Origin of the sequence: Microcoleus sp. D2_18a_D3 (assembly GCF_036702455.1) — a bacterium.
Classification (GTDB): Bacteria; Cyanobacteriota; Cyanobacteriia; order Cyanobacteriales; family Microcoleaceae; genus Microcoleus.
The window spans coordinates 17741-75411 of sequence record NZ_JAUBTK010000027.1 but is presented as its reverse complement, the minus strand read 5'-3'; the positions used below and the strand labels follow the sequence as shown (position 1 = coordinate 75411).

Here is a 57671-nt window from a genome sequence, read left to right as displayed (position 1 = left end):
CCCACGAGTCAGTCTTATATTCATTTAGTCGCTTTCTCCATAAATGGAAGTAAAAATCGTGAAATCGCCCTGTTATTTCCTAATTTTTATCCTTATGGGATTATCCTTAACAAGCTGCGAACAGGCGAAGTCATTTCAAGAAATAGATCGCACATTTAAAAAGAGTAATGCGATCGAACAACACAATTTTAACTTGCAAGCGGGCGATCGCACGGTCGAAGGAACTAACAACATCCAAGCAAGTCCGAAGAGTGGGAAGTTCGATGGAACTACCAACTCACCGGAAGAAAGTGCGATCGTGTTAGGAATCTTCGGGTTTTGTTTGATGTGTTATTTATTAGTTTGGAAGTTTCGCGGGAGGGAAGAAGCTAACAGGATGCTGAGAAGAATCAGAAGAAGAGTGAAGTGAGGATAGATACTTGCTAAACCTCATTTTTTCTTAGTGCGGTTGCGTTTTCTCGATTCAGCCGCCGTATTTTTTGCTTTTTTTTGCTTTTCTTTACTTGCCTTAGAGTCATTGACAGCACTACCACTTATCGGTTTGCTGGAAAATCCCGATGTATCGGAGTTTTTAGCTGCAATTATAGGAGCAATGCTAGCATTATATATCTCCTGAAATTGTGTTAGACCTTCCCCCGTACTCATATCAAACCCTGCTTGATGACCGAGAGTCACAAAGGATTTGGCAAATCCAAATTTAGAGGAATCTTCCATAATCTCCTTAAATTCCGGCTCGATATCCCGCAGGTATTTGATAATTGAAGTGGCATTTCGCAGTTTAAATTCTCGCTTCAAAAATTGCCAGAACGCCAATAATTCCGGGATAGCATTTTCACCTTCTTCCGGCGAAAGCAAACTCACTTTCCTGGGAAACAACTCTTCGACTACAGTTGCCACATCTTCCACTTTCATGCGAGGCAGCGTAAAACCTTCATAGCCAAAACCGTAATAAATGAACTGCGAGATCCAAAATCCAACGTCTGGATAAGTTTTACAGTATTCTTCTCCTTCGGGAGAATTGACAAATAGCTCGATTAGCGTTTCCTGATAATCTTCTAGGATCGGTTCTGCATCGTCATAATCTAGGCCGTCTAGTTGGCGGATGTTAAAAGGTTGATCTGACATAGTTGAAAATTTTTTAATTTAATTGACCTTAGCTCTAAGGTTAGTACAATTTTTGCAGTTCTATTAATTCTTTAGGATTTCATTATATTTAAAAAATCTCTGATCGCAGGTATATTTGACTAGCACCGATCGCCCGTGACTATTTAAACCAAGCTAGCATTGTATAGGGCGATCGCCCGTCTCCACCGAACAGCGAAAAATGTGATATAATCTCAAGTAAAAGTATAATTGTTTGAGCTTGGCAGTCCGCCACTTCAAATTACGAAGTCAACACAACAGTTTACAGCAATTATTGAACGAGAAGGCGACGGATATGTATCCCTTTGCCCGGAACTCGATATTGCCAGTCAAGGTGACAATATAGAAGAAGCGCGACGAAATCCGATCGAAGCGTTGGAACTATTTTTTGAGACAGCCGATCCTTCTGAAGTCAAAAATCGGCTGCATAGCGATCGCACGTTTGCACACAAGAACGATCGCCCTTAAGTACAACCTACGAAATATTCTGATAATAGCGTTGAATCCGATCTGCAAAAACCGGAACTTCTTCCCTCAACCTGACAAGTAATTCATCAACAGTCAGGGGTGGATTTTTCAAATCCTCAACTTGTTTGCTGACGACATTAGCCATCAAATCCGGTGCAACCTCATAAAGACGATTCAGAAAAACATCGGGGTGCATAGCCGTAATTCTCCAAGGATTTAAAGACTCTGGTGGAAAGTCTCTCAGGTTGGATGTAACAATAACTTCAGCTTTAGCAACAACCGCAGCGGCAGCGACGTGGCGATCGCCTGGATCGTTAGTCATCTGTTGAATCAAATTCTCTGGAACTTCAACCATTGCATTAGGAAAAGCTTCCTTAAGTGCAGCCTCAAAACGCGCTGCCCTTTCACTTTTCATCCTTCCAGTATTAACAAGATTCCGAGTTGCACCCTCTAAAATTTCTTGTGACCAATATACATCATACAACCCAATCTCCGCAGCACGAAATAGCGTATCGCGCAAGTACATAGGAAATATCACACAAGAATCCAAAACAACAGGATAAGGAATCAACCTGCTAGCTGTATACTCTGGTCTCATGCAATTCCTCTTCTTGGCTAAACTCAGCTAATTCCTTGAGAATTTCACGGCGCTTAAGACTACGCTGCTGTTTATAGGCGATCGCACCTGCCAAACTAATCCGCCGCTGGTTTCCTACTTTTCCATAGGCAATTTCCCCATCATCGAGCAATTTCCCCACAAATTCTGGGGACACATTCAGCAAACTTGCAGCTTCTTCAACAGTCATATCTTGCTCAATTGGCACTAAAGATACTGCTTTACCAGCCGCCATTAAATGTGCAGCTTGACACAACAATTGATAGAGTGATTCAGGAAGTGCGATCGCTTCCCCGTCAACTTCCACAAGTTTTACTTTAGATGTTTCAGAATCACCAGTTTCTCTCTTGAGACATAGCATTTTATCCAACAATTTGATAGCGATTGTTTCTTCTTCTGTCGGTAAAACCGGATCTAGAAGTATTTTTTGCCTGTTCATGGAAAGGTTTCCTGAATTCGTTTAATGCTATTATAGTATATTGAATTTATTAATGACTGTTGATGTCTGACTTAGAAAAAGGTCTAGCCGCTTTTAATAACGAAGATTATACCCAAGCCTTTAGCTTGTTAAAACCCCTAGCAGAACAGGGAAATGCTGCATCTCAGTGCATAATTGCCAGCATGTACCATTTAGGATTAGGTCGAGAAATGATGATATTAGAAGCAATTAAATGGTACATCAAATCCGCTGAGCAAGGCTATGGTGTTGCCTCAAACAACTTAGCAGGAATTTATCTGTGCGGTGGTGATGGTGTAGCAGCCGATCGCACTCAAGCAGAACACTGGTTTCAAAAAGCCAGAGAACAAGGCTTTTCACACACACCAATCTCCAGCGATTACTTGAACCAAGCTATCATCGCATAAAACGATCGCCCCCAAAACAAACTCACCACCAAATCAAAACAAAAAACCCGGTTTATCCAAAAAACCGGGTTTAATCATCCGCGTTAATCCGCGTTAATCCGCCTTCATCAGCGGTTGCAAAATCCTACAACTGCTTCACCTCAGAAACCAATTTGGCAACCACCTCCTTAGCGCTACCAAACAACATCATCGTCTTATCCTTGTAGAACAACTCATTATCTACACCAGAAAAACCAGCACTCATCCCGCGCTTAATCACGATCGTATGCTTAGCCTTATCAACCTCCAAAATCGGCATCCCGTAAATCGGGCTCGCCGTATCGTGACGCGCCGCCGGATTCACCACATCATTCGCACCAATCACCAACGCCACATCCGTTTCTTCAAACTGCGGATTGATATCGTCCATATCGTACAACTGCGGATAAGGCACGTTTGCTTCCGCTAAGAGCACATTCATGTGCCCCGGCATCCGCCCAGCCACCGGGTGAATCGCGTATTTCACGTCAACACCCATTTTTTCCAAACCGTCGGCTAACTCGCGCACCGCGTGCTGTGCTTGCGCTACAGCCATCCCGTAACCCGGAATAATCACCACCGATCGCGCATAACCCAACATCATCGCACTTTCTTCGAGATTGATGCTGCGAACAGTTTTGTCGATCGCATCACCAGCAGCCCCAGCAGCACCCGCAGCATTACCGCCACCGCTACCAAACGCGCTAAACAGCACACTACCCAAGGATCGATTCATCGCCTTGCACATGATTTGCGTCAAAATAATCCCCGACGCGCCCACCAATGCACCAGCGATAATCAGCATATTGTTCATCAAAATGAACCCAGCCACACTCGCTGCAATCCCCGAATAAGAGTTAAGCAGCGACACCACCACGGGCATATCGCCACCGCCAATGGGTAGCACAAACATGATTCCCAGAATATTGGAAATCGCCACCAAAGCCAGGAATACCGGCACATCCTCCGGGTTAAACAGCATATAACCGCTGCCGGCTAAAAGTGCGATCGCCAGCATGGCATTAAACGGCTGTTGCAGCGGAAACGTCATGGGCGCACCAGGTAGCAATTCTTGCAGTTTCGCAAATGCCACAAGGCTACCAGTGAAAGTAATTCCGCCAATCAGCACACCCAAAAGGATCGTGATTGTCGCGTCTGGAGTTGGCGATTCCGGGATGCTGAGATAGCGCCAGAATTCGCCCACAGCAACGAGTGCAGAAGCCGCGCCCCCGAAACCGTTAAGCAAACCCACCATCTGCGGCATATCCGTCATCGCCACGGTATTCGCCATAATCGTTCCCAAAATGGAACCGACGATAATTCCGACAGCAATCAATTCGTAGCTGACTACTTGCTTTTCCAGCAACGTACCGACGATCGCAATTAACATCCCGATCGCAGCTAACACATTTCCTTGGCGGGCAGTTGCAGGAGATCCCAACTGTTTCAAACCGATAATAAACAAAGATGCGGCAACTAAATAACCTAGTTGAATGCCACTGGGTAGAAAATCGCTCACGCTTTAACCTCTTTTTTCTTGAACATTTGCAGCATTCGATCGGTTACTAAGAAACCGCCGACAACGTTAATTGTGGCCAGGGCGATCGCGATCGTCCCCAAAATCGAAGTAACAGTCACATTGCCTTGGCCTGAAATCAAAATTGCACCTAAAACCGCAATTCCCGAAATCGCATTCGAGCCCGACATCAAAGGTGTGTGCAGCGTCGGCGGGACTTTATTGATTACTTCAAATCCCACAAACGACGCTAGAGTAAACACCACTAAACCTGCAATCAATCCTTCTGCCATAACACTTGGTAATTGGTAATTGGAAATAACTCGTTCCCGGTTGCGTCCGCCAGTCCGCCAGGGAATGAATTCCCTGGCTCATAGCCTAAGTCCTCTTCAGAGGACTAATGAGTTCTTCAGTCCTATGCAAGACGACTTAAGCTTTGAAGCAGGGGTTTCAACCCTTGCCGAACTAATGAGTTCTTCAGTCCTATGCAAGACGACTTAAGCTTTGAAGCAGGGGTTTCAACCCTTGCCGAACTAATGAGTTCTTCAGTCCTCTTAAGAGGACTTTAGCTTTGAGGCAGGGGTTTCAACCCTTGCCGGACTTTGCCTCATAACGACAGAATCTAACTGACTGCTGAAGCCTGAGCGGCCAAAGCATCCCGAACTCGCTGGTTACTAATTTCACCGTCGCGGGCGACGCAAGCACCAGCAATGATATCGTCTTCAAAATTCAAATTGAGTTCCTTATCTTTCACCATCAACTGAAGTAAAGCCGAGATATTCTTCGAGTAAGTTTCGCTAGCGTGTACAGGCATCGAGGAGGGTACATTAATCGGGCCGATGACATTAACGCCGTTCCATTCAACATCTTTCCCCGCTTCCGTGCATTCGCAATTGCCGCCTTGTTCGCCCGCGAGGTCAACAATTACCGATCCGGGCTTCATTTGAGAAACCATTTCTCTAGTAACTAAAATAGGTGCTTTTCTGCCGGGAACTTGAGCGGTTGTAATCACTGCATCGGAAGCGCTGACGTGTTGGGTGAGCACTTGGCGGGTGTATTCTTTAGCCGCTTCTGATAGTTCTTTAGCATAGCCGCCTGCTGCTACGGTTTCTTCCTTGAGTTCGACATCAAGGAATTTAGCGCCCAAACTTTGCACTTGTTCTTTTGTTTCCGGGCGGATGTCGAAGGCTTCGACTACCGCACCCAAACGACGCGCCGTGGCGATCGCCTGTAAGCCAGCAACGCCCACACCCATTACCAATACTTTCGCGGGGCGAATCGTACCCGCCGCCGTTGTCAGCATCGGAAAATACTTTGGCAAAGCTGCGGCTGCTATCAGTACCGCTTTGTAACCGGCGACGTTACCCTGAGATGACAGCGCATCCATGCTTTGAGCGCGGCTGGTGCGCGGGATCATTTCCATGCTGAATGCCGTTACTTTGCGATCGGCTAAACGCTGCACTAAAGCTGGATCTCCCAGAGGATTCAAAAATCCGATGAAAACGCCTCCTTCCCGGAGTTGATGAACTTCTGATTCTTGCAGGGCCCCGATTTTCACGACGACATCGGCTTCGCCCCACACCCTAGCGGTATCGGCGACAACCTGAGCTCCCGCTTCTTCGTAAGCTAGATCCGAGAAAAAGGATTGTGCGCCGGCACCGGCCTCAACCCAAACTTCGACACCCTGTTTGACTAATCGGGCTACAGCGTCGGGTACTAAAGCCACCCGGCGTTCCCCTGCTGCTATTTCTTTTGCGATCGCTAATTTCATACACTCTCCTTATTTAAGCCTTCCTAGGACGGTTGAAACCGCGCCTACACAGACAAAACCTGCCTCCGCAGGTTTCTTGAAGTGCGATTTTTAATCGCCCGATGCCTTGCTTTACATTGAAACAGCCGTTCCCCTAAACTTCTCTCGTTGATACTAAAGCCGATCGCCCAAATTCGACCCGTATCTTTAACTTATCTTATACATTCAAATTCGCTAAATTGTTAAGTTTGCCACCGATTATGATATAATTTTATGTCGCCTAATTCTGTAGTTTGAATGTCAGTTATCAGTATTACGCAAAAATTACGCAAAAAAAAGTGACCTCAGCCGGCGGGCGATCGCCCTCATCAAATTGCTGAGACATTCGATATATTGTAGGCACGAGCGCAAATCTCGGGCGAGCAATATTTAAGGTTCACCAAGAGTTTAATTAGAGGAGTTGTTATGCGACGATTATTTTCAGCACTAGCGGTTACAGGTTGCTTGGTGGCTGGATTACCCGCCATCAGTTTAGCCCAGTCCCTGCCAGGATTCACGATTTTCGGCGGCCCCGAGCGCGCCAACCAATTAAGCTATCGCTTGGATTACGGTACAGCCGGGATGAGCGGCGATAGATATCGGCTGCGAATTCCTTCCAAAAAAGTAAGTTTGGCGATCGCCCAAATCAACATATCCTATCCAGACTACTACAAAGGCGAATTTGACCAAAAAGACATTAAAGTGCGCGTCAAAAACAAAACAATAGAATTGCAAGAAGTAATCTGGGACAAAGAAAATCGATTCATAGAAATTTATCCCAAAGAACCAATTGCCGCCGGCAACAATGTTGAGGTTGTACTCTCCAACGTCCAAAACCCATCTCCCGGCGGAATGTACCATTTCAACGTCCGCATCCGCACCCCCGGTGACGTTCCCTTGCTGCGTTACCTCGGTACTTGGCTGTTGAGCATTAATTGAGGGAAGAGTTGGGGGAAGGAATTTCTCGTTAGTCAAGCGATCGCGACAGAAAAATTTAACTGTTGCGATCGTTTTGCTGCGGGCAAAAATTTAACACTACTCAAATCCTGGTTTTCGGGAGCTGTAAAATAGAACCTTCGGCTCATATCGCAATTCTCAATGATTCGTAATAATAAGTCTAGGGGCAGTCCCCCGATGGTTGCCCTTCGCTAATTAGGGGTAAGCCCAGGGGTGCTACCCCTAAAAAATGTTTACCAATCAAATAGGATTGCTCTAGCCGTACTCTCGCATGAATCTACTAGCAAAAATCAAAACAATACGAATTCCTCCCGCGCTGCGATCGAGAAATTATCGCCTGTTTTTTGCAGGACAAGGGCTCTCACTAATTGGCAGTTGGATGACGCAAGTCGCTACTGTTTGGCTTGTATACAATTTGAGCGATTCGCCTTGGATGCTCGGCGTGGTGGGATTTACAAGTCAAATTCCCACACTAATTTTACTGCCTTTTGCAGGAGTTTTAATCGATCGCTGGAACCGCCACCGAGTGATAATTGCCACTCAAATATTAGCAATGGTTCAATCCTTAGCCCTAGCATTTTTAGCGCTAACAGGAGTGGTGAACATTTGGCAGATCCTGGTACTGAGTTTCTTTCAAGGCGCAATTAATGCCTTTGACGCGCCAGCACGGCAAGCTTTTGTACCGGAACTTGTAGAAAAGAAAGAAGATTTAGCAAATGCGATCGCCCTCAACGCTTCCATGTTCAACGGCGCCAGATTAATCGGCCCAGCAATTGCCGGTTTGCTAATAGCTACAGTCGGCCCAAGTTATTGCTTTCTCATTGACGGGCTCAGCTACATCGCCGTAATTGCCGGCTTATTAGCGATGCAAATCAAAGCCCGTAAAATTGCCGCAACTAATACCAAACCCTTACAAAGATTAAAAGAAGGATTCGTTTATGCCTTCGGGTTTCCCCCGATTCGAGCAATTTTACTGCTATTAGCCTTAGTCAGTTTTGCCGGAATGTCGCACACAGTATTAGTCCCAATTTTTGCCACCAAAATTCTGCACGGCGACGCACAAACCCTCGGCTTTTTGATGGCATCTTCGGGAGTCGGAGCCTTCGCGGGCGCCATTTATTTGATTTCGCGCAAAAGTGTAGTTGGCCTCGGCAAATGGATTGCGATTTCACCGGCAATTATGGGATGTGGACTGATAGGTTTTGGTTTGTCCCGCGTCTTGTGGCTGTCTTTAATCATGATGTTGTTTGTGGGGTTTGGTTTCATTATCCAATTTGCAGGAGGAAACACATTTTTGCAAACAATTGTGGAAGACGACAAACGCGGAAGAGTGATGAGCATATACACGATGGCATTTTTTGGAGTGACACCGTTTGGGAATTTAGTTGCCGGCGGATTGGCAAATTATATCGGCGCTCCCAATACAGTCATCATTGGAGGTATAATTTGTGTTTTAGGCTCGATAATTTTTACCAAACAGTTGCCAGCTTTAAAAAACATAGTCCGACCACTTTATCAAAAAATGGGTTTACTTCCGCAGTAACAATTTAGCGTAAAAGCACAAATGCCAACATTAAACAACCTTCCCAAAGCTAATATCTGACGGTATCTCTAGCAATCCTCAACAATTTGTAAACATCTCTCTTTCCCTCTTCTCTTCTCTTTCTCTGCGCCCTCTGCGCCCTCTGCGGTTAAAACATCCAAATTAATTACCCAACCAGAGGTTAAACCAAGCAAATATTTGTTCACCATTCTTGTTGGGCTTCTGCTTCTGCTTGGATTAAATTTTGCCGCAGTTGCACCCAATTAATTTGATGAGAGGGCAAATCTTCGATCAGCTTTCCCCGCTGTAAATGCAGAATTCGCGTGCTAAATTGCTCGGCTAATTCTAATTGATGGTTCACCATTACAATTGTGGTTTGGCCGTTTGTTAGCTGTGTCAATACTTGCAAAAGGTGGGCGGCTTTTCCTGCGTCTAGGGCGGATGTTGGCTCGTCTAAAAGCAAGATTTTTGGTTGCAGAATGATGCCGCGGGCGATCGCCACAAGCTGTTTTTGGCCTGTGGAAAGCTGCAATTCGGTGCGATTGAGCCATTCTTGGGGTATGTGCAGTTGTTCGATCGCCCCGCTAATTCTCTCAGCAATGTTTGATGCAGTCACGCCCCGCAACTTCAAAGGATAAGCCAATGCTTCTCGCACCGACATTCCCAAAAGCTTCGATTCTTGCAGAATCAGGGTGATTTGTTTGCGGAGTTCGATCGCAGGTATTTGGCGATATTCTGTATTTTCCAGATAAATCGAGCCGCTGGTGGGACTGCTGAGCCGATTTAGCAACCGCAACAGCGTTGTTTTCCCCGCACCTGAAGGGCCAACAATTGCCACGCGAGATCCCTTGTGTACCTGAAACGATATATTTTCCAACAAATAACTTGAGGCGCTCGGTGTTTTCAAGCTTACACCGTCAATTCGCAGTTGAGGATTTGTTTCTGTATTATTTTCCGAATAATTAGGCATTGAATTCATTAAAAATCCCAAAAAGTTGCACATATTTCGATCCCCCTAAATCCCCCTTAAGAAGGGGGACTTTGATCGGAATCTTGTCCCCCCCTTATTAAGGGGGGTTAGGGGGGATCGGAATTCTATGCAACGACCTATAAAATTGGTATGAGTCGAGGACGATCGCAACTAAATTCATCCGTGTATCCGTGTCGTTATCCTTTTCCTTCTCAAACCTTTACAGCTTTTTCTAAAGGAAAACCCAGCTTTTCCCGCTGTTCCAAATAAAGCTGAGCAACTCGCCGCGCCAAATTGCGAATTTTGGTGATGTAGCGAGTTCTTTCCGTTACCGAAATCACACCTCTAGCATCGAGTAAATTGAAAGTGTGAGAACATTTTAGCACATAATCAAGACTAGGCAAAACCAATCCTTTTTTTGTCAATTGTTCGGCTTCTTGCTCGTACAATCCAAATAGAGTAAACAGCAATTCTGGATTGGAAGCTTCAAAGTTATAAGTACACTGTTCTATTTCTCCTTGCAGGTGAACGTCGCCGTAAGTGATGCCATCTTTCCACTGAATTTTCGTCATCGCATCGACTTCTTGGAGATACATTGCTAGGCGTTCTAGTCCGTAGGTAATTTCAATAGATACCGGACGACAGTCAATGCTACCGCACTGTTGAAAATAGGTAAATTGGGTGATTTCCATACCATCGAGCCAGACTTCCCAGCCGACGCCCCAAGCTCCGAGGGTAGGCGATTCCCAGTTATCTTCTACGAAGCGAATGTCGTGGTCTTCTGGGCTAATTCCTAATGCTCTGAGGGAGTCTAAATAGATGTCTTGGATGTTGGGAGGAGAGGGTTTAATTAAAACTTGATATTGATAGTAATGTTGGAAGCGGTTGGGATTTTCGCCGTAGCGTCCGTCGGTGGGGCGGCGACAGGGTTCGATGTAGGCGACTGACCAAGGTTCGGGGCCGATTGCTCTGAGAAAGGTGTGGGGATTCATGGTTCCTGCACCTTTTTCTGTGTCGTAGGATTGGGCGATCAGGCATCCTCGATCGCTCCAGAATTTGTTTAAGGTGGCAATGACTGATTGAAAGTTCACTGGTTTAAATATGGTTAGCGAGTGTCTAACCTTATTTAAGCATACTCAAGGCAGGGTTTATTGAAATAAATCATAGCGAAATTAGATAAGAAGCGAACTTCATACCCGTTTAACAATTATTATATAAATTTTTTGAAATTTTGGTTGATCATGATAATTCCATTGATCGAACTCGCGACGAATAGTTTTTAAAGCTGCCACTCGCGCTGCATAGGAACGACTCTGCCAATAAGCTACGTCAGACCTAGAAGATTTTAGTTTTTTTTTAGTGAGAACGATCGCACGTTTTTCTAGCATAGAGTCTCAAGTAGTCATTTTCGATCGCACTCCCTCCATCAACAAGCTTAGTATATCAAAAATGCGCTCGCCCAACTGTTGCAGTTTTTCGGCGAGGCGATCGGGAATTCCAGGATAATTTGCATTAACGTTTATACTCGCACTCGTTATAATTATCTGCCAGCAAATTACCTACTCCGCTTTTTCATGTTTGCGTTTTTATTCGATTTAAGCGATTGCCTTTGTCGCATCAGCTATAGCTTCAAGTTCCGAGTAGGGAATCAAAAGAGTTTCCATAATAAACTGTTCGATAGGCTTACTAATTTTTTCCGAGTTACCTTGAATACAATCAATTAAAATTCGATTAGCATAAATGTAGCTAAAAAGTACACCTAAGTCGTACTCTGTTAGCTCCCATTGATAGTCAATATTGCGATAGTTTATGGAAAACTTCCTTAGTTTCTCTGTCCAAGCTTCACTCTCATACCTACGCCATTGCTGATATTGTTCCCAACAATTGTAAACACCTTGAGGAAGTTGCTCGTAGAGCTGAGATAGCTCTAAGCTTAAGTTTTCCCAGCCATTGTTATCGCAAAACTCTATCGCTCTCTCTAGAGATTCTGCAAGTTCGTAGAAGTTTGTATCATCAAGACTATTAAAGAACTCAAATTCATCCTCATTTTTGTTCAACATCCAGTCATTCTTTTCTGCTGCATACCTAACGTCATCTAAACGTAAAGCACGCCCTAAGAGCGAAGCATGAGCACGAGCATGGCAGAGGTCTCGATCGAAGGCTGGTTCCCCTTCTAGAGAACCAAAGAAATTACCCAGCGACAATCCCTGTCCAGAGTTGTGATAAACAGAGAGCTCAATCCTGTCATCCAATTTTGATAAGAGATGGCAAAAATCATCGATTAACCAGAGGGGATCGCAAAATAATTCTAATTCATCAATGGTGTTGATAAGTGTTAGTAGGCTGACATAAAAGCAACGAAGAGTTGTTCTTGAATAGCAACTACAAGTATTTGAAGCCTTTCGATATACCCACCTCAGAATAAGCTGTAATCTTTCATGACAGGAGATCGATTTATCAATCCTAAACTTGAGTAAGAGAGTAAAATAATCGATATTCAATATCTTTTCAGAAAACAGTAGGATAACTTGCTCCCATTTTTTTTCATAAAGAGACCCGATCAATCCTTCTCCTCGCTTGTCTTTGCAGCTAAAGTTTAGAGCGACTAAATATTCTTGAAAAGTTAGATGCGAAAAAGACCATATTTTTTGCGATCGCTCAATCAACAATCCATGCTGCGCTTCCATCGCCCTCAACACCGCCCGACTATCCCGCTGCCCAATCCCCAAAAACTCCGCAATATACTCCTCAATTTCTGCCTGCTCAAATAGCACATATTGCTCTTTTTCAAACTTCTTCACTGCCAGAAAGCTCAATAATTCTAGCTTTCGCTCCACTGACAAATCGCGATAAATCTCATCCCGCTCAATCTCCCGCGACTTGTCCCACTGCTCCAGCAGCAACTCCAACCCCTCTTCATAAAGCTTGGAACGCTTCGAGTAAAACTTTCCCTTGTGGTGAAACACCGCACAAGTCAAACTCAGCAAAATCGGCGTAATTGCTAACTCCCGAATCGACTTATTCTCCTCCAAAAAGAGCAGCCCCAGAAACTCCTCGGCTTTTGCCAGTCCCCCCAACTCATCCCCCATCACCGCCTTATACCAATGTTGAGCAAAAGCCCGCGCCTGCGTTTCATTAAAATCCGCCACCTCCACATAATCAAACCGCTCAAACCGCGATTCCTGACTCTGCGTTCGACAGGTCACAATTACCTGCACCTGCGGATAAGTGCGAGCAAACCGCTTGATTTCCTTGGCGATGTTCTTCCCATCTTCTCCCGTCACTTCATCCAACCCATCCAGCAGCACCAGCGCCCCACCTCGATTTAACGCCAATTGAGTTTCGGCATCCGATAACCGCCACCACCGCTCTAGATAACGCTCTAGCGAGTAGGCAACCTCACGCCCATCCTCGACAAAATCTCGCAGTTTAATCAAAACCGGAATCCGGTGCGCTTGTAAATTACCTGCGTTGCACTCCATCACCACTCGCTGCAAATACGTGGTCTTTCCCGAACCCGGTTTGCCCACTACCATCAGGTTCGCATTCTTCGCCAGCACCTCTAAACCTGATACCCGTTTTAGCTTTTTGCCCAAACCAATGCGATCGAAACTGCGGTAGCTGCGATTTTGGCTGAAGTCCTGCCACAAGTCATGCAATTCCGATTTACGACTACTACTGACTTCCTCCAGAATATTGACATCCACAAACAAGTCACCCAACGGCAGGCAACGATCGATCCCCCAAAGCGGCATGGTGCCGTGCAAGCGCTGGATGTCATCGTGGAGGTGCGATCGTACCTGCTGAACTAACGCATCAATGTCATCTTTCTCGCTCTCAGCAGGCGGATCTGAGAGTGAACTCGGTGGTTTACCTTTGTGCTGAACGAGTTCATCATCGGGTTCCCATTTAAGTTTGAGCTTTTTGCAGATGCAAAGAAACTGCTTGCGCTGAACAGGTTCACCTTTGAAAAATTTGTTGATGGTAGTACGCGACATCTGTAATTGAGCAGCCAAATCGGATTTGCTACCAAATTTTGCTAATGCGCTGTTCGCGTTTTTCAGTTGAGTTGGCAATAGCCTGAGAGCTCGCCCGGTACGTTCTGTCATTTAGTGGTTCCAGCTTTCCCCAATTCTAGCGACGCGATCGTAACTTGGACAAACTTGTACATAACCTGAGCGGTAGGCGATCGTATCTAACACCAGCCTCCTATCTTGCATTTGGCAGATTGTTGAGAGTTTCAACAAAGATGACCAACATGAAGAGTTCAAATAAGAAAAAATGGCTCAAAGTAATTGAGTTTACTGTAGTGGGTGTTGCCACCTGGTTCAATCCCCAAGCAGGATTTCTGCTCTTTCTGCTTCGGCTGTGCTTTCAAATCTTGGCTGCGTTGCAGAAAGATGAGGAGAGTGAAATAGATAAAAGCTAAATGCTAAACGAGTAGATTGAGAAAAAATTGTCGTTGCCGATCGCCGAAATCGACAAGCGAAAATCTGAAAAATGAGTGGATGCGATCGCTACTCAAACTATCGAGCGATCGCATTTACCAATCTTGGCATGGTATAGTACCCATCTTCGATTCGCATCGACAACTCATGAAAACAGACACCATTTTCTACAGCCTGTTTCAGGAATTCCCCAGCTTCTTCTTTGAACTGATCGATCGCCCTCCAGACGAAGCCACCGCCTACGAATTCACCTCCCGCGAAATCAAACAACTCGCATTCCGCATCGACGGGTTATTTCTCCCCAAAACCGAAGAACCTGAAAAACCATTTTACTTGGCTGAAGTTCAGTTTCAACCCGATGCCGACTTGTACTACCGCATCTTCGGCGAACTCTTTCTCTATCTGCGACAATACAAACCGGTCAATCCTTGGCGGGTGGTTGTCATCTATCCCAGTCGCCGCATCGAACACGAACAGATGCTGCAATTTCAGGAACTCTTAACAAGTCAGCGCGTCCAACGGATTTACCTCGATGAATTGCCAGAAGCTGCTGATCGATCGCTGGGAGTCAAAGTTGTTAAACTGGTAATCGAGCCAGCAGAGACAGCAGCAGAACAAGCACGGCAGTCGATCGCAATGGCCCGACAACAGTTGTCCGATCCAACCGTTTTACGCGATTTAATTAACCTCATCGAAACAATTATCGTCTACAAACTCCCCCAGAAAAGCCGCGAGGAAATTGCCGCCATGTTGAATTTAAGCGAACTCAGACAAACTCGATTTTACCAGGAAGTCAAGCAAGAAGGTTTAGAAGAAGGACTCGAACAAGGACTCGAACAAGGACTCGAACAAGGTGAGCGGCAGGCGAAGTTAGAAGCCATTCGCCGGATGATAGCGTTTGGAATGAATTTAGAGACGATCTCGCAATTATTAGATTTGTCTCTCGAATTTGTTCGCCAAACAATTAACAAAATCCAACGGGAATCGATGTCACTCCCCGAACAAAAGTTCGACTCCTTTATCGAACTATTAACTCAGCAGCGATCGCTCTTCGGGGCCGAACAATTAACCGACCTAGCCCAGCTAATTGAACCCTTATCCGATGAGATCGATGTCCTTTCAGCAGCGATTTCATCCTGGGCTGAAAATTACCCTTCAATTCAGGAAGCTCAAGCCCAACTGCTCGAACCACTACCGATCGCTAAGGCATCAGAAAAAGCAGCAGTCAGGGGAGAAAGTAGCGAATCTCAAATTGGCGATCGCCTCAACAAACAAGATCTCAAAAATGCCCTTTTATTGTAGCGCGATCGGCCATATTTCTACTGGTAAATAAACAGAGGCAGATATTGCTCTCTTGCGTCAGGTGTTGAATGGAAGCGATCGCCAAATTGCCACTAAAAAACAAAATAGTCTGAGCCCCGACTTATTGAATAAGTCGGGGCTCAGACAGTGAAAAAGTTGAGATTACTTTCTAGTTTAGTTTGCAGGAGCGAGGGAAACTAACAGAGTGATGTTGTCAACGCCGATGACATAAACCGTGTCTCCCGGTGTGAGGGTGATTTGGCCATCGCACCGTGCGGGCCACCAGCTACCTTGGAAGCGGACGCGACCTGTTTGATTCGGGTAAATCGATTCATCAACGACTGCTTCTTCGTTGAAATAGTGGAAATTGGTGTTGATGTAGTTATCCATTAAGAGATTTTTTTCTGTGCTGTAGGTGTGAAGAGAAAAAATAGAACCGAAAGCTTTTACTACGTTAAACATTTTGTTGACTCCTTTTGTGTTAAAATATATCGAAGTTTAATCGCCTATTTGAGGCTCTTTGAAAAGTAGCATTTCCTGGTTGAAATTGATTCCCAGGTTGTTCATGCTCTGATTTAGTCTGCGGGAGCGAGGGAAACTAACAGAGTGATGTTATCAACGCCGATGACATAAACGGTGTCTCCCGGTGTGAGAGTGATTTGGCGATCGCACCGTGCGGGCCACCAGCTACCTTGAAAGCGGACGCGACCTGTTTGATTCGGGTAAATCGATTCATCGACGACAGCTTCTTCGTTGAAGTAGTTAAAATTGGTGTTGACGTAATTTTTGATAAGCATATTGTTAGCTGTGCTGTATCCTTGGGTAGAGAAAATCGAGCCGAAAGCTTTTACTACGTTGAACATGATATTTACTCCTGTTGTGTTAAAATATATGGGGATGTGTAATTGTCGGTTTATGCTATTTGAGAGGCTGCATTTCCTCGGTTAAGATTGATTGATTGCCTTGATATTTCATTGTTCTTGCCTTCCGTGGTTTTATCAGGATAAAAGGCAAAGAATTTTTGAAATGTTGAGGGGATTTGCGAAGCGGTTGCGGGGAGTCTAAATCCAGTAATTCCGAGGTATTGAATTAAGGATTTAGTGGTTGAGCAGTTGGTGGGATTTACCTTAAGGGTAGATGTTGTTAGCTACATTAGAGATTGGCTGATTCCGCATTACTGCTGCTGTGAAAATGTTTTATTTTTGGGTTTTATGTTTTGATTGGGTTGTGACTCACTTGCTTTACACTTACTAATTTGCCAGGAGTCCAATATCTTTGGGGCGATCGCCAGTCCACTTTCCGAGTCTGGTACTGGCACATGACACTGGCTAACCTGCAAACAACGATTTTGCAATGGTTTCTGCCTACATATCAGGCTGGTAGCTGTGCCAATTTAGCCAACTGGACTACCGCGAACGGTGAATTATGAACTTACGCAGTCTCGATCGCCCCATCCGGAATATCCATACATATCTAGTCGGCGACTTACGCACCAAACCCCTAAAAACCCAGTTTCTGACACCCTGTGCGCCATTAGGGACTCGTAAGCGGATCTATGATATAAGCAAGTAAACTTGGCAACTCACCCACCCTCCCTATGCGATGTTGATTTGTACCTACCTATTTAGGCCTAGACAATAGGCGATCGAGACTTACGCAGATATCAGGAGGCGGTAGGAGTTTTTGATCGATGCAGGTCGATCGCACCCTGTTATCCAATTATTGAACAGGTCGAACTTAAAATCAATTCATAAATTCAGAATCTTAAATTCATAAAAGTCATACTTATAGAGAACCTGCTGGATACTGCATAATTGTTACAGGAATTCTGAATAAAGTTTTAGCTAATTGAGACAAACCAAACTTGAATTTAAGCGACTGCGGCACTTCTTGTACGGAAACTTCTACGAAGCCAAAGCGAGTATAAAATGATGCGAGTCGCTTTCCCAAGCATTCTAAATATAGCGGTTCTGTAGCTTGTTGAATTAAATATTTTGTGAGGTAGCTTCCCAAACCTCGATCGCGCCAATCTTTCGCCACCACCAAACTGCCCAATTCTTGCGCGCCGGTAAATTTCCGCAACTGTCCGCAAGCTGCCAATTTTCCCTCGCATTCGATGACCCAGAATTGCTCCCAGCGCAACTGAGTTGGGTCGAGTTTGGCGCTCCAAACTAACTTTCTAATTGATTTGATATCTTGAGCACAGGCTGGGCGGATGGCGCATTCAGACGGCAACGAAAAAAAACTTTCATTCATTATGATTCCATAAAATGATCTTTAGTAAATTTATTCTTATTTTCCCAGTCGAGTTCCCAATGCTGTATTTAAGTATAACTCCTGTCACTGGAAATTATAGCAGCTAGCCGCTTCAAAATGCGAAAGACTTCGTAAAGTTCGTTTCCTGGACTCCCAATATCGAAAAGTTTAGACACGGCATACTCCGGTATGTCTCCTTTGGTCACTTTGATAAATCGAAAGCTGCTACCATTTGTCAGAAGCCCAAATGTTAGTGGTTCTGGACTGGGGTCATTCAGCATATAAAATAGTAACTGAGGAAGTCCAGCTTCAACGGAATATTGTGCTCGCTTCGCTTCGATAGCAACCACCCAAAAAGATTCAATTAAAAGCAGAACATCAATACTTCCTCTGACAAGTATACCTTCATCCACGGTGACAAGTTCCACCGATTTTTCTGCTTCTATATGAAATGGATTCAGGTATAAATCTGCTAAAAAGAGCAATGGAGCAAGTACCACCATTTTTACGGTATCTTCTATCATGGAGTGGTCGGCACTGTTAGTATAGCCAGCCTTTACTTTGTCTAGATATCGCTTTTCTTCATCAGTAATTTCTGGTAAATCGTCAATCCACTCCCGGAAGAATTGCTCGTCTTCACAAAGTTGGAAGTTAAATTTTGTTTTGACATCGTGCAGGGTCAGTGTTTTTGCTTGAATGCTTTGTGTCATAGTTTTATCTAGTTATTTATTAGTTGGTATGTATTCTAGCATATCAACTGTCGATCGCCTCCCACAAAACCTCCGCGCCAAACCTTACCGGATCGGTACAAGGCAACCCCGTTTCTGCTTGAACTTCAGCTATTGCTAACAGCGCATCTGCCTCATTTAGGTGATGAGTGTTGAGGGCGATCGCGCTCACTTTTCCCCCTGCAAAAGCACCCGCAGCAGCAGCTAACATTTCGTACAATTCAATTACTTTTGATAGCCTGGGAATCGATAGGTGCGGGTGATTGCGAATGTTAGTTTGTCCGGATCTGTGCGCTAAAATTAAGTGAGTTGGCTGCGAACCCCGCAACAGAGGCAGAGTCGCAGTCGAACCTGGATGCAATAGCGAACCTTGCCCTTCTACGTGCAGAATATCGCATTCAGAACCCAATTTAATCACCATTTGTTCGACAGCTCCAGCCGCGAAATCAACTCGCACTGCATCCAAAGGAAGGCCTTCATTTCCAATCATTAAACCCGTTTGTCCCGTTGCTAAAAATTTGGAACGCAAACCCCGCTGCAAGCAAGTGCGATTGAGTTCCAGACTGGTTGACATTTTGCCAACACTCATATCTGTGCCGACGGTTAACACGCGGCGACAACTTAATTTAGCAGCCGCAGCAGAGGCGATGGCACCCACAGATTTCGGTTCCTGACGCACGTCCCAAATCCATTGATTTTCGGTTAACGGAACTGTTATCAAAGGTGCAAGTTTTGCGTGCAAACCGTTGACAACTGACAAACCTGCTGCTACCGCTTGATTAATTTCTGGCACCCATTCCGCAGGCAAAACACCGCCGGAAGTAGCGATACCAATTAGCAGAATATCCGGCGCAAATTGCACTGCTTCTGCAACGGAAGCAACTATCGGTACTTGTTGAGGAATGCCCGTTAATTCAGGTAAAGATTGTCCGGCACATTGGCGGTCTATTACTGCTACAATTTGTGCTTCGCTGTAGCGCAAAAAGGCTAAGCCTGTTTTGCCGGAAGAACCCAGAATTCCCTCGTGCAGCAGGATAGCCACTTTGCCATTGTTGATCGGATAGTTTTTAGTCATTGATTCACTTTTGATATGGGCGATTTTAGATTTTAGCTTCAATCTAAAATCTAAAATCTAAAATCGATTGGGTGTTAGCTGTGATTTGGGATTATTGGTTCAGGGTAAGATCATTCGGATCTTCTCCCAATTCTCGCAATCTGGCCTCTAGTCGCGAGGCTCGCTGGCGTTCCTGTTCCGCTTGCTGTTGAGCGGCTTCGGCTTGTTGTTGAGCGGCTTCGGCTTGCTGTTGAGCGGCTTCGGCTTGTTGTTGAGCGGCTTCCTCCGGCAACAAAACTAAATTGCCAGATTCGTCGAAAAAACGCACCCAAGTTGCTGTTTCTCGATCGACAATTCCTTCCCAAGTACCCAACCAAAAACCTAGGGTTTCGCACCACAGCCAACCCCGCTCGTTGGGCACTAACGGCTGATAACGCAGGGTGGCATCTAAACGCCATCCTTGCAAAGAATTCGGATCGAAAGGATCGAAAACAAAGTAATCAGGAGTTCTAAAAACCTGCTCGTAAATATCCTTTTTTTTGCCTGTATCCTGATTTGCTGTTGATGGTGACAGCAGTTCCACAATGACATCCGGGTAACGTCCGTTTTCTTCCCAAACTACCCAGCCTTGTCGGGAAGTATTGCTGTCAACACCCAATACAGCGAAAAAATCCGGGCCTCGGAAATCCTGATTCCGAATCTGTTTAGCGCTGTAATAAATAAACATATTGCCACCGACAAAAAAATCGTTTCGGTGAGCTAAACCTTGTTCTAAGGAACGGATTAAAACGGTCATTGCTATACGGTGGCGGTTGCTTTCCATTTCTGCACCATCATCAAAAATTAAATCAGTCGGCGGTTTATGTTCTTCAAAAAAAAGTTTGGCTTCTCTATCAATTCCCTGTCCTATTGATTCTACTGGTATCATACTATCTCCCGATTTATTTTTATCTGTCAACTGTCAACTGTCAACTGTCAACTGTCAACTGTTTAACGATACTTCTATTCTACAATCTCAATTCGCCGCACTCCCAATCCCGATCGCCCGTTTGGCAGCAAACACCCATTTTCGACGATCGCACCGGTGAAAGGATCGTCTAATAAATTTAAGTGACTGTCCAAATCCAAATAGTCAGCTAGGGGGGAAAGTTGTGCTGCTGCTGTATTTGCGATCGCGCTATCTGAATAGCAGCCGAACATTACTTGCAAATTGCAGGCTTTTGCCGTGTGAATCATCCGCATTGCTTCAGTCAATCCCCCTGACTTCATCATTTTGATATTGATGCCGTGGACGCAGTGCGCTAACTTGGGTATATCGGAACTGTTAAAGCAACTTTCATCAGCAAAAATTGGCAGCGGCGATTGACGGTACAGTTCTGATAATTCCTCCATATCGGCGAGGGGTGAAAGCGGCTGTTCGACATAATTTATTGTGTATTTTTCCAGCCAGTGACACATCTGGGCTGCATCTTTTAAACTCCAACCGCCGTTAGCATCTACACTGATTTTAATGTTAGCTGGTGCTTCGTCTAGCACTGCTATTAACATAGCTTTGTCGGCTTCGATTCCTTCGGGATTTCCTAATTTGACCTTGACGGCGCGGTATTTGATGCTTGCTGGATCTGTCGCATCTTTGCCAAACCAATCGCGCACTCTTTCTCTTGCACCAGACGGCGAATTAATGCCGATTGTGACGGAGGTGGGGACGATGCGCGATCGATCTAATCCCCACATTTTCCACAGCGGCAAGCCTGCTTTTTTGCCCAGCCAGTCGTGCATGGCCATGTCTATGCCGGCGCGGGCGGCTGAGGGTAAGTTGACCTCTGTTAATACTTGTTCGATTTTTTGGCGATCGAACGGAGTAAACTTTTCTAGCAGCGGTGCGACTTCCTGCAATGCGGCTAGCAGAATTTCGGTAGTTTGGGGTCTAGAACCTGTGGAAAAGGGCGAAGCTTCTCCCCAGCCTTCGATGCCTTCGTGTTCTAGCTTCACCCATAAATTGGTACTTTGGGCTGTTGTACCGCGGCTGATGGTAAGCGCAAACCGCTTGCGGACAGTGAAAGTTTCAATTTGAACGTGCATTGTCAGTGATTGGTTATTTTTTGTAGATAAAAATCCGAGGGGGCGGATTGCGCCGCTATTGCCATTTTTAACTTTTTACTTTATAGTTTGATTTTGCTTGTTCTAGTTTATCAAAAACTTGATGAAATTCCTGATTTCTGTTTCGCCGAAGAGAGTTGCTTTCTCTCTCAGCATTTGGGTGCTCTTCTTTGCTGTTGCTGGCTGCATCGTACAAGTTCTGCGTTACGGTTTTAACTATCAAGAACGCTGGATTAGTTTGTTTAACTTAGACAGAGAAATAAATTATCCTTCGTGGTACTCGTCATTTACTTTGCTGTTTTGCGCGATTTTGCTAGGTATTATTGCTAGTGCTAAGAAGAAAGAGGGCGATCGGTATTTTGGACACTGGAAAGCGCTGGCGTTCATCTTTGTATTTTTTTCTTTAGACGAAATCTTGAGTTTGCACGAAATATTAATTATTAACGACTTGCGAAAAGCACTGGATTTAGGGGGAATTTTTTACTTTATATGGGTAATTCCGGGGGCGATTTTTGTTGGGGTTACTGGGCTGGCTTATCTCAAGTTTCTCCGGCACCTACCCCGGAAAACAAGGAACTTTTTCTTACTGGCAGGCAGTATATATGTCGGTGGAGCACTTGGCATGGAAATGGTTTGCGGCTATTATGCAGATGCAGTAGGTCAGCGAAACTTGATATACGGTTTGATGGCTTCTGTTGAGGAAATTTTGGAAATGGTAGGGGTGATAGTATTCATCTACGCCCTGCTGTCTTACATCGGTTCCTATCTGGAAAATATTGATTTGCGGTTGAAGATACTGGAAAATCAAGAGAGGTAAAGCTGACGATAAACCAAGATTGTTAAGGAAATTGAAATCACCGACATTATGACTATCTACTTCTACACCACTGGCAGCGAATACGGCTGTTTTTCTAATTTTTCCAGTCATGGATTCGAGTTAGACGGAGAATATTGGGCAACTACCGAACATTATTTTCAAGCCCAAAAGTTTCCCAAAACTGCTCATTGCGACCAAATTCGCCAAGCAAAAACGCCGAAAGATGCCGCAAAAATGGGGCGCGATCGCTCTCGTCCCCTCCGCAAAGATTGGGAAAAAGTAAAAGATGATATCATGAGAAAAGCCGTACTCCGAAAATTTGAAACTCATGCCGAAATTAGAGAAATTTTACTCGCTACAGCGGATGAGGAAATAGTCGAAAATTCCCCTGTTGATTACTATTGGGGTTGCGGTAAAGATGGCAGCGGCAAAAATATGTTGGGCCAGATTTTAATGGAAGTAAGGGAAATATTGCGAAAACGCACGTCAGAGTAAAACAGAACTTAAATTTCCCAAACTAAAGCAGGACTTATTTAATCCTAAGTCCTGCAATGCTCGTCAGCGAGCATTTCCTCAATTTTCTTAAACACTGAACTTAAAAATCGGCATGAGCAACTGTCAAAACTTGTGTCAATCTCGTCGGGCTGTTCTAGTAGAGGGTTTAGCCTCTCCTCAGAGACTGCGAAGCAGGGGAAACGGTAAAAACCCTGCACCACTTTTTTTGTTTTAACAACTACTCTCAACCGGAATTAACTTTTATGGTTGCAAGTACAGCATTGTTAGCCAGTCGCCTCCCGGACACCGTTCCCCTAAAGTTGGCGATTCACAGGTAAAACAGCAAAACACCTGTTCTGGTTAAAGTTTGTTTTTTATTTATGCTGTATCTTTACTATTGTGTACGATTTGTGGAAAGTGTCAGCAGTGCTACAGAATTCTTTACATTTGTGATTTATTTGGATACAATCGCGCCACTCTGTCGCAGTTGCTGTTGAATTTTGTTAAATTCTTTCTGTTCTGCGCTTAGCAAACTATTGTCGATCGGCGATCGCATATCCCACTGCAATTCGGACAATAACAACAAACAGCCCGCCATAATTATTCCTGTGGTTAGATATTGCCAAGGTGCAACAAAACTTAATAGAGGTATGCTAAATAAATGAGTTAGTCCGATCAGGAGAAAAGTGCGCGATCGCAAACCTAATCCCGTCAACAAATAGCCGATCGCGCTCAACCCCAACCACAAATCGCAAAGGTGCAGCAACAAACCTGCCCAACCGGCAAAAATACTGCAATCGGTCAAAACCAAACCAGTTATCATCAAAATCGCCCAAGAGTAAAGAATCCAGCTAACACGCTCGACTCTTACCCAAAACAAAGTCAAAACAGCCATTGCCGCAGTACCAATTAGAGTCAAAGTTGACCAGAGAATCGCCTGAAAGCTCCAACTGAGGGGGAAAAACTGAGCCGTAAAAAAAATCCCCCCTGTCACCAAACCCCAAAGCAGAAAAGTTTGGTCGATGCGGGTATAAAGTCCTGAGAAAAGAGTAATATTTCCAATTTGCCAGCGGAGTTGCAACAGGCCTTCGATGTCTTGTACGTCGAGATGTTCCTGTTTGCTGCGGAGTACGGGTTCGGAGGCGTTGAAAAAGGTCATCCAGTGTTGGGGAAAGTATGAAGTTTTGTGTATTGTAACAAGTCTTAAAGCATATTTTTTATATTTTTTCTTGTTCCCCGGCTCTGCCTGGGGACGTAGATTGGGAGGCTCTGCCTCCCCCTAGTCTCAAAGCCTCCCGCGAGTCTGAGACAAGCGAGGCAGAGCCTCTGGATATCGATTTCCAGGCACAGCCAGGGAAGCAGTTAACAGTGGATTGCTATTTTCAAACAATTTTATCGCTGTTTGTCATTAATTAAAAAATGATTGGTCATTAATTAAAAAATGAGCTGATCTATTTCAACAGCATTACCGTCAGGATCGAGACAAGTGAAGTGAAGCCATCCTTGCTTCTCAGAAGTCTGCTTCAAAATTTTAGCTCCAACTTGGCATACATTACTGTAAACCGCCTCTAAAGATTTAACTTCTATACAGATAGTCTGTCTCCTGTCTGAAATCAAACTATCTGATGAGACTCGCTCTTTTTTAACTGGCTCTAACGGAACTAAAACAATATTGCCACATTTCACCAAATAATTTGATTCTTTCTCGACTCTTAACCCTAATACCCTTTCATAAAAAAAACGCGATTTTTCCATGTTCCGCACTCGTAGTTTCACTGCCATATTAGTTACATTGACTTTTTGCCACTCTGTTTCACCTATGCTTTTAGCAGGAAGGTCAATATGAATTGTTTCCTTTGTTGTGAGGATTTTTTCATGATTCAATCGGGAAACTTTCTTCACATACAAAGACTGACCGTCAGTAGCAGTCAACTTCCAAGAAACTGCTACTGTCGTTTTAGATAAAGATTGATGGTTGAGGAGTGCAGATGTTTGTACTTCTCTGCCATCTAAAAAGAGAAATGTATCACCAATTTGTGACATTTCTAGCTTTTCTAGGAGGGAATCAAGATGCGATTTTGTAATTTGGGTGCCATCGTAATTTTGGTTTTTAACCAGAGTTTCTTTACTACTTAAAAATTCGGCGATTTTCATTAGATAACGAGCATCCTGAACTTGTTCTGCATGGTTCCCTAACCATTCTATTCCTGCCAAAGCACCAAGTATACCCCCCGTCATTGATGCAACAGTATCGGTATCAGCACCGCGAGCAAATCCAGCTTCTACAATACCGTGAAATGGATCGGCAGCATAACGTGATGCCAGGAAGATAGAAGCAGCAGCGGTTACTGTTCCAGAACCTTTTATAGTTTGATCAAAACATCCCAATTTAGTAAGTATCTCTTGTTCAACAGAAAGTGCACCATGCTTCATTCCCTCCTGGCATTGTTCGAGAAGCTCCAGCATTTCTGTAACAGTTTTTTGCCAAATATATTCATATTTTTCGCCATTTACCTCAAAAGTTGAAGGTTTCCAACTTGGAAAAATATTATCCAAATCTGGCAGTTTTGACCACAAGTTAACTGCCGACAATACTTGCTCAATAATTTCACCGTATTTGAGAGTACCTGTCTTTTGAAACGCCACCCACACGGCAAAACCGTAAGCAAGTGCTCCAACTAAAGCTCTAGGATGACCGTGAGTGCATACACCATTAGCCACAATATTTTTAGCAATATTTCCAAAAATTTTATCGGTTGCACCTAAAAAACAGTGTGGCATGATTCGCATCGCTACACCATTACCGCCAGCATCAAAATACTGCTTCTTATTCTTTTCAGGAGAAGACCAAGGTTCTTGTCCCGCGAGCCATAGTTGTGCTGCTCTTTTTGTCGCTCCACCACCTCCCCGTTCGTAACGAGTCCAGGTGGGCAACTCCTTTTTGATAAAGTAATGCCACCACTTTTCGCCGTGCAGTAAACTTCTGGCCGTGCATAGAATTAATTGGGTATCGTCACTGTATTCCCCTGCAAGAATTACCTCTTCATGCGGGTAATATTGACCACCAGATTTCCGCACCCATTTTTGAAATCCCTTTGATGATTCTGTAGCAGCATTTTTATTATCAACTCTCTTCGCCTCTGGTTCCTGCGGCCAACCTAGTGCATCGCCAACTGCCGCACCAAGGAATGCACCTTGTCCTTTGGCTATTAAGGAAATCCTATTTAGGTTGTAGCGGTTATCATTGTTCATGCTTCTTTCCTTTGTGTTCAAAGTGTTTCTTGGGGTCGTTTACCCGAACTAATACATTGGCTTAATTTGTACTTTTCAAACAGGGTTGGTGCAATTACAAAATTGAATTTATCTTCCGGCACACCTAAAAGACGAAGGCGTACAGCTTCGTTTTTTGCCTGGGTGTGAGTTTGTACTGCGACCGATAAAATATCCCCTATACTAATTGTGTCTGGTATTAAAACTTCAGCCTGGTTATCTGTAGGACAGCAAGCTAAATGAGTGTTAGAACGGGTAAAAGTTTGGTTAGAAGCTCCAGGGACAGATTGAGCAAACATGGATAAGAATGCCTCCTTACCTTCTCCAACACGTTTTCCATGACCAGATGCAGCATTTCGCGGACAGAATCGAGTACCGGGCAACCAGAGGTACTTAGGGTTGATGAACAAGATTACCCAATCCTTAAATAATTCATCTTTGGACTTTGCCTTGTCGAAATACCAGGCATTAGGATATTCAATTGAACAACAGATGTAATTTTCATGCCGATCTAATCGCTGAAGATCCGTGGGTGTGAAAACACTACGTTCATCTGTCTGTAACTTTTTTGTCGCTAAAATTCCCGTTGTTCCCGTCAAAATATGAACCAGGTTGCGCGATGGGGTAAAATGACATAGCCGCGTTATTCCTCTACTTTCTACCTCTTGCTTAATCGTTTCTATCATAGTCACACTTTTTTTAGGTAAAGGCTCTCATCAGTTGGCAGAAGGCGCGTAAGTTCTCCGCTATAAGTTATGATTAAACGACTTCTAGCTCGCGTAACTCCCACGTAAAGTAAACGTCCAGCTTGAGCCATTGCATCGGTCTCGCCAAAAGCTGTTACTGCTTCAGGATCGGGCAACAGTTGATTGTTGCAAAATGGCAGTATAACCGCATCGAACTCAAGCCCCTTTGCTGAATGATAAGTTCCGCAATATTGGATACCCTGTTCTGTTTTCCATGCTTTGATATCTAAATCTAGATTTACTAGATTAACAATTCTCTGAAGCTGCGGAATAATCAAATTTGCATAGCGACGATCGCGTACTAGAATAGCTACACTCTGGGTTCTTGCTATCTCTGAAGCTTGTTGAACAATAAATGTGATTTCCTGCTGAATAGATGCGAACTTAACAATAGTTGGGCGTGGGCCATCAGCATTTGGAGAAACTGGTTCAACGAGATCGCGCACATCTCTAAAGTATGGCATTTCAGAAATTGCCAGACCTAACTTGGCAATTTGCTTAGTATTTCTGTAGTTTTCTTTAAATTCCCATGGTTTTGTGATGTTTAATCCCGCCTCCCGCCAAGACATACGATGTCCGTAAATCTGTTGGGCAACATCTCCGAAGAATGTCAACGAACCATTTTTAGGAATAGCTTTAGCTAGAGATCGAATCATTTCTGGAGAAAAATCTTGCCCCTCATCAATTATGATATGTCGGTAGCGACGTGGCGACCGATCTGCATCTAATTCTGCACAAACAGCACTAGCCAAATTATCCCAATCATACTGCATACCTAATTGTTGGCGGAGCTTACTATAAGTTTGGTATATTTCAAACATTAGCTCCCGCTCGCTATATTCTATTCGAGTGCCAATATGTCCCACAGTGGGAAAATTTTGATAATCTTCCAATGAAGTAATACCCTGTTGGACGATCCAGCGAATTTCTTCTAAAAACACTGGCAAACGATTGTTTAAGAGCAAATTTTTTCCGTGTTTCCTTGAAACTGTTTCCACCGCTTGCTTCACTAACTCCTCGCGTCGATCTGAGTCAACAATCGAATTTCGTGATAGCTTGCGACGAGACGCCAGATAACCTCTGGCAAATTTGTGGTAGTTTTCGATGACAACATCAGCAAGTTGGTCGTCTTGAAGGCGTTTTAGGTAAGAAACCAAAGTGTTATTAAATGTAACTAAAAGCGTCTTTCCGGAATGCTCTGTCGTGGAACTTGCCAGATAAGCCGATCGTAAAATGGCAAGAGTTGTTTTGCCGCTGCCAGCAGTTCCTAGCACAGCTAAGTGTCCTTGTGCCGGCAGGTAGAGGACTTCTTTTTGGCGACCTATTGCTCTAGGTAAACTCATTTTTTATACCTGACCCTTGTTGTAGTAGGCTGATAGTGATTATACATAATCTTTCCACCAAGTTACTTCTATCGAGTGAAATAGCAAAACTTTGTAACAAGTTTTACTTAAACACAATTATAGCATACTTGATTTTTAAATCAAGCTTAAAATTATAGTGTCTCATTAAATCATCAGTTGCAGTTATATTTTTGATGACGATTTACTTTTAGATCGCTCGCGGCGACTACAGATGTCTCTTTAACTTTTCTTACCACAGCTTTGAGTTAGATGGAGAAAACTGGCCAACTACCGCGCATTACTCTCAAGCCCAAAATTTTGCGAATACGCCTCATTTTGACCAAATTAGTCAGGCAAAAATATGTTAAGACTTATGATCGTGAAAGTGCGGTATAGACTGCTGTGAAAGCGCACGCAAGACTCAAACAAAACTCCCATAGGCAAGAGTATATCAACTAAGAAGAACGCAATTTATTATAACCCTTGGTGTCAACCAAACCAGAACAAGCTGAAAACTCAACTTTAGAGTAAAATAGAAATTGATGCTGCTAGCAAAGGACTCATCCCCATGACCGCAACAATTCCAACTAAAACCTCTGCAGAAATCATCTACCCAGACAGCGACGGCAAACCCATGTCAGACAATACCAAACAGTTTGAACTAATTGTCACCATTCAAGGCGGAATAGATGCCTTATACAAAGACAACGAAAATGTCTTTGTAGCAGGTGATTTGCTGTGGTATCCCGTCGAAGGCGATAACAAAACTCGCCAAGCACCTGATACGATGGTAGTGTTTGGCAGGCCGAAAGGTTACAGAGGTTCCTACCAACAGTGGCTTGAAGATAATATTGCGCCGCAAGTTGTCTTTGAAATCATCTCCCCCGGCAACCGAATGCGAGAAATATTTAAGCTTTTTAAGTTTTATGATAATTATGGAGTCGAAGAATGTTATTTCTACGATTTAAAGGATAATGAGTTAATAGGTTGGCTGCGAAGTGACGGAGAACTCAACTATATTGAATCAATGGAGGGTTGGGTAAGTCCACGTTTGGAGCTCCGTTTTGAAACTGCATCGGGAGATTTAGAAATTTATCGTCCCGACGGACTAAAGTTTTTGTCTTATGTGGAGTTGTCAAGACAAATGGAACAAGCCCAACAAAAAGCCGATCGCCTATCCGAGAAATTGCGAGAAATGGGCATCAATCCCGACGAAATTTGAACAAAAAAGACCGGGCGGTTAAAACCGGGTTATTTTCTTCCGTCCGCAGAGGCGGATATCGTTTGTATAGGCGCGATTTCAATCGCCGTCTTATCTTTGTTTGTATAGATCCGATTTCAATCGCCGTGATTTCTATTTTTTATTTTCAATCCTCAAACAACCTATAATAACTTGACATATCAACAATTCCCCATGCAAAATCCCCGCCAAATAGCCTTTCTCGCACTCCGCGAAGTCCACCGCCGCGGTGCATTCGCAGATGCCGCACTCGATCGCGCTTTCAGCAATTCTCAACTCAACGACCTCGATCGCCGTTTAGTCACAGAATTAGTTTACGGTAGCGTCAGGAGAATGCGATCGATCGACTTCATCATCGACAAACTAGCAACAAAGAAATCCTCCCAACAACCGCCCGAACTCCGTACCATCCTACATTTAGGGTTATATCAACTCGAATATCTCAACCAGATTCCCCCCTCCGCCGCTGTCAACACCACCGTTCAACTAGCAAAAGAAAACGGATTTTCTGGACTCAGCAGTTTTGTCAACGGTTTGTTGCGCCAATACATCCGTTTAACAGATAACGACTTAAACCCATTAACAGTTACTAATTATAAATCAACCGTCGAACGCCTAGGAATTCTGCACAGCTTCCCCGAATGGCTGGTAAAATTGTGGATCGAACAAATAGGCGAAACCGAAACCGAACAACTCTGTGAATGGTTCAACCAATCCCCCACAATTGACCTGAGAATCAATCCTTTAAAAAGCTCGATCGCCCAAATCGAAGCTGCCTTCAAAACCCACAACATCTCAACTAGCAGAATCCCCAACTTGCCACAAGCATTAAGACTAAATGGCAGCATCGGCGCAATTCAAAACCTCCCCGGATACAGCGAAGGTTGGTGGACAATCCAAGACAGCAGCGCTCAATTAGTCACCCATTTACTAGGGCCCCAGCCAGGAGAAACTATCATCGACGCCTGCGCCGCACCGGGGGGAAAAACCACCCACAGCGCCGAATTAATGCAGGATGAAGGCACTATTTATGCCTGCGACAAAACCGCCAGCAGACTCAAAAAACTTAAAGAAAATGCAGACAGACTCCAGATGAAATCCATTAAAATTCATACCGGAGACAGCCGCCATTTCCCAGAGTTTGTTAACCTTGCAGACAGAGTTTTACTAGACGCACCTTGTTCTGGCCTGGGAACCCTCCACCGCCGCGCCGACGCCCGCTGGCATCACACGCCCGAAAACATTCAACAACAATCTCAACTGCAATCGGAATTACTAGCAAATGCAGCGACATTTGTCAAGTCCGGCGGCGTATTAGTTTATGCAACTTGCACAATTCATCCCTTGGAAAATGAAACAGTTATTCGATCGTTCTTAGACAGCAATCCTCACTGGCAAATCGAACCGCCAACAATTGATTTACCCGTACAGCCATCACCCGAAGGATGGGTGAAAGTGTGGCCGCACAGACATCACATGGACGGCTTTTTTATGGTGAGGCTAAAGCAATTGAAAAACGAGTAAAGTCCTTACTCCAAACCGATAGTTTAATAAGCCGGTTCTTGATAAGCTGGCTCTTCATAAGCAGGCTCTTGATAAGCCGGCTCTTGATAAGCTGGCTCTTGATAAGCTGGTTCTTGATAAGCCGGCTCTTGCGGTGGGTAATACTTCGGTTCAGGATTAGGATTGTACGGTACGATCGCACCATCCTCATTCACAATCATCCCGCGAATAATCCTCTTAGGCTCCACCGGTTTGGGCTTAATACTGCGTTTGCGGCCCTCCAACTCCGGCAACTTCGGAAACTTCTCAACCGGCATTCCCTTAACAGCTTGACTCATAAAATCGCGCCAATTATAGGCCGCCGTACCGCTAGTTCCCCAGGTGGGATAATTGTCATCATTCCCTAGCCAAACGCCAGTCACAACCTGTGGAATGTAACCAATAAACCACAAATCCCTGACATTTTCCGAAGTACCGGTTTTGCCCGCTACAGCGCGATCGTTTAAAGCAGCAGGCCCCCCCGTACCGTCTTGCACAACGCCCTCCAACATCCAAGTAGTAATCGCAGCACTATCCTTATCCAAAACCCGCTTCGGTTTAAAATTAGCCTGATAAATCACATCTCCCCGCTGATTAATCACCCGCTTAATTCCGTGGGCTTCAATAAAATTCCCTTGCGCGGCTAAAGTACCGTAAGCATTGGTTAACTCCAGCAAATTCACTTCCGAAGAACCCAAAGCCAGGGAATAAATCGGACTCAATTTCGACTTAATTCCCATATCGTTGGCTAATTTTATCGCCGGTTCAAACCCCACATCCATCAACACCTTCACAGCTACGACATTCACCGAACTCGTCAAAGCATCAGAGATCGATCGCCAACCGCTAAATTTTTTGCCATAATTATTCGGTTGATAGCCGTCGATAATAATTGGTTCGTCTTCGTAACTGTCATAGGGAGAAAAACCAGCCGCCATCGCTGCTGCGTAAACCAACCCTTTAAACGTCGATCCGGGCTGCCGTAAAGCCTGCGTAGCACGGTTAAACTGACTTTCTTTATAATTTCCGCCGCCCACCAGGGCCTTAACTTCCCCAGTCTTAGTGTCCATAGAAACTAAAGCTGCCTGTTCAAAACCCTGACGGCGGCCATCAACTTCGATCGCATTTTTAACCACCTCTTCCGCTATTTTCTGCCACTTCAAATCCACCGTCGTCTCGACAGTCAAACCGCCAGCTTCCAAAGCATCCTGAGAAACATAGCGCGGCAATTCCTTCCGAATGTAACTAGCAAAATAAGGTGCGACTACTTTAAATCGCTTCGGCGGACTTGGTTTAACGGCGATAGGTTCCGCCATCGCCTCCTTCGCCTGAGCCTCTGTAATTACCTTTGCTTCCTGCATTTGTTGCAGCACAAGATTGCGCCGTTTCTTAGCAATATCGGGATTAACCAAAGGCGAATATTCGCTCGGTGCCGGCGGCAAACCCGCCAAAGTTGCCATCTCTGCCAAAGTTAATTTATCGACAGTTTTGCTAAAGAAAACCAAAGCTGCATCTGCCACTCCGTAGGCATCCGAACCCAAATAAACCAGATTTAAATATCTTTCTAAAACTTGCTCTTTACTCAACTCCCGCTCTATTTTCTGAGCTAAAAGAGCTTCCCGAACCTTCCGCCTAATACTTCTTTCCTGATTGAGAAAAACAACGCGAGCCAATTGTTGGGTAATTGTACTGCCGCCCTGCACTAAATCTCTTGCTATCAAATTAGAAACTATCGATCGCACAATACCTTGATAATCCACCCCGCGATGTTGGTAAAAACGGCGGTCTTCTATGGCAATAAAAGCTTTAACCAACAGTTCGGGAATTTCTTGAAGTTTCAGTTTATCTCTAGTTGCAGGCCCCGACTGCAACAAAATCGTCTTATCGGCCGCCTTAATAGTCAGTGTCCCGTCGCGGTTAAAGGCCGACAAATCGTTAACATCCGGCAAACCTTTGTCTAAGGTGTACAAAATCCATAAACCGTAGATTAAAGCGCCCCCGCCTATACTGGCCACACCTAAACTTATCCAAAATCTAGGGCGACGGGAGATCCGTTTTTTAGGATTTTCCTGCGGTGCGCTATTTTCCTGCGGTGCGCTAATTTCCTGTAGTTCCGTATGTCTCTGCAGTTCGGTGTTCTGCGGTGCGCTATTTTCCCGCAATTGGCTACTATCCGATTTTTTGGGTGATTTAGTTTCCAGCAAACTTAATCCCGGCCGCAACAATTCTTTTCCCTTGGTTTGCAAGCTGGTAACTTGAGGTTCAATTTCCAACCAAGCAATTAAGCGCTTCAGCCCTTCCCACCTGCGGTTGACTATTGGATATCGAGCGTATTCTGGTTCTAAATATTCTGATTCTAAATATTCTGATTCTAATTCAGACTCTTCTAGAGGTGCAGCATCTTCTGATACCACATACTCCGATCTTTGGGCCGTTGTCCCTGTATAAAATTCCGCCTCCGATTCCGGCGAGTTGAGCTTATTGCCCTTCGCAGGCTTCGGCGGTTCTCGATCGGAATTACCGCTTATTGCGTTAGTGACTTTGCTCAATGTATCTTTGATATTTGAGAAAAATTCTGCCACGTTCAGACCTTCAAACCTCATCAAGTCCGATTAAAAATTAAAAATTTAAAAAGCTAGCTTTCTTAAATTCTTAATTTTTAATTCGACATTTTTTCTTGAATAACACGCTGCCTTGAATTAGATTTTTTGAATTAAAAAGTTTTTAATTCACTACTCAAAATTCAAAACTTTTCTTAACAATGCAGAGCTTGGTATTTTTTTGAGAAGTGAATTAGATTTTTTGAATTCAAAATTTTTTAACTCAAACCTCAAAACTCTGCTTAACTCGCATGACCTAGTGCCAAGGCTGCTACCAGCATACCCAAAACCAGGAAAGGCTGAGCACTTGCCTGATATTTAACATCATTTTCCAGAGGATTACGCAAAAAGTACATATCCTGAAAAGTAATTTGGGGAATTATCAGCAGCAGCAGAATGACAGCGTAAAGGTTTTGGTGGATGCTGATCAGGTAGCCTGCAATCCCAGCTTGAAAGATGTCGATCATCAACACGCAAATCCAAGCTGCGGTGCTGATGCCAAACATCACTGGCAAAGATTTTAACCCTAATTGCCGATCGCCTTCAACACTTTTGAAATCGTTGACGATCGCAATCCCCAGCCCTGCCAAACTGTAAAACAGGGTCAAGATCATAATCGTGGGATCTAGTGTACCAAACAAAGCTTGACCCGCCCACCAAGGCAGGGCAATGTAGCTAGCACCCAGGGCATAATTTCCCAACCAGCCATTCTGCTTGAGTTTCAGCGGGGGCGCAGAGTAGATATAAGCTAGAAACGCGCCGCCGAGAGTCAAAACAGTCATTATCGGGAATTCATGACCCGCCCACAAGTCTAGAGCATAAGCCACCCCAATACCAGCGGCTAATAATACCAAAATTTGCGTTACTACTTGGGGAATCGAGATGATACCGGAGGGAATCGGACGGTAGGGCTCGTTAATGGCGTCGATGTCGCGATCGTAAAAATCGTTCAAAGTTTGAGTGTACCCGGTCAACAACGGCCCTGACATCAACATACAAGCTGCTGCGATCAAGAAATTCTCTAGGTTCCAAACATAGTTTCCAGAAGACGCCGCCCCGCACACCACGCCCCAAATTAGGGGAATCCAGGTAATCGGTTTCATCAATTGCAAGCGAATCTTCCAGATGGAAGTTTCCCCGCTAGCGGCCCCTTTCATGCCCAACAGTTGCCTAGTTTTGGCACTGCGGTTTTCGGTAGCAGCACTTTCCGGTGCAGCTTCTGGGGAGATTTGGGATGGAGGAGAGTCAGACATAATTTGATGTTAGCGGTACTGCTACTATTGTGTCGTTTTGCATTTCAATAATAATTCAGATAGCTTACCACTGATATTTAAGGCCGATTCTTGAAAACTTACCCTGGCTTGGAGTTGATGCTAGGGAAAAGTAGGAGTTTCACAATATATTGGAATATCATTATTTTGTCTAAATGTCAAGAGGATAAATACTTTTTTTTATAATTTCGCTGAGCCCGCCTGCTGGGGGAGATTTTTGCTACCAGGTATATTGAATGTCAATTACCAGGAGGCGATCGAGTTTTTTGCCATACTACCCTTGAATCATCTCATCTGGGAGAAAATCAATCGATTTTAGATTTTAGATTTTAGATTTTAGATTTTAGAGATGCTACCGCTTCTTTGATCCGGTTGAAATGGCTACTTAAGCAAGTCCAGGAGAATTACCACCCGATTACTTTCTCAACTCCGGTGTTACCTTCGCCCGATGTCTTCTATTTCTGCAATCAGATTTTCCCAGTCGATGTTTGAATAGTCGCGAACCCGCAACTTTTCCACAGTGGTTTCCATCCATCTCAGGTAATCTGTATCATACAATTTTTGTCGTTCAACTTCTAATTTTGTTGTCATAAGCGGTTTCTGCTAACAACTGCAAATTAACAAATATGGCGATAGGAATCAAAAGGCAGTCCCGTCCGCCGCTTGACTTCGACAACTGATTTGTAAGCGCCTTTTCTCTGCCTTTCTATAACTATTTTTTCCGCAACATATCGATCTAAACCGCTGGCGATTAACTCTTCCGGCGAAAGAATATTTAACCGTTTCCAAGTAAACTGCAATTCTTTTTGATAATTGTAGCTGAAGCAAATCATCGGGGCGATGCGTCGGACGTGACTTTCGGGAACTCCTGCTATTTCTGATAACTCTTCGGCGTGGGTAAAAATGTAGCCTTCGTTTTGCAGAGATTCAATATCGTTAGCGTAGACGATCGGCAAACCCAAGATTCTGACCATATCGTCTTTGGTACACTCATTAATATCTATTTTGCCGCGCACGTTTGCCAGTTCCTCGGCATTTGTTGCACTTGCCGGGACCAGTATACCTCTGGGTGCGGTTTTGATGAGATAGCGCTTTTTCAAACTAAAAGCAGTGACAATCTGAGCAATCCAAACGATCGTACCCAAATTAGTTGAAGAAGATACCGCTAGGGCTGCTAAAGTAATGGCAACACCCCATCCCATCCAACTACGAATATTTGACTTTTGGCCTGCATAGGCGATCGCCAATCCGCCGAAGTAGGGAATAAAAGAATACCACACCCAGTTTGGAGTTTGACGCAGCCAGTATAAATCTTGAGACACTTTAATTTTATCCTTAAATAGTTGTGATCTCACACTTTCTTATTTCACTCCCACTTTTTTAATAGTGGGCTTTCTTCTTCCTCCTTCCTTCTTCCTTCTTTCTTCTTTTTTCTTAATTACAATTCTCGCAACAGTTTTTGGCGTTTTTCTTCATATTCTTCTGCCGTAATTGCGCCCATATCGTAAAGTTTTTTCAATTCGCCGATCGCCCCTGTTACATCTTTTGCCGCTCTGAGTGCATACCCAGATGGCAACATTCCGCCATTGTACTGAACCTGAAAAGCTTGTTCCGACATCAGCAGCAGACCGATAAAATCGAAAAATGCGATCACTGACGGAATTAATGTCCAAGAAAATAGCAAGTATAATACCCCTGCTAAGTTATTGCCCAAATAAAATTTGTGAACTCCGAAACCTCCCACAAAGAAAGCTAACACAACTGCTACGGTTTTATCTTTTACCATTTTTACTTTCCCCAGTTTTTTTCTTTAAACTTTCGCGATCGACCTTTAACTCTCTACCTTTAAAGATCGACATAAGTAATCTTACTAATTTTTACTCATTTATTGGGGTTTTTGCGAAACTTAGACATCGCAAAATACAGCAGAACTATACCGACTTGAGCCTGTAGAATCACCAAGTAGCCTCTCAAGAAATAATTGAGTTCGCTGCCTGAATTGAGAGAAAATATTAAAAGGCCCAAGGCTGCGTAGGGTGCGAAACGCATCCAACTCGGCGTTCCCTCTAAATTACGGCTGTTCAAATTGCTCATGGGTTTAAGCCTCATCCTAAATTAAAATTTAGCTATAAATTAGCCGGATTGTCAACTTCCGTTTGGTGCGATCGCCCGAATCAGTCTCTCAATCATCAGCCGATAAGATATTACTTCCATGTTAAACCCTGTTTTTCCGCTAAAATAAGCGACCGGGGCGGGTCTATCTGGATCTGTTGCTGATATTAAAGATGAGGGTGAACCCGCCCCTATAGGAGTTCCGGTTATTTTACCGGGCTAGATATCAGGGGCGCACCGAGTACCCTACTGTTGTTTTTGGCAAGAGTCGATCGCCCTGACGATCGCTCTCAAAAAAACTCGATTAATTCACAATTATTAACAACCGCCCGAATTAACTAGCGCCCCCGCCCAAAAGAAACAGACTCAGGAGAGTACCGCTGTTCCAAAGACTGTGGAGAAGCATAGGAGCAAGGAGATTGCGCGATCGCGTGTACACAAACCCCAAAACCGCACCCAAAGTCGCCAAAGGCAGAATCTCAGAGACACTCAAGTGAGCCACAGCAAACAACAAAGCAGAAGCTGCGATCGCCCCCCAAACAGGCAAATAGCGAGTCAGAGAAGGCAGCAGAAAGCCCCGAAACACGATTTCCTCAAAAACCGGAGCGGCGATCGCAGCAGTGCCGAAAAACACCGCCAAAGCCACGTTGTCCCTACCTTCGAGAACGATCGGCAAAATCGGATTGCTGCCACCTTGTCCCTGCCACAATTGCTGATTGATCAGCGACACCAAAACTACCAAAGGCAAAGCAACAAAATAGCCGCCAAAACCCCACAAAAACCAACTTCCCCGCCAATTAATCCGAAACCAACCTTCAGACAAAGGCAAAAAAGACTTGACCGAAAAATACAGTACCGAAAGCCCCCCAGCCGACAGCAACAAATAAGTAGCAAAGATATAAAAAGCCTTCTCGCGCGGGTCAAAAGTAGCAGGGTTGAGTTTTAAAACAGCCAGAGAAACAGGCAGCAACAAATAGGGAATCAAGATTTGCCCGACAAAGAAAAAGCCGACCACAAGTACCTGCCAAACAATCTCGCCGTCCCAAGGCACATCCCAAGTCAAGCTCGCATTTCGCGCCAACACCGGGCCGGAACCTGCTGTATCTAACTGCTTCCGCTGCAACAACCACTGCACGGTCAAACCAACCAGCAAAACCGTACCAATACAAAGTGCGATCGCCGGAACCCCAACTATAATTGCCAACTTTTCTACAGCTTGCTGGGCCGTTACTTGCTCTGCTGCTTGCAGCGCCGCCAGCTCTTTAGAACGTTCTTGCAGCTTGTAAAGTTGAGCTAGAGCGCGATAGCGAAACCAGCCATCCAAAGACTTTTGAATGCTCGGCTCAGCATCCGGCAGCAGTTGAGCCGGATTGCTCCAAATTCCCGTTAAAACTTGAGCAGTTTCCACCGAAGAATCATCATCACTTTTAGTTTTGTAGCGCTCAACTAAATTTTTCCAACTTTGGAGAGCAGCCTCAGTTTTGCCACTGCTTGCCTGCAAAATTCCCAATCGCAAGTCAAGTTCGTTTAGCAGCACTGACTGTTGCTTTATCGACTCGGACGCCGCCTTATTTTGAGCCAAATTCAGAGTATTATCCTCAGACTTAGAGGCAATGACAGACTGAATTTCTTTAACTTGTGCTTGAGATGTTTCGAGAGTTTTGCGAGTCGAGTCTCGCGCTTCTAGATATTGCGTCAAAGCCGTATTTAAAGGATCTGCACCGACAATATTGGTGCGCGCCGAACTTAAATTAGCACTCTGATTATTTTCTCCTTGCCACTCCGAGGCGTGCAGCAGCAAATTTGTCTGGTAGAGTTCCAGCCGGCTTTGAATTTGCGGCTGATTCCAACTAGCAAGTAAAGATAAACCGACCAGGGCGATCGCGATCGCCGTTAAAATACCTAAAATAACCCGCTTCAGTGTCATTCCTGCTTTTCCGTCCCGCGCGAATCCGTGGCTAAATCTTTTCCGTCTTTAATCATAGGTCGTTGCAGACGAGAGTATCCCGACAACTGGTAAAATTTCACTGGCTCATCTTTTTGACTCTCCTCAACAAGACTTACGCCAAAAATCCTTGACCCGCCATGTATGGGTAAGGTGCGTACCATTGGTGTTAACTTAACGTCAAACCCAGTTATAGACAGATGTTGGACTATTAAGACCAGATCCCCCCTTAGCTTGCCCCCTACTCCCCCTTCATAAGGGCGGGACAGGAGTCTTCTCAAAGTCCCCCAACAACCAGGGGGATTTAGGGGGATCTAGACTTTGCCTAAAAGCGACATTTATCAGGGGTTTCAGGCGATTGTTGATACCAATGGGTGCACAGCGCACCCGCCGCAGGGTAGCAGGCTAAATCTAAAATCTAAAATCTAAAATCTAAAATCGAATGACTCGCATTATCTTAGTCCGTCACGGCAAAAGCACCTACAATCAAGAACGCCGCATCCAAGGCCGCCTCGATAAATCAATTTTGACAGAAGCAGGCCGTAGCGCCGCCCTGCAAGTAGGCGACACACTCAGCAGTATCGCCTTTGATGCCATCTATACCAGTCCCCTGCAACGAGCCAAAGAAACAGCGGAAATCATCCTGTCGCGCTTGACAAATCCGCCACAACTCCAGCCAACTGATAATTTGATGGAAATCGATTTGCCTCTGTGGGAAGGAATGCTGCGCCAAGATGCTATAGACAAATTCCCCGAAGCATATCAGCAGTGGCAAAAACAGCCCGACAAATTTTCCATGAAACTGCCATCTGCTGACGGAGAAATCGAACACTTCCCAGTATTGGCAATTTTTGCTAACGCCCGACACTTTTGGCAAGAACTTTTATCGCGCCACCAAGACGGCACAATTCTAGTAGTAGGTCACAACGGAATCAACCGCGCTCTCATCGCCACCGCGTCGGAAATTACCCCGGATTACTATCAATCAATTCAACAGTCCAATTGCGGAATTAGTGTCATTAATTTTGGTCCTTCCCCTGTTACAAACGACAAACTCGGAGAGCAAAACAAGAAAGTTGCAATTCAATTAGAGTCGGTAAACTTAACTTCCCATACCGGGGAAATTTTTCCCAAACCGAGGGACGGACACCAAGGCCCGCGATTGTTGCTGGTGCGTCATGGCGAAACAGACTGGAATAAAGCAGGTAAATTTCAAGGGCAAATTGACGTACCTCTCAACGATAACGGCCGCGAACAATCCCGGCGGGCTGCAGAATTTCTCAAGGATGTAAAATTGGATTTTGCGATTAGCAGTTCGATGCTCCGCCCGAAAGAAACTGCGGAAATTATTCTCAAATATCACGGCGGTTTGCAACTAGAACTCCGCGACGATTTGAGAGAAATTAGCCACGGACTTTGGGAAGGAAAGTTTGAATCAGAAATCGAACAATCCTATCCGGGTTTGCTCGAAGAATGGAAAACATCTCCTGAAAAAGTCCAAATGCCCGAAGGAGAGAATTTGCAGCAAGTTTGGCAGAGGGCGATCGCAGCTTGGCAAGAAATCGTACAATCTGTTTCTGGTACTGGGATTGTCGTTGCTCACGACGCCATTAACAAAGCAATTCTCTGCCACCTATTCGGTTTGGAACCAGAACATTTCTGGAAATTCAAACAAGGAAATGGAGCCGTTAGCGTGATTGATTATCCCCACGGCCCCGATGGTTTGCCGGTATTGCAGGCGATGAATGTCACAACTCATTTGAGCGGCGGCGTTTTTGACAAAACAGCAGCCGGAGCACTCTAATTAGTAAAGTGCTGAGCGCGAACCCGTAGCGGAAGGAACGCCCACCGCTACGGGTTCGCGCCTGAAAAAAGTTTGAATTTTGATAACAACCGCGCCCGACGCTTAGGAAGTTCTTAATTCCTGAAACTAATGCGCTGGATTGCTTCTTCCTTCTTCCTTCTTCTTTCTATCCTTTACATCCGTTACATCCGTTACATCCGTTACATAATCCGTTGCCGAACTTCCTTCTGTTATATGAGCCGCGAACTGCTACAAAATGTACGAGTGCTAGATCCAGTTTCAGGGAGCGATCGCATCGCTGATATTCTGATTGCTGAAGGTGATATCAAAACAGTCGAAGAAAAAATTGCTGAGTTTCCCCCTGACACAGAAGTGCGGGATTGCCAGGGACTGATTTTGGGGCCGGGGTTAACGGATATCTACAGTCACAGCGGAGAACCGGGTTTTGAGGATCGGGAAACCCTGGAATCCTTGATGCAGGCTGCGGCGGCTGGCGGTTTTACGCGGCTGGCGATTTTGCCGGATACCTCGCCACCTGTTGACAATTTGGCCGGTTTAGCTTTGTTGCAGCAACATATCCGCAATTTGCCGGCCGGACTGCCCCGCTTGTATTTTTGGGGAGCCCTGACAGCGGGCGTTAAAGGGCAGCAGATGGCAGAGTTGGGCGAGCTGGCCTCCTGTCCAGTGGTGGGTTTTGCGGACGGTTTGCCGCTGTCTAATCCGGCTCTGGTGAGGCGTTTGCTGGAGTATATCAAGCCTTTGGGCAAGTCGGTGGCTTTGTGGCCGTGCGATCGAACTTTGGCAGGAAAGGGCGCGGCGCGGGAGGGTGCGGTGTCAGTGCGCTTGGGTTTGCCAGGAATTCCGGCGAGTGCGGAAACTTCGGCTTTGGCGGTAATTCTGGAGTTGGTGGCATCTGCGGACACTCCGGTGCACATTATGCGCGTTTCTACGGCGCGCAGCGTGGAATTGATTCGGGATGCGAAGGCGCGGGGTTTGCCGGTGACTGCGAGTGTGACTTGGATGCACTTGCTGTTGAATGTCGGGGCAATTTCAGGAAACTCTCAAGATTCGGGCGGGAAAAATGCTCTGACTGCTTTGTTCGCCTACGATCCGAATTTACACCTAGAACCGCCGTTGGGCAATCTCAGCGACCAATTAGCGCTGATTCAAGCTGTGAAAGATGGCGTAATTGATGCGATCGCGATCGACCACAATCCGCATACTTATGAGGAGAAAACTGTGGCTTTTGCTGATAGTCCGCCCGGGGCGATCGGCTTGGAATTAGCTTTGCCTTTACTGTGGCACGGACTGGTAGAAACAGGGGAATTTTCGGCTTTAGAACTGTGGCGACTTTTAAGCGCAGGCCCTGCCGTTTGTCTCGGACAAACGCCCCCCATCGTTGCACCGGGAGTCTCTGCTGAGTTGATTTTGTTCGACCCGGAAATGAGTTGGACTGTTGATGGGCAAAGTCTGAAGTCGCGATCGGCAAATACGCCTTGGTTGGGACAGCAATTAACGGGAAAAGTTGTACAAACCTGGATTAATTGACCCTTGGGATTGGGAGCGTTTAACGAACCGCGAAGGCGCGAAGGGTAGGGTAGGAAGAAAAGGATCAGTAATTTGGTACGTGGAAGCTTTTGATAAGGCAGGTTAAATACATGATTGCTGTTGTTCCTTCGTGGAATTCTCCACCCCTAGACTTGACATTGGATCTGGGCGAAATTCATGTTTGGCGTGTGTCTCTGGCTCAAACAGAATCTTGGTTGCAGAGTTTACAAGAGACTCTCTCTACAGACGAGCGGACAAAAGCTGAGGGTTTTCACTTTCCCAAAGGTCGATCGCAATTTATTGTGAGTCGTGGCGCGCTGAGAGCAATTCTGAGTAGCTATCTTAACATAAATTCTCACATTTTGCGCTTTGACTACAATCCCTACGGCAAACCCTCTCTTATCGCCGCCCAAGGTGGAAATACCCTGCGTTTCAATGTGTCACACTCAGGAAACATGGCTTTAATTGCGATTACCAAAAATCGAGATATTGGTGTCGATATTGAAGGCATCAATCCCAATTTTCCTTGCCTGCAAATTGCTGAAAAGTTTTTTTCACCCTTAGAATACTCTGTGTTGCTTTCGCTCCCAGAACATCTCCAGCCTAAAGCTTTTTTCACCTGTTGGACTCGCAAAGAAGCTTATATCAAAGCAGTCGGTAAAGGACTTTCTATTCCCCTGAATCAGTTTGATGTCAGCCTCGCACCCGGAGAACCTGCCGCGCTGTTAAATGTTGAAGACAACCCCGAAGAAGCATCGAGATGGTCTTTAATGGAATTAATTCCGAGTTCAGATATGGTGGCGGCTGTTGCGGTTGCAGGAGATTGCTCGAAACTTCATTGTTGGCAGTGGACAGGGGAGTTTTGAGTTATACCCAGCGCCCAGGGTAAAAGAGAACGGCAACGGTAGCTGGAAGACATATACTGGTTGCACCTCCAAGCTATTGTATTGCACACCCTCCATAGACAAATAAGGACACAATATTTTTGTGTCCTTATTTGTCTATTTGACTGCAATTTGCCACCCTACAACTGATTTAAAAATTTAACCAAATCGATACCCAAATCCGCGTACCGTAATGATATATTCCGGTTGGCCCGGATCTATTTCCAACTTTTCGCGTAGCCAGCGGATGTGAACATCAACTGTTTTGCTGTCTCCGATAAAATCTTGGCCCCAAATTTTTTCCAGCAACTGATCGCGAGACCAAACTCGCCGGGGATAACTCATAAATAGTTCTAGTAAGCGAAACTGTTTAGGAGAAAATTTCACTTCCAGACCACGAACCAACACGCGGCACTCTTCAGGATACAGAGTTATGCTCTTATATTGCAGCATCATCGGTTGTCGCAACTGACCGAGGCGCTGGCGTCGCATCAGCGCCCGACAGCGAGCGATAAACTCCCGCATTCCAAAAGGCTTGGTCAGATAATCATCCGATCCGGCTTCTAGGTAAAAAGCGCAATTGTTGGCACTTCCTCTAGCACCGATAATCAAAATAGGGACGGGATTTCCTTGATGCCGTAACATTCGACACAGATCCAAACCGTTAATTGAATCCATAATTAACAGGTTGAAGGCAAATTCACCGTGGTATGACGAAGCAGCCTGTACAGAAGGTAGAGCGTTACGCCCGTCGCTAGTAACCACCACCTCATAGCCCTGTTCTTTAAGGGCTAAAGCTAGCATTTCCCGCAACAGATCTTCACCTTCCAATAACAAAATACGGCCGGCTTGTCCAACAGCCAACCTTGAAGGACTTTCGCTTAATTCAGCAGAAGACATAAATATCAGTGGGAGTGATGTTTGTATGTGGCTAGCGCGAGGTACCTTCTTCAGTAGCTGAGGTACTCTCGCGCTGCGATCGCTTGTACGATCGCCATTTGTTCGATCGCTTAGAATCTTTCGTCAGTCCATCCCACAGACACGCGCTCGACCTTTGCTACTTGCTCGTGTAAGGAATACAGCCGTAGAGCAGTTGCCGGAACCGCGGTGTCTGCCTGCGTGCAGGCCACAGAAGTCTGGTCATTTTTCGGGGTCGGTGTTAATTTCATAAAACATTGCCCGCTGTTAATTGACCACGTAACACCCAATCTAGAGGGATATGCTAGTTATACTACTCTTAAAAGGTTATTAAAAGGTAAAGTTTTGGCCATCAAGTGGTTAAATTATTAACGTTAAGTAATATAACGGTAAAGGTGCGATGGCACTGTAGAGCTTTTTTTAATAATACAATAATAAGTTTGCCCAAAGTCCTTTTTTTTCCCGTGCCGGCTACGATCGACGATAGCAAGTAAAAATTCTGTAGACTGCCTATCATGTTGCTGCATTTGAGTACCTGGCCCGAGGTAGAAGCTTATCTCGAAAGCTCCCGAGGCATAATTATCCCGATCGGCTCCACCGAACAGCACGGGCCCACCGGCTTGATCGGGACTGACGCCATTGCTGCCGAGGCGATCGCCCGCGGTGTCGGCGAAGCTGCCAATGCCTTAATCGGCCCCACAATTAATGTCGGGATGGCCTTGCACCACACCAGCTTTCCCGGCACAATCAGCTTCCGACCGCAGACGCTGATACTGGTAATCAGGGATTATATCACATCTTTGGCAAAAGCGGGATTTGAGAAATATTTCTTCATTAACGGTCATGGTGGCAACATTGCGACAATGAAAGCAGCATTTTCCGAGACATACGCGCATTTATCAGACTTAAATTTACCAAATGCCGATCGAATCCAGTGTCAAATCGGCAACTGGTTCATGTGCGGTTCCGTGTACAAACTAGCAAAAGAATTATACGGAAACCAAGAAGGTTCCCACGCCACCCCCAGCGAAATCGCCTTAACCCAGTACCTTTATCCAGAAGCAATCAAGCAAGCTCCGCTTTCGGAAGAAGTCGCTTCCGGGCACAAAATTTTCGGTGCTGCTGACTTCCGCCGCCGATTTCCCGACGGGAGAATGGGTTCAAATCCGGGCTTAGCAACCCCCGAACACGGTCAGCAGTTTTACGAATTAGCAGTCAAAGAATTGACTAATAATTATCTGGAGTTTTTAAGTTCCGATTAACGTTTTTTCTTCTCGTTACCAGGAAGCTCCTGGTAACGAGTAAAAATCTCAAACTCTTCTATATTTTACGGTTATGAGTGAGTCAGCGACATGATATTTCATATCAATTCCGGCTACCCCGGAATCATCTCAAATCCGCGCTCCGAAGTCTGGCGTAAAGTCTAATCAAGCTACCAATAAATAATTCGCGCAATTTTCATTTTTTTAACATCGAGTCAACAGTCAGTCGATTTTAGATTTTAGATTTTAGATTTTAGATTTTAGATTTTAGAATTGACTCCACAGATGAATCTGGGAGGTGGAAATTAGGTGTAAAATATTTCCCTTGTCAACAGTCAACAGTCAACAATCACGGACGCTGCAACCGGAATCGATATCATCTATCTGAGAAAGGCTATAGCAGTTCTCAATCTTGGTGAGGTATACCCTATGCCCTATGCCCTATGCCCTATGCCCTATGCCCGCTTATCAAGCGTGCACCTCATGTTACTGAGAAAGGCTATATCTCCCGATTAACCATCGGGAGAATATCAAAACTATTCCACAATCCAAGGAGTTAAAGAAGGTGTCCAAGCACTCAATTCTTCTTCCTTGAACCAAAGGCTAATTTCCGCACGGGCAGTCTCGACAGCATCAGAACCGTGAATCAGATTACGGCCGACATTGACGGCAAAATCGCCCCGAATTGTCGCCGGTTCTGCATTCAGAGGATTTGTTGCGCCAATGATTTTTCTCGCCGACGCCACAACGCCGTCGCCTTCCCACACCATCGCCACAACAGGGCCTGAAGTGATAAAGTTTACCAATCCAGCAAAGAAGGCTTTTTCTTTGTGAACATCATAATGTTGTTCCGCTAGTTCGCGACTCGCCGTCATTAGCTTCATACCAACTAGCTTAAAGCCCTTGGCTTCAAAACGACCGATAATTTCGCCGACGAGTCCGCGTTGTACGCCGTCGGGCTTAATCGCTAAAAAAGTCCGTTCCAAGATTAACTCCTATAATTGTGTTAACTGATCCAAAAGATAGAGTAACTCACAACGCACCTAAAGGCAATTCTGAGAATTGGAAATTGTCATTTGGAGACTTATGGCCGCCGGAAGAAGGAAGAAGGAAGAAGAAGAGGGAAGAGAAAAGAGGGAAGAACCAATAAAACCAAGGGTTAAAGAAACCGGGTTTCTCACAAAAATTTTTGTTGAGCAGCGATGAATCTCCGAAGAAACCTGGTTGGGAGACTCCTATGCGTCTAGGACTGATTTGCAGGGAGCATCCCGATTTTGTAAACAGCATTTTTTAGGAGTTCGAGCAGAATGCTCATTTGCCTATATTAAGTTAATCAGCCTTTAAATTATCGGTCAATAAATAATCAAACTCTTGTGGGGTGGCTTTGAGCAAGGCCCTAAATATCCAATCTAAATGTATAGCAACCCTAAATCATTCGCGTAATTATTGTAGGGGCCATCCCCCCGTGGTTGCCCCGATAGATAGGAGGTAGGCAAAGAAAGGCACTACCCCTACAAATTTACATGAATGATTTAGGATTGCTATAGAACATTTTATCTCTAGCGAACAAGATGCTCGCACTTCTGGCACAATATGATACAAGTCACAATTTCCTGTGACTGCAAACAGTCTTACCTATGATCTCAAATACAAATATGTATGATAATAAACACAATTATTTAGGCTCGAAAATATAGATAATTAACAGAGGTATGAAGATTATCTTGACAGCAACCATTCAGGCGAAAAAAGTATGAAATCCATTGTAGCATTCATTGAAGCCAAAAAGCAAGAGTTTGCAAAATTACCCTTGTTTGACTTTCTAGCCAATAAACACATCCACGCGAATCAACGACTAATTTTTGCACCTGTACTCGCTCCTTTGGCTGTGGGATTGAGCGATTTAAATAAATATGTATTGCGAGAATCTTCTAGTAATAGCAAAGTTCAGGAACTAATTAATAAATATACTTATAAAACCAACTATTATTGGCACGACTATCTAGAATACCTAGAGGAACTAGGCTTAAACCAATTAATGAGTTACGGTGACTTCAGACTGCTTTGGGGTGAAGAAACTAAAAAAACTCGATCGCTATGTTCAGTGCTCGAACGCTACGCTTGGAAAGCCTCTCCCATTGAGAAACTGGTGTTAGTGGAAGTCCTCGAAGGAACGGCAAAAGTTTTTTTTGAGGCGGCGCTTGCAGTGGTAATGGAATTACAGCAAGTTACCCAAAAAGAATATGTTGATTTTGGAGGAGGTTATGGGGGTTTAGAAAATTATCACCTTTTAAACACGCCAGAGATGTTGGAAGTTTTAGCAGAGATCGAACTTACTAATGCAGAATGCCAAGCAGCTTTAGAATTAGCACAAAATGTATTTGAACTGTTTACAGAAGCAATAAACGAGCTGTTCCGACACAGCCAAACAAATTCTTGCAAGACTGTGCTGCAAATATCCTCAATTTCTGCCTTCGCTCATTGCCCGATCGACTGTCTCGATATTTGTTAGTTTAAACAATCACTAAATTATCTCGGTGTACCGCCGTTTCTACGCCTGCATAGCCTAAAATTTCAGCAATTTTCTCGGACTTGCAGCCCTGGATTTGTCTCAATTCTAAACTGGTATAATTCACAAGTCCTCTAGCAATTTGCTTGCCGGCTGCATCGCACAACTGCACGGAATCATCAGCTTGAAATTCTCCTTCTACTTGAGCAATACCCGCAGCTAAAAGCGATTTTCCGCCCTGGGAAATTGCCTTGACAGCACCGGCATCTAAATATAGTTTTCCGGCCGGAATTAGCACGTTAGCTATCCAGTGTTTGCGAGCGTTTACAGGGCGCGGTTGAGGCTCAAATTGAGTACCGATCGACTCTCCCTTGAGTATTTTCTCGATATTACCAGGAAAGCAGCCGTCAGTGATGACTGTACGCACTCCCGATGCAGTTGCTATTCTCGCCGCTTCAATTTTTGTCACCATACCGCCGGTTCCCCAGCCGCTGCGGGAATCACCTGTTTGCACCTGAAATTCTGTTAGCTGTGCCATACTTTGGACTAGGGCGATCGGCTGCGCGTCGGGATTGCTGCGCGGATCTGCGGAATACAGTCGATCGACATCTGTGAGCACAAACAACCAATCTGCTTCTACCAAACTCGCTACTAGCGCCGAAAGCGTGTCGTTATCGCCAAATTTGAGCTCGTCTACCGCTACAGTATCGTTTTCATTGACGATCGGAATCACGCCCAACCTGAGCAGTTGCTGAAAAGTATTGCAAGCGTTAACATAACCATTACGCTGCACTAAATCGCCCCTGGTGAGCAATACTTGAGCGATCGGCTGTTGTAGAGTAGTAAACAAGTCATCGTACACCCGCATCAGCCGCCCTTGGCCCACAGCCGCCACAGCCTGTTTCATAGCAATATTTCGCGGGCGTTCCGTCAAACCCAAGCGCGCGCAGCCCACCCCAACTGCACCCGAAGAAACCAACACTACTCGATGACCTTGCTGCCGCAAATCAGCTAAAATTTCGACCAATGCAGCAATAGTTGAAAGGGCTAAGTTTCCTGTAGTCGATCGAGTCAGAGTCGAAGTTCCAATTTTAACAACAATAGTTTTAGTCATTAGTCAGTAGTCATTAGTCAGCAGTCAGTAGTCAGTAGTCAGCAGTCAGTAGTCAGTAGTCAGTAGTCGGTAGTTATTAGTTATTAGTGATAATATCATTTCCAGTAGACATCTCCAATAATTATTGTGGAACAGGCATCCTGCCTGTTCAAAGCTGGCTTTTCTGGAGATGTCTAGTTGATTATAACAATACTGTAGGGGCGGCTTCACCAAAATCTATGATTCACGTCGTGGATATTTATAAACCCGCCCTCCGCATTAATGACTAATGACTAATGACTAATGACTACTGACTAATCTTTAATTTTCAGAGAAGCCCCCAAAGCTTGAGAAACCCAAACTTCAAAAGAGCGCACCGGATACTTGCGAAGCGCATACCCAGCATCAACCATTGGTTCCACTAAAATAGTGAACATACCCAAACGATTGCCTGCTAAAACATCAGTAAAAAGTCGATCGCCCACCATCGCCACCTGTTCCACCGGCAAATTCATCGCCGTCACAGCTTTTCGCAACTTGCGGCGGGACGGCTTAGCCGCACCCGTGATGTATGGTAGATTCAAAGACTCAGCAATTCGACCGATCCGATTTTGACTTAAATTATTGCTTGCCAACCATAGCGATACCACGGGTCTAATTTCTTGTACCCACAAGCTGAGTTCAGGAGAAGCATTCATTGCCGTAATGGGAACGAGAGTTTCGTCCACATCCAACACTAATCCTTTAATCTGATGTTTCTCCAGAATATCAGCCGTTAACTTCATGACTGAATCGCCTAGAACTAAGTCAGGCTGTAGTAATTTACCCCAAGTCATAATGATTTTAGATTTTAGATTTTAGATTTTAGATTGAGAAATAAGAAATTGGGAGTTAAAGATTGAAAAAGTAAAAAATCAAAAGTGAATAATTATTGCTTTTCCTTTGTTACTTTTGACTTTTTACTTTTTTATTAGTCATTGCCCATCTATTGAGCCGATCGCACTTTTTGGTCAACTTGAGCCACAGCAGCATTGTGTTCGGCCAGAGTGCGACTGAAAATGTGAGTGCCGTCGTACCGCGCCATGAAATACAGATATTCTGTATTTTCTGGAGTCAGAGTCGCCTCCAAACTTGCTATTCCCGGAGATGCGATCGGAGTTGGGGGTAGTCCGGGATTTATATAAGTATTGTAAGGAGAAGGCGTTTCTACTTGCTTAAAAGTCAGAGGCTTTTCCTTAGTTTGCCTGATGCCAAGAGCGTATTCAACTGTCGGGTCAGAACCCAACGCCATTCCCTTTTTCAGACGGTTGTTGAACACTCCTGAAATGCGGTTCCGCTCGGAAGCAACCACAGCTTCTTTTTCTACAATACTGGCCAAAGTCACCCATTCTTTGAGAGAGAGCTTTGTATTATTCTGATTTTTTTGATATACCGGCAAAGCTGTCTGCTCGAAACGGGTGAGCATTTGTGCTATCGCAGCTTGAGGAGTAATTCTATCGCCGTCTAGCTGATAAGTATCCGGGTACAAAAAACCTTCCAAATGAGGCAATCCGCTCGGCAGCCAAGGGTATTGAGCGTAAGGAATTTGACTCGCGGCCGCCATAAACTCCTTAGCCGGAAAAAAACCTTGCGCTTCAAAATAAGCGCTCATTTGTTGCAGCGACCACCCTTCTGGAATCGTGAAACTCTGCTGTACGACTTCGCCCTTCCAAATTTTGTCAGCAACTGCACTCAGAGGCTGAGTCGGCGACAGTTGGTAAGTTCCTGCTTGAAAACCTCCCTCGCGGTTTTGCAGAGTCAGCCAGCGGGCCCACATATTCCATGCCGAGCTCGATCGAATCAACCCTGCGGCCTCTAAATCCCGGCCGATTTTTTGACTGGGAGTACCCTCCGGGATTTGGATCGAAACAGCAGGATCTTCTGCCGGATTCCCCGATGAGGATGTTATTTTAGGCGCCGCTGAAGCCCAGCTCCACCAAGCCCAGCCCTGCCAAGCGCAAACTCCCCAGATTGCCGGCAGCAACGCCAGATAAAACAACCATTTAGAGACTTGCGGAGTACCTTTTCGGCTCTCGCGCGCGCTGCCTTTTGTCATTTGTTCTTTATTCATAGTCCGTTGTCTTGGATAAGCGGCGGTTAACTAGCGACTAATGACTGATGACCTGCGATTGATGACCGAAAAGTTACGAATACAAGCCCTTTAAAAGACCCAATTCACGCGGCCCAATTCAAAAGCCCGATCGCGAAGGCAGAAGCGGCCACCTCGAAAAAGTTCGATCGGGCGAGCAGTTTACTTTTTTATAAAATAGTAAAAAATTCTGCTTTTTGCCATCAGGGCTTGTGCCTGCAATTAATATCTAATCAAGCTCGTCAAAGAACTGGTCTTCCAGCATAGGTAACATCGGTTCCAGCCTTTGGAACTCTTCTTCCGAAAGCAATTCTGGCTTACCGTCGTCATCCATTCTAGCCAAGATAAAGAACGGGTCTAGAGGCGTATAAATCGCATATTCCTGTTCTTCGTGGTAGAAACTGGTCAGCCACATCAGTTCCTCGAACTCAGACTCCTCATCTGGATCGACATCAGATGCCATATCCTCTTCGGGAAATTCCGGCAATTCGCCAACCACAGTCAGCGTCACCGCTGTGCGTCGGAGCGTCAAGTTCTGCTCTTGCAGCACAACTTTAGCTGTCTCAAAAATTTTGTCAATTTCGGTCTCGTCTTCTACAGGAATTGCTGCTTCGTCCGTCTCGTCTCCCTGCCAAGTAAAAATTTCTACGGGTGAGTCAATCGGAAGCAGCAAAGCGTATTCTTGACCTTCGAGATTCATAGAATATTCTATGTTGCAAGTCAGCGATCGCCCAACTTCATCCGTCAGGGTGACGGACTCTTCGTTGGAATTGCCATTCTCTTTTTTGCGGTATGGGGATGAGGACATCGCGTGTATCTTAGTTTTCCGTCAATAATTCAGTAACGTTTGCTTGACAATGGGGAATTTTCGTGGCGATATTCTGGCTAAATGGGCGATCGCCAGTCCACAAGCTTAAACCGCGAGACTCGCGGCCTTTTCCACAGGCGAGGAGTGCAGCGTTTAAATCTCAGTCGAGTTAGCAAGCGACACTGAGGACAAATCACGATTTTGTGCTTCTTCAGTACCAAGGGTACAGCAGAATTTTCTCCAGTTTGTCAAGGGTTACAGGTGTGCGTAGCAAACTTGCACAACCAGGATATCACGCCTTTGTTACCACCTATCAAGGATTGGGAAGGGCACAGATATTTTGCCTCCGCTCGTCTAGCCACTGCTGCAAAATCAGGGCCGCTGCTTTGCGATCGATCGCACCCTTATTATTTTGCGACGGCGAAATCCCTGAAGCTTTCATCAATTCCTCTGCCTCAACCGAAGTCAGGCGCTCGTCCACGTATTCTAGGGGGAGCTCTAAGGCGGAGGCGATGCGATTCGCATATTTCTGCACCTGTCGGGCTTGAGCGCCCAATTCTCCGCTCAGGGAGTAGGGCAAGCCTGCAACCAAAATTTGCACTCTCCGCTCTCGCACGAGCTCTCGGAGATAAGCTACGTCTCGATCGAAGGACGATCGTACCAGTGTTGTAATGCCCGTAGCTATTAAACCGGTGCCGTCACACCCGGCGATGCCGACTCGTTTGAGGCCGATATCTAATCCCAGTGCTGAAATCCATAATTTATCGTTGGACATTATCAATCAATCAATTTTAGATTTTAGATTTTAGATTTTAGATTTACTTTTTTTTTGCGGAAATAATCTTATTTAACGAACCGCGAAGACGCTAAGGACGCGAAGGAATAACAGAAGAAAGTAAGAAGAAAATAGGTAATCTTAAGTTGATATCAATCAAAAGCAGAAGGGAGATTTTGGGGTGATGACAGAAAAAAGTGAATTTCTTGGATGATTAATTTTCTTTTTTTCTGCCTTCTACCTTCTACCTTCTGCTTTCACTTATTAAGAATTCACTTCTCCCGGCCCGCCGCCGTCTAGAGGCAACTCCGGCAAATTTAGAGGCAAAATGCTGCTGGGATCTCTTGCTGCTGATTCGGAATTCTGGAAGTTCAAGGGGTTAACTTGATTCGTTTGGCTGTTTCCTGAGTCAGCCAACAGCGGTTTAATCTCAGACGACGCGGGCCCTGCTGTGGCTTCCCCAGCCATCGGGCCGAGCCAGGACATCCGGCCTGGTACGGGTTTGCGAGTTGGCTGGAAGCTTTGCAGCATTTCTGATAGCTGGAGTCCTTCGAGAGAGACCAACTTGGACTCGCGCAATTTGTGCCACACCGATCGAGACATCAGCAAACTGTGTTCCAGGCGCACTGCTCCAAATTGCTCTAAATAAGCTTCCCGTTCCGGCTGATAGTCAGCGGAAGCCAGTTGCAGGCTTTGAACCGGGAAATCTTGAACCAGCCGCGCCATCTGGGACAGCAGTTCTGGGTAAAGCCAAGTGTAGGCCGGGTGTACAGTCAACTGGGCGACGTGCGGTTGCTGGCCGTTGCGGGATAGCTGCACCTGAAAATAGCCGATCGCGGCTTTGCGCTGGGGTTCAAACACGTAACCGCTGACTACCTCGGTTTTGGCCAGCCACTGTCTGACACCTTCGACTAAAGCGCCGAAAAAACTGGTTTTGAAATCTTGAATGTGGCGATCGAATACTTGGCGCACCAGCGGCGGCATAGACGCGGTATCCAGTTGGTATAGCAACTGAGCGTCGGCGTTGCTCACCGGCAGCAGGTTGGGCAAATCTGGGGTCGAGGAAGCCATTTCTTGCAGGCGTTCTGGGGCGATCGTCCAGTATGTCATCTGGGCCAAAGGCTGAAACCCGTTTTGCCGATATAAAGCCAAGGAAGTTTTGTCGCCGACATTCACTTCCAACAGCCACGTCCGCGCCTCCCAGACTGCCTCAAAGCAGTACCGCAGCAGCATGGAACCAATTCCTTTGCTGCGGGCTTCCGGGTCTACTCCTATGCGATCGATCCGCCAAGTGCTGCGGGTGCGGTTGAAAGGAGAAATCTGAATTATCCCCTTAACGCTCCCCTCTTCTTCGGCAACGTGGGCACGGAACAGGGACTGACAAGGGTTGGGAAACAAGCTAAAAATCTTTAGTAGTCCGTACCAGCGACGAATCTGCTGCAACTTTCTACCTAGTACCACGTCGCAGCTTCCGCCCTTGCTGTTTTCTGGCTCTTCGGCTGTTTCCGCGCACAGTTGTTCCATCACCTCGATGTCGCGATACTGAAACGGGCGAATCACAACCTGGTTTTGGTTTTGGGAGGGAAATGAAGTCATAGCATAAAAGTGGAGAATGGAAATTTAAAAATAAAAATTCAGAAAGGGGAAAAGTTAGAGAAGTTTTGAGTTTTGAATGGGTAAATTTTGAGTTCAAAACTTATAACTTTTGATTCTTCTCCCTTTCTTGCGCGATCGAAAATTAAAAATTTCAAATCATCTTTTTGAATTTTTAATTTTCTGTTTTCAACTCAAGATTTTTGTGGCAGAGGTCGAATTAAAACGACCGGTGTTCGCTCGTCAGCATTCCCGGCGGGGTTGCTTCGCAAGGCTTGCTCTAAGAATGTTACCGATAAATCGGAGGTCGCTGCTAATATCTTAACTGCTTTCAAGTCATTAGCGTCTACGATCGCCGCCGCAAGTCCGGTTTCTCGTTGAATTTCTTCTACAACTTTCTGGGGATTGTCCGGGCCGAGGACAATAAATTGGTCGAAGGGAGGCAAAGTCCCGGTAACGTCGTCGATCAGCCTGGCTTGTTCCCCTGCTAGTTGGTAAAAGACTCCCGGCTTGCCAAATATTTTCGCCACAGCGCCGATCGCAAATGCTGCTACTACGCGCCAAGGGCCTACTACATCAACCAACGTCTGCATTCCGCAAGCCGTGGCCAAACTCGACATCGGCAAGAAAAACAAGCACACTCGCTTTGCCGCCCATCCGGGTTTGACTTCGCTGGGATGGCGATAGCGTCCCTGCATCAAAGCTAGGGGAGTTTCTGCGAGGGCGACAATATCACCTTTCTGGGCGCGCGGGAGCACGTACCGCTTGACAATTTCGACGGGATTGTCCAATTCGGCCAGTATGTGAGTGCGAATCGGCAAGACTTCTGCAACTCCGACATTCCTGGCGATGGGTACGGTGTCGGAGTTGGGAAATTGCAGCGGGACTACTACGTTACGGACTTTGGGGATGCGGCCACTTGGGCCGTAGGTGACGAAATGTACTTGCACCCAAGCTGACTGCAATTTGGTTAAATCTTGCCCTTGAATGTCTACAGAAACTTTAATTTTCGTGGTTTTTTGGGCTTTAACAATATAGCCGAACCAGTAATCGTCTGCTCTGGCTGCTGCCTCTTTGTGGCAAGGAATCACCTTTGTCTGGGAAGTAACGCCATCCAAACTTCCGTCTGACAACAGTTTCACCTGCGCCCGCACTTCCGGCAACATAATCTCAAACCGCTGTGTCAGGTTGCGGAACTCCATTTCCCCGACTAAAAGATAGCGGTTGGGTTCCGAGATGGCTAAGCGCCATTCTCCGGCTGTTAGTTCTAGTTTATTTGCACTTCCAGTCCGGCGATAGTTCAACTCTAGGCCCAATCCGCCCAATGCTAGCAGCGAACCGGCTGCTGCGATTCCTGTTGCTAAAGTCTCAATCACTCTAATTACCGCCAATAATATTTTGTGTTTACTGTAGTCGATCTCGGGTACTTTGAGCCCCGATCCGGTAGTAATTGGATTGTGCTCAGTTTGTTGGGGGCGATCGAACTTATGCCAAATTACACGTAAGTGCGATCGGCTCTGGTGGCTACAGCGGTCAAGTTGCTGTTCCAAGAGCTCTCCTCGTGAGTTAGATAACTCCAAAATCTGGCGTTGCTTAATCAGGGTAGGAAAAAAATTAGTTGAAAATCCCGAATCTTTGTGGATACTGGTTTCTCTGACTTGCATATTTAGCCTTTCAGACCGTAAATCAGCAACGTCTACAAAACAAATCAGTTAATTCAATCATTTATTATGATATTTTTTAAACATAAAATATATTTTTATTGTTTTTAAACATTAATTTATAATTGACAAGCCACTACTTATTAAGCATTTACGCCTGTAAGTATAAGAGATATTTAATAAACATTCCTTAGTTTTAGATATAAATAGTTAATCTCTTAACAACTCTGTATACATGAGTTATTTTCGCCCGTTGTCTGTCCATCGTCCGTTGTCTATCCATCGCTCGTTGTCTGTCCATCGTCAAAATATCTCAAATGGGTTCAAAAGAACCGCTATTGACAGGATATTCCTTTATATCTTGCCCTTTTTGTCAAGTACGATTTATACCAAATTAGATGAGCTTACCCTGCGAGCCGCTACCGCGCTAGCGGTCAGTACCTTTAAAAATCTACTTCTTAAGTAACAGTCCAAATCTAGTTCTTAGGCAGTAGATTTTATTAGAAGTAAATAGTTAGTCTAGTGAATGTAGTAGTAATACCCAAGGATATCTATGACTGATAATAAGCAGCCTTTTAACCAGCCTGAAGCCAATCGTGACTCCCAGGAAAAGAATGTTGACAATAGCGAGAACCAGCAGCTTCAGGCTCAGACTAACGAAAATGCAGAATCACAGGAAGATCAATCATCAGGCTCAGGCCTTGGTGCGAGGATAGCTGGAGCAGCAGTCGGTGGTATACTAGGTGCTCGCTCTGGAGGCATTATTGGTGCTGTAGCAGGCTCAGTTGCTGGCGCTATGATTGGTAAAGGTACTGCTGATACTGTTAACCGTGCTGTAGATAATTTAGGGGATGCAGCACACAGCGTAGCAGACGGTATTACACACACTGTAGAAGAGCTAGGGACAGTAGTAAAGGAAACTGCTGAGGAAGTTAGACCATCTATCAAAGCTACAGCAGAAGCAGTCAAGGAGACTGTTGAGGAAACTAAGCCTTCGATTAAAGGTATAGCCGAATCTGTCAACGAGACAGTTAGGGAAGCCAAGCCTTCTGTAGTAGATGCAGTCAAGAGTGCATCCGAGGAAGTCAAACCTACGATTAGAGAAGTAAAAGATTCAGTCAAGCAGACAGTCGAAGGTATCAAGCCTTCTGTACAAAGTGCAGCGGACTCTATTAAGAGCACTGCCGATGAAATTAAGCCTTCTGCCAAAGCTGTAGCTCAGGAAATTGAGGGGGCAACTAAGGATCTGAGATCGACTGTAAAAGATACAGCGAAAGCAGTTGAGCCCTCTATAAAAAGCGCAGCCGAATCGCTTCAGTCATCAGGCAAGAGTGTAGCTGAATCAATCAAGTCATCTGCTCAAAGCGCTGCCGAATCTGCTAAAGGTGCAGCGCAGGATGTTAAGTCATCGGCCCAAAATGCTGCCGAATCTGCTAAAGGTGCAGCGCCGGATGTTAAGCAGGATGTTAAGTCATCGGCCCAAAATGCTGCCGAATCTGCTAAAGGTGCAGCGCCGGATGTTAAGCAGGATGTTA

The 57671-nt window shown here is 45.2% G+C and carries 56 protein-coding genes; 19 read left to right on the top strand and 37 right to left on the bottom strand.

Going from position 1 to position 57671, the window contains the following annotated elements; translation table 11 throughout:
- The first annotated feature begins 94 nt into the window (after positions 1-94).
- Complete coding sequence (locus QUB06_RS15080; protein WP_333435936.1) at positions 95-409, top strand: hypothetical protein; 315 nt, start codon at positions 95-97, stop codon at positions 407-409.
- 20 nt (positions 410-429) lie between these two features.
- On the opposite strand, the gene QUB06_RS15075 is transcribed toward QUB06_RS15080, so the two are convergent.
- Positions 430-1125, bottom strand: a complete 696-nt coding sequence (locus QUB06_RS15075) for a hypothetical protein (protein WP_333435935.1) — start codon at positions 1123-1125, stop codon at positions 430-432.
- Between the two features lie 228 nt (positions 1126-1353).
- Between QUB06_RS15075 and QUB06_RS15070 the strand changes: the two genes are divergently transcribed.
- On the top strand, positions 1354-1611 hold the full coding sequence (locus tag QUB06_RS15070) for a type II toxin-antitoxin system HicB family antitoxin (RefSeq protein ID WP_333435934.1): 258 nt from the start codon (positions 1354-1356) through the stop codon (positions 1609-1611).
- Positions 1612-1618: 7 nt separating this feature from the next.
- On the opposite strand, the gene QUB06_RS15065 is transcribed toward QUB06_RS15070, so the two are convergent.
- Together QUB06_RS15065 and QUB06_RS15060 are read right to left on the bottom strand one after the other, a co-directional pair.
- Positions 1619-2209 carry a PIN domain-containing protein gene (locus QUB06_RS15065; RefSeq protein ID WP_333435933.1) on the bottom strand — a complete coding sequence of 197 codons (591 nt, stop codon included), beginning with the start codon at positions 2207-2209 and terminating at the stop codon, positions 1619-1621.
- A complete protein-coding gene (locus QUB06_RS15060) occupies positions 2187-2666 on the bottom strand; it encodes an excisionase family DNA-binding protein (RefSeq protein WP_333435932.1) in 480 nt (159 codons plus the stop codon). The genes QUB06_RS15065 and QUB06_RS15060 overlap by 23 nt, the downstream gene beginning before the upstream one ends.
- Positions 2667-2728: 62 nt before the next feature.
- On the opposite strand from QUB06_RS15060, the gene QUB06_RS15055 reads away from it, so the two are divergent.
- A complete protein-coding gene (locus QUB06_RS15055) occupies positions 2729-3091 on the top strand; it encodes a tetratricopeptide repeat protein (RefSeq protein ID WP_333435931.1) in 363 nt (120 codons plus the stop codon).
- A gap of 124 nt (positions 3092-3215) precedes the next feature.
- Here the strand turns inward: QUB06_RS15055 and QUB06_RS15050 are convergent, their stop codons facing one another.
- The 3 genes from QUB06_RS15050 to QUB06_RS15040 all read right to left on the bottom strand — a co-directional run bounded on the left by QUB06_RS15050 (position 3216) and on the right by QUB06_RS15040 (position 6396).
- A complete protein-coding gene (locus QUB06_RS15050) occupies positions 3216-4628 on the bottom strand; it encodes an NAD(P)(+) transhydrogenase (Re/Si-specific) subunit beta (RefSeq protein WP_333435930.1) in 1413 nt (470 codons plus the stop codon).
- Positions 4625-4918, bottom strand: a complete 294-nt coding sequence (locus tag QUB06_RS15045) for an NAD(P) transhydrogenase subunit alpha (RefSeq protein WP_006633295.1) — start codon at positions 4916-4918, stop codon at positions 4625-4627. The genes QUB06_RS15050 and QUB06_RS15045 overlap by 4 nt, the downstream gene beginning before the upstream one ends.
- Before the next feature lie 329 nt (positions 4919-5247).
- Entirely contained in the window at positions 5248-6396 is a 1149-nt protein-coding gene (locus QUB06_RS15040; RefSeq protein ID WP_333435929.1) for a Re/Si-specific NAD(P)(+) transhydrogenase subunit alpha, read from the bottom strand.
- Between the two features lie 444 nt (positions 6397-6840).
- Here QUB06_RS15040 and QUB06_RS15035 point away from each other — a divergent pair, with 444 nt between their 5' ends.
- Both QUB06_RS15035 and QUB06_RS15030 read left to right on the top strand, forming a co-directional pair.
- Entirely contained in the window at positions 6841-7353 is a 513-nt protein-coding gene (locus QUB06_RS15035) for a DUF2808 domain-containing protein (RefSeq protein ID WP_333435928.1), read from the top strand.
- A gap of 289 nt (positions 7354-7642) precedes the next feature.
- Positions 7643-8914 (top strand): MFS transporter, encoded by a 1272-nt coding sequence (locus QUB06_RS15030; RefSeq protein WP_333435927.1) that lies wholly within the window; start codon positions 7643-7645, stop codon positions 8912-8914.
- 202 nt (positions 8915-9116) lie between these two features.
- Here QUB06_RS15030 and QUB06_RS15025 read toward each other — a convergent pair whose 3' ends face one another.
- The 3 genes from QUB06_RS15025 to QUB06_RS15015 all read right to left on the bottom strand — a co-directional run bounded on the left by QUB06_RS15025 (position 9117) and on the right by QUB06_RS15015 (position 13993).
- On the bottom strand, positions 9117-9884 hold the full coding sequence (locus QUB06_RS15025) for an ATP-binding cassette domain-containing protein (RefSeq protein WP_333435926.1): 768 nt from the start codon (positions 9882-9884) through the stop codon (positions 9117-9119).
- Positions 9885-10096: 212 nt separating this feature from the next.
- Positions 10097-10975: a glycine--tRNA ligase subunit alpha gene (gene glyQ / locus QUB06_RS15020; RefSeq protein ID WP_190660228.1), complete on the bottom strand. Its 879-nt coding sequence runs from the start codon at positions 10973-10975 to the stop codon at positions 10097-10099.
- A gap of 504 nt (positions 10976-11479) precedes the next feature.
- Positions 11480-13993, bottom strand: a complete 2514-nt coding sequence (locus QUB06_RS15015) for an NACHT domain-containing protein (RefSeq protein WP_333435925.1) — start codon at positions 13991-13993, stop codon at positions 11480-11482.
- 149 nt (positions 13994-14142) lie between these two features.
- Here QUB06_RS15015 and QUB06_RS15010 point away from each other — a divergent pair, with 149 nt between their 5' ends.
- Complete coding sequence (locus tag QUB06_RS15010) at positions 14143-14313, top strand: hypothetical protein (protein ID WP_333435924.1); 171 nt, start codon at positions 14143-14145, stop codon at positions 14311-14313.
- A 79-nt stretch (positions 14314-14392) separates the two neighbouring features.
- Positions 14393-15634: an Rpn family recombination-promoting nuclease/putative transposase gene (locus QUB06_RS15005; RefSeq protein ID WP_333435923.1), complete on the top strand. Its 1242-nt coding sequence runs from the start codon at positions 14393-14395 to the stop codon at positions 15632-15634.
- A gap of 174 nt (positions 15635-15808) precedes the next feature.
- Here the strand turns inward: QUB06_RS15005 and QUB06_RS15000 are convergent, their stop codons facing one another.
- Positions 15809-16096 (bottom strand): NfeD family protein, encoded by a 288-nt coding sequence (locus QUB06_RS15000; protein ID WP_333280343.1) that lies wholly within the window; start codon positions 16094-16096, stop codon positions 15809-15811.
- 113 nt (positions 16097-16209) lie between these two features.
- Positions 16210-16497: an NfeD family protein gene (locus QUB06_RS14995; protein ID WP_333101688.1), complete on the bottom strand. Its 288-nt coding sequence runs from the start codon at positions 16495-16497 to the stop codon at positions 16210-16212.
- Positions 16498-16889: 392 nt separating this feature from the next.
- Between QUB06_RS14995 and QUB06_RS14990 the strand changes: the two genes are divergently transcribed.
- Entirely contained in the window at positions 16890-17063 is a 174-nt protein-coding gene (locus tag QUB06_RS14990) for a hypothetical protein (RefSeq protein ID WP_333435921.1), read from the top strand.
- A 356-nt stretch (positions 17064-17419) separates the two neighbouring features.
- On the opposite strand, the gene QUB06_RS14985 is transcribed toward QUB06_RS14990, so the two are convergent.
- The 5 genes from QUB06_RS14985 to QUB06_RS14965 all read right to left on the bottom strand — a co-directional run bounded on the left by QUB06_RS14985 (position 17420) and on the right by QUB06_RS14965 (position 21754).
- Positions 17420-17890, bottom strand: coding sequence for a GNAT family N-acetyltransferase (locus QUB06_RS14985; RefSeq protein WP_333435920.1), 471 nt, complete (start codon positions 17888-17890; stop codon positions 17420-17422).
- A 68-nt stretch (positions 17891-17958) separates the two neighbouring features.
- Entirely contained in the window at positions 17959-18600 is a 642-nt protein-coding gene (locus QUB06_RS14980) for a type I restriction endonuclease (protein ID WP_333435919.1), read from the bottom strand.
- A gap of 43 nt (positions 18601-18643) precedes the next feature.
- Complete coding sequence (locus QUB06_RS14975) at positions 18644-19693, bottom strand: DUF1611 domain-containing protein (RefSeq protein WP_333435918.1); 1050 nt, start codon at positions 19691-19693, stop codon at positions 18644-18646.
- Positions 19694-19784: 91 nt separating this feature from the next.
- On the bottom strand, positions 19785-20600 hold the full coding sequence (locus QUB06_RS14970; protein ID WP_333435917.1) for a Uma2 family endonuclease: 816 nt from the start codon (positions 20598-20600) through the stop codon (positions 19785-19787).
- A 74-nt stretch (positions 20601-20674) separates the two neighbouring features.
- A complete protein-coding gene (locus tag QUB06_RS14965) occupies positions 20675-21754 on the bottom strand; it encodes a dipeptide epimerase (protein WP_333435916.1) in 1080 nt (359 codons plus the stop codon).
- 121 nt (positions 21755-21875) lie between these two features.
- On the opposite strand from QUB06_RS14965, the gene QUB06_RS14960 reads away from it, so the two are divergent.
- A complete protein-coding gene (locus QUB06_RS14960; RefSeq protein WP_333435915.1) occupies positions 21876-22589 on the top strand; it encodes a hypothetical protein in 714 nt (237 codons plus the stop codon).
- Between the two features lie 48 nt (positions 22590-22637).
- Positions 22638-23084 (top strand): NADAR family protein, encoded by a 447-nt coding sequence (locus tag QUB06_RS14955; protein ID WP_333435914.1) that lies wholly within the window; start codon positions 22638-22640, stop codon positions 23082-23084.
- A 454-nt stretch (positions 23085-23538) separates the two neighbouring features.
- Here the strand turns inward: QUB06_RS14955 and QUB06_RS14950 are convergent, their stop codons facing one another.
- The 4 genes from QUB06_RS14950 to QUB06_RS14935 form a co-directional block, all read right to left on the bottom strand.
- On the bottom strand, positions 23539-24243 hold the full coding sequence (locus QUB06_RS14950) for a hypothetical protein (RefSeq protein WP_333435913.1): 705 nt from the start codon (positions 24241-24243) through the stop codon (positions 23539-23541).
- Between the two features lie 275 nt (positions 24244-24518).
- Complete coding sequence (locus QUB06_RS14945; protein ID WP_333435912.1) at positions 24519-26336, bottom strand: ADP-ribosylglycohydrolase family protein; 1818 nt, start codon at positions 26334-26336, stop codon at positions 24519-24521.
- 17 nt (positions 26337-26353) lie between these two features.
- Complete coding sequence (locus QUB06_RS14940) at positions 26354-27040, bottom strand: DarT ssDNA thymidine ADP-ribosyltransferase family protein (RefSeq protein WP_333435911.1); 687 nt, start codon at positions 27038-27040, stop codon at positions 26354-26356.
- Positions 27041-27042: 2 nt separating this feature from the next.
- On the bottom strand, positions 27043-28443 hold the full coding sequence (locus QUB06_RS14935) for a 3'-5' exonuclease (protein WP_333435910.1): 1401 nt from the start codon (positions 28441-28443) through the stop codon (positions 27043-27045).
- Positions 28444-29011: 568 nt separating this feature from the next.
- Between QUB06_RS14935 and QUB06_RS14930 the strand changes: the two genes are divergently transcribed.
- Positions 29012-29665, top strand: coding sequence for a Uma2 family endonuclease (locus QUB06_RS14930; RefSeq protein WP_333435909.1), 654 nt, complete (start codon positions 29012-29014; stop codon positions 29663-29665).
- A gap of 192 nt (positions 29666-29857) precedes the next feature.
- The gene (locus tag QUB06_RS14925; RefSeq protein ID WP_333435908.1) at positions 29858-31207 is read left to right on the top strand and encodes a 16S rRNA (cytosine(967)-C(5))-methyltransferase; all 1350 of its coding nucleotides are present in this window, start codon (positions 29858-29860) and stop codon (positions 31205-31207) included.
- A 23-nt stretch (positions 31208-31230) separates the two neighbouring features.
- Here QUB06_RS14925 and QUB06_RS14920 read toward each other — a convergent pair whose 3' ends face one another.
- The 8 genes from QUB06_RS14920 to QUB06_RS14885 form a co-directional block, all read right to left on the bottom strand.
- Positions 31231-33828 carry a PBP1A family penicillin-binding protein gene (locus QUB06_RS14920; protein ID WP_333435907.1) on the bottom strand — a complete coding sequence of 866 codons (2598 nt, stop codon included), beginning with the start codon at positions 33826-33828 and terminating at the stop codon, positions 31231-31233.
- A 239-nt stretch (positions 33829-34067) separates the two neighbouring features.
- Positions 34068-35078 carry a chlorophyll synthase ChlG gene (gene chlG, locus QUB06_RS14915; protein ID WP_333035306.1) on the bottom strand — a complete coding sequence of 337 codons (1011 nt, stop codon included), beginning with the start codon at positions 35076-35078 and terminating at the stop codon, positions 34068-34070.
- Positions 35079-35531: 453 nt separating this feature from the next.
- Positions 35532-35687, bottom strand: coding sequence for a DUF29 family protein (locus QUB06_RS14910; protein ID WP_333435906.1), 156 nt, complete (start codon positions 35685-35687; stop codon positions 35532-35534).
- Between the two features lie 26 nt (positions 35688-35713).
- A complete protein-coding gene (locus QUB06_RS14905) occupies positions 35714-36418 on the bottom strand; it encodes a helix-hairpin-helix domain-containing protein (RefSeq protein ID WP_333435905.1) in 705 nt (234 codons plus the stop codon).
- A 116-nt stretch (positions 36419-36534) separates the two neighbouring features.
- Positions 36535-36882 (bottom strand): NINE protein, encoded by a 348-nt coding sequence (locus QUB06_RS14900; protein ID WP_333435904.1) that lies wholly within the window; start codon positions 36880-36882, stop codon positions 36535-36537.
- 95 nt (positions 36883-36977) lie between these two features.
- A complete protein-coding gene (locus QUB06_RS14895; protein ID WP_333435903.1) occupies positions 36978-37190 on the bottom strand; it encodes a hypothetical protein in 213 nt (70 codons plus the stop codon).
- Between the two features lie 352 nt (positions 37191-37542).
- Positions 37543-39135: a type II CAAX endopeptidase family protein gene (locus QUB06_RS14890; protein ID WP_333435902.1), complete on the bottom strand. Its 1593-nt coding sequence runs from the start codon at positions 39133-39135 to the stop codon at positions 37543-37545.
- Positions 39132-39317 (bottom strand): hypothetical protein, encoded by a 186-nt coding sequence (locus tag QUB06_RS14885; RefSeq protein WP_333435901.1) that lies wholly within the window; start codon positions 39315-39317, stop codon positions 39132-39134. Before QUB06_RS14885 ends, QUB06_RS14890 begins: the two co-directional genes overlap by 4 nt.
- A gap of 278 nt (positions 39318-39595) precedes the next feature.
- Here QUB06_RS14885 and QUB06_RS14880 point away from each other — a divergent pair, with 278 nt between their 5' ends.
- The 3 genes from QUB06_RS14880 to QUB06_RS14870 all read left to right on the top strand — a co-directional run bounded on the left by QUB06_RS14880 (position 39596) and on the right by QUB06_RS14870 (position 43371).
- Positions 39596-40957 (top strand): histidine phosphatase family protein, encoded by a 1362-nt coding sequence (locus tag QUB06_RS14880; protein ID WP_333435900.1) that lies wholly within the window; start codon positions 39596-39598, stop codon positions 40955-40957.
- A gap of 234 nt (positions 40958-41191) precedes the next feature.
- On the top strand, positions 41192-42505 hold the full coding sequence (locus QUB06_RS14875; protein WP_333435899.1) for a dihydroorotase: 1314 nt from the start codon (positions 41192-41194) through the stop codon (positions 42503-42505).
- A gap of 110 nt (positions 42506-42615) precedes the next feature.
- Positions 42616-43371 (top strand): 4'-phosphopantetheinyl transferase superfamily protein, encoded by a 756-nt coding sequence (locus QUB06_RS14870; RefSeq protein ID WP_333435898.1) that lies wholly within the window; start codon positions 42616-42618, stop codon positions 43369-43371.
- Positions 43372-43548: 177 nt separating this feature from the next.
- Here the strand turns inward: QUB06_RS14870 and QUB06_RS14865 are convergent, their stop codons facing one another.
- Positions 43549-44289, bottom strand: coding sequence for a response regulator transcription factor (locus QUB06_RS14865; RefSeq protein ID WP_333051578.1), 741 nt, complete (start codon positions 44287-44289; stop codon positions 43549-43551).
- Between the two features lie 533 nt (positions 44290-44822).
- On the opposite strand from QUB06_RS14865, the gene QUB06_RS14860 reads away from it, so the two are divergent.
- The gene (locus QUB06_RS14860; RefSeq protein ID WP_333435897.1) at positions 44823-45569 is read left to right on the top strand and encodes a creatininase family protein; all 747 of its coding nucleotides are present in this window, start codon (positions 44823-44825) and stop codon (positions 45567-45569) included.
- Between the two features lie 536 nt (positions 45570-46105).
- Here QUB06_RS14860 and ndk read toward each other — a convergent pair.
- On the bottom strand, positions 46106-46555 hold the full coding sequence (gene ndk, locus QUB06_RS14855; RefSeq protein WP_333280390.1) for a nucleoside-diphosphate kinase: 450 nt from the start codon (positions 46553-46555) through the stop codon (positions 46106-46108).
- 17 nt (positions 46556-46572) lie between these two features.
- Between ndk and QUB06_RS14850 the strand changes: the two genes are divergently transcribed.
- The gene (locus QUB06_RS14850; protein ID WP_333435896.1) at positions 46573-46719 is read left to right on the top strand and encodes a hypothetical protein; all 147 of its coding nucleotides are present in this window, start codon (positions 46573-46575) and stop codon (positions 46717-46719) included.
- Between the two features lie 603 nt (positions 46720-47322).
- The gene (locus QUB06_RS14845; protein WP_333435895.1) at positions 47323-48081 is read left to right on the top strand and encodes a hypothetical protein; all 759 of its coding nucleotides are present in this window, start codon (positions 47323-47325) and stop codon (positions 48079-48081) included.
- 1 nt (position 48082) lies between these two features.
- On the opposite strand, the gene proB is transcribed toward QUB06_RS14845, so the two are convergent.
- The 7 genes from proB to QUB06_RS14810 all read right to left on the bottom strand — a co-directional run bounded on the left by proB (position 48083) and on the right by QUB06_RS14810 (position 55851).
- On the bottom strand, positions 48083-49192 hold the full coding sequence (gene proB, locus QUB06_RS14840) for a glutamate 5-kinase (protein WP_333435894.1): 1110 nt from the start codon (positions 49190-49192) through the stop codon (positions 48083-48085).
- Positions 49193-49485: 293 nt separating this feature from the next.
- Positions 49486-50007, bottom strand: coding sequence for a YqeG family HAD IIIA-type phosphatase (locus QUB06_RS14835; protein WP_333435893.1), 522 nt, complete (start codon positions 50005-50007; stop codon positions 49486-49488).
- Between the two features lie 149 nt (positions 50008-50156).
- Positions 50157-51281, bottom strand: coding sequence for an endolytic transglycosylase MltG (mltG, locus tag QUB06_RS14830; protein ID WP_333435892.1), 1125 nt, complete (start codon positions 51279-51281; stop codon positions 50157-50159).
- Positions 51282-51528: 247 nt separating this feature from the next.
- Entirely contained in the window at positions 51529-52107 is a 579-nt protein-coding gene (locus QUB06_RS14825) for a DUF3727 domain-containing protein (RefSeq protein ID WP_333051560.1), read from the bottom strand.
- Between the two features lie 313 nt (positions 52108-52420).
- Entirely contained in the window at positions 52421-52882 is a 462-nt protein-coding gene (ruvX, locus tag QUB06_RS14820; protein ID WP_333435891.1) for a Holliday junction resolvase RuvX, read from the bottom strand.
- Between the two features lie 264 nt (positions 52883-53146).
- Positions 53147-54478, bottom strand: a complete 1332-nt coding sequence (locus QUB06_RS14815) for a GNAT family N-acetyltransferase (protein WP_333435890.1) — start codon at positions 54476-54478, stop codon at positions 53147-53149.
- A 191-nt stretch (positions 54479-54669) separates the two neighbouring features.
- On the bottom strand, positions 54670-55851 hold the full coding sequence (locus tag QUB06_RS14810) for a F420-0:Gamma-glutamyl ligase (protein ID WP_333435939.1): 1182 nt from the start codon (positions 55849-55851) through the stop codon (positions 54670-54672).
- Positions 55852-56689: 838 nt separating this feature from the next.
- On the opposite strand from QUB06_RS14810, the gene QUB06_RS14805 reads away from it, so the two are divergent.
- Positions 56690-57671: hypothetical protein (locus tag QUB06_RS14805; RefSeq protein WP_333435889.1), on the top strand; the 982-nt coding region annotated here is incomplete at its 3' end.

Excerpts from the sequence above, each read along its gene's own strand:
- QUB06_RS15080 (WP_333435936.1), top strand. The coding sequence starts at position 95 with ATGGGATTATCCTTAACAAGCTGCGAACAGGCGAAGTCATTTCAAGAA.
- QUB06_RS15075 (WP_333435935.1), bottom strand. The coding sequence starts at position 1,125 with ATGTCAGATCAACCTTTTAACATCCGCCAACTAGACGGCCTAGATTAT.
- QUB06_RS15065 (WP_333435933.1), bottom strand. The coding sequence starts at position 2,209 with ATGAGACCAGAGTATACAGCTAGCAGGTTGATTCCTTATCCTGTTGTT.
- QUB06_RS15060 (WP_333435932.1), bottom strand. The coding sequence starts at position 2,666 with ATGAACAGGCAAAAAATACTTCTAGATCCGGTTTTACCGACAGAAGAA.
- QUB06_RS15055 (WP_333435931.1), top strand. The coding sequence starts at position 2,729 with ATGTCTGACTTAGAAAAAGGTCTAGCCGCTTTTAATAACGAAGATTAT.
- QUB06_RS15045 (WP_006633295.1), bottom strand. The coding sequence starts at position 4,918 with ATGGCAGAAGGATTGATTGCAGGTTTAGTGGTGTTTACTCTAGCGTCG.
- QUB06_RS15040 (WP_333435929.1), bottom strand. The coding sequence starts at position 6,396 with ATGAAATTAGCGATCGCAAAAGAAATAGCAGCAGGGGAACGCCGGGTG.
- QUB06_RS15035 (WP_333435928.1), top strand. The coding sequence starts at position 6,841 with ATGCGACGATTATTTTCAGCACTAGCGGTTACAGGTTGCTTGGTGGCT.
- QUB06_RS15030 (WP_333435927.1), top strand. The coding sequence starts at position 7,643 with ATGAATCTACTAGCAAAAATCAAAACAATACGAATTCCTCCCGCGCTG.
- QUB06_RS15025 (WP_333435926.1), bottom strand. The coding sequence starts at position 9,884 with ATGCCTAATTATTCGGAAAATAATACAGAAACAAATCCTCAACTGCGA.
- QUB06_RS15015 (WP_333435925.1), bottom strand. The coding sequence starts at position 13,993 with ATGACAGAACGTACCGGGCGAGCTCTCAGGCTATTGCCAACTCAACTG.
- QUB06_RS15010 (WP_333435924.1), top strand. The coding sequence starts at position 14,143 with ATGAAGAGTTCAAATAAGAAAAAATGGCTCAAAGTAATTGAGTTTACT.
- QUB06_RS15005 (WP_333435923.1), top strand. The coding sequence starts at position 14,393 with ATGCGATCGCTACTCAAACTATCGAGCGATCGCATTTACCAATCTTGG.
- QUB06_RS15000 (WP_333280343.1), bottom strand. The coding sequence starts at position 16,096 with ATGTTTAACGTAGTAAAAGCTTTCGGTTCTATTTTTTCTCTTCACACC.
- QUB06_RS14995 (WP_333101688.1), bottom strand. The coding sequence starts at position 16,497 with ATGTTCAACGTAGTAAAAGCTTTCGGCTCGATTTTCTCTACCCAAGGA.
- QUB06_RS14985 (WP_333435920.1), bottom strand. The coding sequence starts at position 17,890 with ATGAATGAAAGTTTTTTTTCGTTGCCGTCTGAATGCGCCATCCGCCCA.
- QUB06_RS14980 (WP_333435919.1), bottom strand. The coding sequence starts at position 18,600 with ATGACACAAAGCATTCAAGCAAAAACACTGACCCTGCACGATGTCAAA.
- QUB06_RS14975 (WP_333435918.1), bottom strand. The coding sequence starts at position 19,693 with ATGACTAAAAACTATCCGATCAACAATGGCAAAGTGGCTATCCTGCTG.
- QUB06_RS14970 (WP_333435917.1), bottom strand. The coding sequence starts at position 20,600 with ATGATACCAGTAGAATCAATAGGACAGGGAATTGATAGAGAAGCCAAA.
- QUB06_RS14965 (WP_333435916.1), bottom strand. The coding sequence starts at position 21,754 with ATGCACGTTCAAATTGAAACTTTCACTGTCCGCAAGCGGTTTGCGCTT.
- QUB06_RS14960 (WP_333435915.1), top strand. The coding sequence starts at position 21,876 with ATGAAATTCCTGATTTCTGTTTCGCCGAAGAGAGTTGCTTTCTCTCTC.
- QUB06_RS14955 (WP_333435914.1), top strand. The coding sequence starts at position 22,638 with ATGACTATCTACTTCTACACCACTGGCAGCGAATACGGCTGTTTTTCT.
- QUB06_RS14950 (WP_333435913.1), bottom strand. The coding sequence starts at position 24,243 with ATGACCTTTTTCAACGCCTCCGAACCCGTACTCCGCAGCAAACAGGAA.
- QUB06_RS14945 (WP_333435912.1), bottom strand. The coding sequence starts at position 26,336 with ATGAACAATGATAACCGCTACAACCTAAATAGGATTTCCTTAATAGCC.
- QUB06_RS14940 (WP_333435911.1), bottom strand. The coding sequence starts at position 27,040 with ATGATAGAAACGATTAAGCAAGAGGTAGAAAGTAGAGGAATAACGCGG.
- QUB06_RS14935 (WP_333435910.1), bottom strand. The coding sequence starts at position 28,443 with ATGAGTTTACCTAGAGCAATAGGTCGCCAAAAAGAAGTCCTCTACCTG.
- QUB06_RS14930 (WP_333435909.1), top strand. The coding sequence starts at position 29,012 with ATGACCGCAACAATTCCAACTAAAACCTCTGCAGAAATCATCTACCCA.
- QUB06_RS14925 (WP_333435908.1), top strand. The coding sequence starts at position 29,858 with ATGCAAAATCCCCGCCAAATAGCCTTTCTCGCACTCCGCGAAGTCCAC.
- QUB06_RS14920 (WP_333435907.1), bottom strand. The coding sequence starts at position 33,828 with ATGAGGTTTGAAGGTCTGAACGTGGCAGAATTTTTCTCAAATATCAAA.
- chlG (WP_333035306.1), bottom strand. The coding sequence starts at position 35,078 with ATGTCTGACTCTCCTCCATCCCAAATCTCCCCAGAAGCTGCACCGGAA.
- QUB06_RS14910 (WP_333435906.1), bottom strand. The coding sequence starts at position 35,687 with ATGACAACAAAATTAGAAGTTGAACGACAAAAATTGTATGATACAGAT.
- QUB06_RS14900 (WP_333435904.1), bottom strand. The coding sequence starts at position 36,882 with ATGGTAAAAGATAAAACCGTAGCAGTTGTGTTAGCTTTCTTTGTGGGA.
- QUB06_RS14895 (WP_333435903.1), bottom strand. The coding sequence starts at position 37,190 with ATGAGCAATTTGAACAGCCGTAATTTAGAGGGAACGCCGAGTTGGATG.
- QUB06_RS14890 (WP_333435902.1), bottom strand. The coding sequence starts at position 39,135 with ATGACACTGAAGCGGGTTATTTTAGGTATTTTAACGGCGATCGCGATC.
- QUB06_RS14885 (WP_333435901.1), bottom strand. The coding sequence starts at position 39,317 with ATGGTACGCACCTTACCCATACATGGCGGGTCAAGGATTTTTGGCGTA.
- QUB06_RS14880 (WP_333435900.1), top strand. The coding sequence starts at position 39,596 with ATGACTCGCATTATCTTAGTCCGTCACGGCAAAAGCACCTACAATCAA.
- QUB06_RS14875 (WP_333435899.1), top strand. The coding sequence starts at position 41,192 with ATGAGCCGCGAACTGCTACAAAATGTACGAGTGCTAGATCCAGTTTCA.
- QUB06_RS14870 (WP_333435898.1), top strand. The coding sequence starts at position 42,616 with ATGATTGCTGTTGTTCCTTCGTGGAATTCTCCACCCCTAGACTTGACA.
- QUB06_RS14865 (WP_333051578.1), bottom strand. The coding sequence starts at position 44,289 with ATGTCTTCTGCTGAATTAAGCGAAAGTCCTTCAAGGTTGGCTGTTGGA.
- QUB06_RS14860 (WP_333435897.1), top strand. The coding sequence starts at position 44,823 with ATGTTGCTGCATTTGAGTACCTGGCCCGAGGTAGAAGCTTATCTCGAA.
- QUB06_RS14845 (WP_333435895.1), top strand. The coding sequence starts at position 47,323 with ATGAAATCCATTGTAGCATTCATTGAAGCCAAAAAGCAAGAGTTTGCA.
- proB (WP_333435894.1), bottom strand. The coding sequence starts at position 49,192 with ATGACTAAAACTATTGTTGTTAAAATTGGAACTTCGACTCTGACTCGA.
- QUB06_RS14835 (WP_333435893.1), bottom strand. The coding sequence starts at position 50,007 with ATGACTTGGGGTAAATTACTACAGCCTGACTTAGTTCTAGGCGATTCA.
- mltG (WP_333435892.1), bottom strand. The coding sequence starts at position 51,281 with ATGAATAAAGAACAAATGACAAAAGGCAGCGCGCGCGAGAGCCGAAAA.
- QUB06_RS14825 (WP_333051560.1), bottom strand. The coding sequence starts at position 52,107 with ATGTCCTCATCCCCATACCGCAAAAAAGAGAATGGCAATTCCAACGAA.
- ruvX (WP_333435891.1), bottom strand. The coding sequence starts at position 52,882 with ATGTCCAACGATAAATTATGGATTTCAGCACTGGGATTAGATATCGGC.
- QUB06_RS14815 (WP_333435890.1), bottom strand. The coding sequence starts at position 54,478 with ATGACTTCATTTCCCTCCCAAAACCAAAACCAGGTTGTGATTCGCCCG.